The organism is Nonomuraea sp. K271, assembly GCF_009908215.1.
Classification (GTDB): domain Bacteria; phylum Actinomycetota; class Actinomycetes; order Streptosporangiales; family Streptosporangiaceae; genus Nonomuraea; species Nonomuraea longispora.
Map to the genome: position 1 here is coordinate 1 of NZ_JAAAHR010000059.1, position 47,696 is coordinate 47,696.

47 protein-coding genes and 1 riboswitch are annotated in these 47,696 nt (G+C 70.7%); of the genes, 32 read left to right on the forward strand and 15 right to left on the reverse strand.

What is annotated here, in order from left to right:
* Together GUY59_RS21170 and GUY59_RS21175 are read left to right on the forward strand one after the other, a co-directional pair.
* The coding region (locus GUY59_RS21170; protein WP_161714641.1) for an alpha/beta fold hydrolase at nucleotides 1-526 on the forward strand (526 nt) is incomplete at its 5' end.
* 229 nt (nucleotides 527-755) lie between these two features.
* Entirely contained in the window at nucleotides 756-1,349 is a 594-nt protein-coding gene (locus GUY59_RS21175) for an SIMPL domain-containing protein (RefSeq protein ID WP_138207131.1), read from the forward strand.
* A gap of 32 nt (nucleotides 1,350-1,381) precedes the next feature.
* Here GUY59_RS21175 and nadA read toward each other — a convergent pair whose 3' ends face one another.
* Complete coding sequence (nadA, locus tag GUY59_RS21180) at nucleotides 1,382-2,545, reverse strand: quinolinate synthase NadA (RefSeq protein ID WP_138207129.1); 1,164 nt, start codon at nucleotides 2,543-2,545, stop codon at nucleotides 1,382-1,384.
* Nucleotides 2,546-2,708: 163 nt separating this feature from the next.
* Between nadA and erpA the strand changes: the two genes are divergently transcribed.
* Together erpA and GUY59_RS21190 are read left to right on the forward strand one after the other, a co-directional pair.
* The gene (erpA, locus tag GUY59_RS21185; RefSeq protein ID WP_043638338.1) at nucleotides 2,709-3,062 is read left to right on the forward strand and encodes an iron-sulfur cluster insertion protein ErpA; all 354 of its coding nucleotides are present in this window, start codon (nucleotides 2,709-2,711) and stop codon (nucleotides 3,060-3,062) included.
* Between the two features lie 107 nt (nucleotides 3,063-3,169).
* Nucleotides 3,170-4,156, forward strand: a complete 987-nt coding sequence (locus GUY59_RS21190) for a carbohydrate kinase family protein (protein WP_138207127.1) — start codon at nucleotides 3,170-3,172, stop codon at nucleotides 4,154-4,156.
* Nucleotides 4,157-4,205: 49 nt separating this feature from the next.
* Here GUY59_RS21190 and GUY59_RS21195 read toward each other — a convergent pair whose 3' ends face one another.
* Entirely contained in the window at nucleotides 4,206-4,451 is a 246-nt protein-coding gene (locus tag GUY59_RS21195; protein WP_132339461.1) for a sulfurtransferase TusA family protein, read from the reverse strand.
* Nucleotides 4,448-5,590, reverse strand: coding sequence for a cysteine desulfurase family protein (locus GUY59_RS21200; protein ID WP_201761148.1), 1,143 nt, complete (start codon nucleotides 5,588-5,590; stop codon nucleotides 4,448-4,450). Before GUY59_RS21200 ends, GUY59_RS21195 begins: the two co-directional genes overlap by 4 nt.
* A gap of 199 nt (nucleotides 5,591-5,789) precedes the next feature.
* Here GUY59_RS21200 and ctaC point away from each other — a divergent pair, with 199 nt between their 5' ends.
* The 4 genes from ctaC (at nucleotide 5,790) to GUY59_RS21220 (ending at nucleotide 10,076) form a co-directional block, all read left to right on the forward strand.
* Complete coding sequence (ctaC, locus tag GUY59_RS21205) at nucleotides 5,790-6,572, forward strand: aa3-type cytochrome oxidase subunit II (protein WP_442939001.1); 783 nt, start codon at nucleotides 5,790-5,792, stop codon at nucleotides 6,570-6,572.
* Nucleotides 6,569-8,230, forward strand: coding sequence for an aa3-type cytochrome oxidase subunit I (gene ctaD, locus GUY59_RS21210; protein WP_132339465.1), 1,662 nt, complete (start codon nucleotides 6,569-6,571; stop codon nucleotides 8,228-8,230). The genes ctaC and ctaD overlap by 4 nt, the downstream gene beginning before the upstream one ends.
* Entirely contained in the window at nucleotides 8,230-8,643 is a 414-nt protein-coding gene (locus tag GUY59_RS21215) for a cytochrome c oxidase subunit 4 (RefSeq protein WP_132339467.1), read from the forward strand. Before ctaD ends, GUY59_RS21215 begins: the two co-directional genes overlap by 1 nt.
* 209 nt (nucleotides 8,644-8,852) lie before the next feature.
* Complete coding sequence (locus tag GUY59_RS21220; protein ID WP_138207123.1) at nucleotides 8,853-10,076, forward strand: L,D-transpeptidase; 1,224 nt, start codon at nucleotides 8,853-8,855, stop codon at nucleotides 10,074-10,076.
* A gap of 88 nt (nucleotides 10,077-10,164) precedes the next feature.
* On the opposite strand, the gene trpD is transcribed toward GUY59_RS21220, so the two are convergent.
* Together trpD and GUY59_RS21230 are read right to left on the reverse strand one after the other, a co-directional pair.
* The gene (gene trpD, locus GUY59_RS21225; protein WP_138207121.1) at nucleotides 10,165-11,211 is read right to left on the reverse strand and encodes an anthranilate phosphoribosyltransferase; all 1,047 of its coding nucleotides are present in this window, start codon (nucleotides 11,209-11,211) and stop codon (nucleotides 10,165-10,167) included.
* Between the two features lie 6 nt (nucleotides 11,212-11,217).
* A complete protein-coding gene (locus GUY59_RS21230) occupies nucleotides 11,218-11,643 on the reverse strand; it encodes a hypothetical protein (RefSeq protein WP_138207119.1) in 426 nt (141 codons plus the stop codon).
* Nucleotides 11,644-11,847: 204 nt separating this feature from the next.
* Here GUY59_RS21230 and ctaE point away from each other — a divergent pair, with 204 nt between their 5' ends.
* From ctaE to qcrB, 4 genes are read left to right on the forward strand one after another with little or no spacing between them, the layout of a single operon-like run.
* Complete coding sequence (gene ctaE, locus GUY59_RS21235; RefSeq protein ID WP_132339473.1) at nucleotides 11,848-12,486, forward strand: aa3-type cytochrome oxidase subunit III; 639 nt, start codon at nucleotides 11,848-11,850, stop codon at nucleotides 12,484-12,486.
* Between the two features lie 14 nt (nucleotides 12,487-12,500).
* Nucleotides 12,501-13,310: a cytochrome bc1 complex diheme cytochrome c subunit gene (gene qcrC, locus GUY59_RS21240; protein WP_138207117.1), complete on the forward strand. Its 810-nt coding sequence runs from the start codon at nucleotides 12,501-12,503 to the stop codon at nucleotides 13,308-13,310.
* Complete coding sequence (gene qcrA, locus GUY59_RS21245) at nucleotides 13,307-14,419, forward strand: cytochrome bc1 complex Rieske iron-sulfur subunit (protein WP_138207115.1); 1,113 nt, start codon at nucleotides 13,307-13,309, stop codon at nucleotides 14,417-14,419. The genes qcrC and qcrA overlap by 4 nt, the downstream gene beginning before the upstream one ends.
* Complete coding sequence (gene qcrB, locus GUY59_RS21250; RefSeq protein WP_138207113.1) at nucleotides 14,416-16,080, forward strand: cytochrome bc1 complex cytochrome b subunit; 1,665 nt, start codon at nucleotides 14,416-14,418, stop codon at nucleotides 16,078-16,080. The genes qcrA and qcrB overlap by 4 nt, the downstream gene beginning before the upstream one ends.
* A gap of 240 nt (nucleotides 16,081-16,320) precedes the next feature.
* Here qcrB and GUY59_RS21255 read toward each other — a convergent pair whose 3' ends face one another.
* Together GUY59_RS21255 and GUY59_RS21260 are read right to left on the reverse strand one after the other, a co-directional pair.
* Complete coding sequence (locus GUY59_RS21255) at nucleotides 16,321-16,608, reverse strand: Lrp/AsnC family transcriptional regulator (protein WP_132339800.1); 288 nt, start codon at nucleotides 16,606-16,608, stop codon at nucleotides 16,321-16,323.
* A 17-nt stretch (nucleotides 16,609-16,625) separates the two neighbouring features.
* Nucleotides 16,626-18,350 carry a DEDD exonuclease domain-containing protein gene (locus tag GUY59_RS21260; RefSeq protein ID WP_138203771.1) on the reverse strand — a complete coding sequence of 575 codons (1,725 nt, stop codon included), beginning with the start codon at nucleotides 18,348-18,350 and terminating at the stop codon, nucleotides 16,626-16,628.
* 156 nt (nucleotides 18,351-18,506) lie between these two features.
* Between GUY59_RS21260 and GUY59_RS21265 the strand changes: the two genes are divergently transcribed.
* From GUY59_RS21265 to GUY59_RS21275, 3 genes are all read left to right on the forward strand, one after another.
* Nucleotides 18,507-20,015 (forward strand): serine/threonine-protein kinase, encoded by a 1,509-nt coding sequence (locus GUY59_RS21265; protein WP_138203769.1) that lies wholly within the window; start codon nucleotides 18,507-18,509, stop codon nucleotides 20,013-20,015.
* Nucleotides 20,005-21,456 (forward strand): serine/threonine-protein kinase, encoded by a 1,452-nt coding sequence (locus tag GUY59_RS21270; RefSeq protein ID WP_138203767.1) that lies wholly within the window; start codon nucleotides 20,005-20,007, stop codon nucleotides 21,454-21,456. Before GUY59_RS21265 ends, GUY59_RS21270 begins: the two co-directional genes overlap by 11 nt.
* Nucleotides 21,457-21,529: 73 nt before the next feature.
* Nucleotides 21,530-23,104, forward strand: a complete 1,575-nt coding sequence (locus GUY59_RS21275; protein WP_161714642.1) for a hypothetical protein — start codon at nucleotides 21,530-21,532, stop codon at nucleotides 23,102-23,104.
* A 190-nt stretch (nucleotides 23,105-23,294) separates the two neighbouring features.
* Here the strand turns inward: GUY59_RS21275 and GUY59_RS21280 are convergent, their stop codons facing one another.
* From GUY59_RS21280 to GUY59_RS21290, 3 genes are read right to left on the reverse strand one after another with little or no spacing between them, the layout of a single operon-like run.
* A complete protein-coding gene (locus GUY59_RS21280; protein ID WP_138203763.1) occupies nucleotides 23,295-25,037 on the reverse strand; it encodes a PH domain-containing protein in 1,743 nt (580 codons plus the stop codon).
* The gene (locus GUY59_RS21285; RefSeq protein ID WP_138203775.1) at nucleotides 25,034-25,513 is read right to left on the reverse strand and encodes a PH domain-containing protein; all 480 of its coding nucleotides are present in this window, start codon (nucleotides 25,511-25,513) and stop codon (nucleotides 25,034-25,036) included. The genes GUY59_RS21280 and GUY59_RS21285 overlap by 4 nt, the downstream gene beginning before the upstream one ends.
* An 8-nt stretch (nucleotides 25,514-25,521) precedes the next feature.
* Complete coding sequence (locus tag GUY59_RS21290) at nucleotides 25,522-25,746, reverse strand: hypothetical protein (protein WP_138203761.1); 225 nt, start codon at nucleotides 25,744-25,746, stop codon at nucleotides 25,522-25,524.
* Nucleotides 25,747-25,855: 109 nt separating this feature from the next.
* On the opposite strand from GUY59_RS21290, the gene GUY59_RS21295 reads away from it, so the two are divergent.
* The 8 genes from GUY59_RS21295 (at nucleotide 25,856) to GUY59_RS21330 (ending at nucleotide 35,275) form a co-directional block, all read left to right on the forward strand.
* The gene (locus GUY59_RS21295; protein WP_252375076.1) at nucleotides 25,856-27,094 is read left to right on the forward strand and encodes a sensor histidine kinase; all 1,239 of its coding nucleotides are present in this window, start codon (nucleotides 25,856-25,858) and stop codon (nucleotides 27,092-27,094) included.
* The gene (locus tag GUY59_RS21300) at nucleotides 27,091-27,759 is read left to right on the forward strand and encodes a response regulator (RefSeq protein WP_138203757.1); all 669 of its coding nucleotides are present in this window, start codon (nucleotides 27,091-27,093) and stop codon (nucleotides 27,757-27,759) included. Before GUY59_RS21295 ends, GUY59_RS21300 begins: the two co-directional genes overlap by 4 nt.
* 428 nt (nucleotides 27,760-28,187) lie before the next feature.
* On the forward strand, nucleotides 28,188-29,441 hold the full coding sequence (locus tag GUY59_RS21305; protein WP_236667362.1) for an NYN domain-containing protein: 1,254 nt from the start codon (nucleotides 28,188-28,190) through the stop codon (nucleotides 29,439-29,441).
* An 85-nt stretch (nucleotides 29,442-29,526) separates the two neighbouring features.
* Entirely contained in the window at nucleotides 29,527-30,501 is a 975-nt protein-coding gene (locus GUY59_RS21310) for a C40 family peptidase (RefSeq protein ID WP_330849188.1), read from the forward strand.
* Nucleotides 30,502-30,955: 454 nt separating this feature from the next.
* Nucleotides 30,956-31,119, forward strand: a riboswitch (cyclic di-AMP (ydaO/yuaA leader).
* A gap of 73 nt (nucleotides 31,120-31,192) precedes the next feature.
* Complete coding sequence (locus tag GUY59_RS21315) at nucleotides 31,193-31,717, forward strand: C40 family peptidase (RefSeq protein ID WP_138203751.1); 525 nt, start codon at nucleotides 31,193-31,195, stop codon at nucleotides 31,715-31,717.
* A gap of 112 nt (nucleotides 31,718-31,829) precedes the next feature.
* A complete protein-coding gene (locus GUY59_RS21320; protein ID WP_138203749.1) occupies nucleotides 31,830-32,645 on the forward strand; it encodes a hypothetical protein in 816 nt (271 codons plus the stop codon).
* Nucleotides 32,646-32,657: 12 nt separating this feature from the next.
* Nucleotides 32,658-34,163, forward strand: coding sequence for a M48 family metallopeptidase (locus GUY59_RS21325; protein WP_138203747.1), 1,506 nt, complete (start codon nucleotides 32,658-32,660; stop codon nucleotides 34,161-34,163).
* On the forward strand, nucleotides 34,130-35,275 hold the full coding sequence (locus GUY59_RS21330) for a glycosyltransferase family 4 protein (RefSeq protein WP_138203745.1): 1,146 nt from the start codon (nucleotides 34,130-34,132) through the stop codon (nucleotides 35,273-35,275). Before GUY59_RS21325 ends, GUY59_RS21330 begins: the two co-directional genes overlap by 34 nt.
* Before the next feature lie 408 nt (nucleotides 35,276-35,683).
* Here GUY59_RS21330 and GUY59_RS21335 read toward each other — a convergent pair whose 3' ends face one another.
* Complete coding sequence (locus GUY59_RS21335) at nucleotides 35,684-37,432, reverse strand: AMP-dependent synthetase/ligase (RefSeq protein ID WP_138203744.1); 1,749 nt, start codon at nucleotides 37,430-37,432, stop codon at nucleotides 35,684-35,686.
* Nucleotides 37,433-37,551: 119 nt separating this feature from the next.
* On the opposite strand from GUY59_RS21335, the gene GUY59_RS21340 reads away from it, so the two are divergent.
* The 7 genes from GUY59_RS21340 to GUY59_RS21370 all read left to right on the forward strand — a co-directional run bounded on the left by GUY59_RS21340 (nucleotide 37,552) and on the right by GUY59_RS21370 (nucleotide 43,245).
* Nucleotides 37,552-38,319: a metallophosphoesterase family protein gene (locus tag GUY59_RS21340; RefSeq protein ID WP_138203742.1), complete on the forward strand. Its 768-nt coding sequence runs from the start codon at nucleotides 37,552-37,554 to the stop codon at nucleotides 38,317-38,319.
* A 53-nt stretch (nucleotides 38,320-38,372) separates the two neighbouring features.
* On the forward strand, nucleotides 38,373-38,810 hold the full coding sequence (locus GUY59_RS21345; RefSeq protein WP_138203740.1) for an SRPBCC family protein: 438 nt from the start codon (nucleotides 38,373-38,375) through the stop codon (nucleotides 38,808-38,810).
* 1 nt (nucleotide 38,811) lies between these two features.
* A complete protein-coding gene (locus GUY59_RS21350) occupies nucleotides 38,812-39,960 on the forward strand; it encodes an ArsA family ATPase (protein WP_138203738.1) in 1,149 nt (382 codons plus the stop codon).
* A 93-nt stretch (nucleotides 39,961-40,053) separates the two neighbouring features.
* Nucleotides 40,054-40,446, forward strand: a complete 393-nt coding sequence (locus GUY59_RS21355) for a hypothetical protein (RefSeq protein WP_138203736.1) — start codon at nucleotides 40,054-40,056, stop codon at nucleotides 40,444-40,446.
* A gap of 13 nt (nucleotides 40,447-40,459) precedes the next feature.
* Entirely contained in the window at nucleotides 40,460-41,392 is a 933-nt protein-coding gene (locus GUY59_RS21360; protein WP_138203735.1) for an ROK family glucokinase, read from the forward strand.
* Nucleotides 41,393-41,402: 10 nt separating this feature from the next.
* Nucleotides 41,403-42,098: an endonuclease/exonuclease/phosphatase family protein gene (locus GUY59_RS21365; protein WP_138203733.1), complete on the forward strand. Its 696-nt coding sequence runs from the start codon at nucleotides 41,403-41,405 to the stop codon at nucleotides 42,096-42,098.
* A gap of 37 nt (nucleotides 42,099-42,135) precedes the next feature.
* Complete coding sequence (locus GUY59_RS21370) at nucleotides 42,136-43,245, forward strand: hypothetical protein (RefSeq protein WP_236667363.1); 1,110 nt, start codon at nucleotides 42,136-42,138, stop codon at nucleotides 43,243-43,245.
* An 8-nt stretch (nucleotides 43,246-43,253) separates the two neighbouring features.
* On the opposite strand, the gene GUY59_RS21375 is transcribed toward GUY59_RS21370, so the two are convergent.
* Nucleotides 43,254-43,733 (reverse strand): hypothetical protein, encoded by a 480-nt coding sequence (locus GUY59_RS21375; RefSeq protein WP_138203731.1) that lies wholly within the window; start codon nucleotides 43,731-43,733, stop codon nucleotides 43,254-43,256.
* A gap of 46 nt (nucleotides 43,734-43,779) precedes the next feature.
* Nucleotides 43,780-44,538: an alpha/beta hydrolase gene (locus tag GUY59_RS21380; protein WP_132336341.1), complete on the reverse strand. Its 759-nt coding sequence runs from the start codon at nucleotides 44,536-44,538 to the stop codon at nucleotides 43,780-43,782.
* Between the two features lie 161 nt (nucleotides 44,539-44,699).
* On the opposite strand from GUY59_RS21380, the gene GUY59_RS21385 reads away from it, so the two are divergent.
* Nucleotides 44,700-45,407, forward strand: coding sequence for a lysophospholipid acyltransferase family protein (locus GUY59_RS21385; RefSeq protein ID WP_138203729.1), 708 nt, complete (start codon nucleotides 44,700-44,702; stop codon nucleotides 45,405-45,407).
* A gap of 110 nt (nucleotides 45,408-45,517) precedes the next feature.
* Here GUY59_RS21385 and GUY59_RS21390 read toward each other — a convergent pair whose 3' ends face one another.
* Nucleotides 45,518-45,976, reverse strand: coding sequence for a MarR family winged helix-turn-helix transcriptional regulator (locus tag GUY59_RS21390; RefSeq protein ID WP_236667371.1), 459 nt, complete (start codon nucleotides 45,974-45,976; stop codon nucleotides 45,518-45,520).
* Between the two features lie 135 nt (nucleotides 45,977-46,111).
* On the opposite strand from GUY59_RS21390, the gene GUY59_RS21395 reads away from it, so the two are divergent.
* Nucleotides 46,112-46,540, forward strand: coding sequence for a DoxX family protein (locus GUY59_RS21395; RefSeq protein WP_132336337.1), 429 nt, complete (start codon nucleotides 46,112-46,114; stop codon nucleotides 46,538-46,540).
* 14 nt (nucleotides 46,541-46,554) lie between these two features.
* Here GUY59_RS21395 and mmuM read toward each other — a convergent pair whose 3' ends face one another.
* Entirely contained in the window at nucleotides 46,555-47,421 is an 867-nt protein-coding gene (mmuM, locus tag GUY59_RS21400) for a homocysteine S-methyltransferase (protein ID WP_132336335.1), read from the reverse strand.
* Nucleotides 47,422-47,696: the final 275 nt, after the last annotated feature.

Here is a 47,696-nt window from a genome sequence, read left to right on the forward strand (position 1 = left end):
CCCCGAGCAGGTGACGGTCGTCGCCCACGGTGTGGCCTGCTGGCACGCGGAGGCCTTCGCCAGGCTGCACCCGCTCCGCGTGGCGGGGCTCGTTCTGGTGGCTCCCGCCTGCGCCAGAGATCGGCGGCCGCTCGGGCCGGCGAGGTCCGCGGGCCGGTGGCTGCCCGCCCTGGGCGGTACGTGGGGCGCGGCCACGCTGGCCCGCCTGGTCGGTCCTCCGGCGCACCGGCTGTTCGCGGGCTGCCCGGACCCGGCGGGCGTGTACAGCATGGGCAAGGTGCCGGCCGCCGTGGCGGGCGAGTGGCTGGCCCGCCGCGACATGGCCGCCGACCTGCACCGGCTCAGGACGGAGAAGCCGGTCCCCGGCGTGGCGGTCACGGTGATCAGCACGGGTGAGCGGGACGCCTGCCAGGAACGGCTCGCGCGGGACCTGGCGGCGGAGCTCGTACGCCTGCCCGCCGTCGGCCGTCAGGTGCCGCTCGAGGCCCCGGAGGCGATCGTGGACGCGGTCTCGGCCGTACGCTGAGGCGGGTGACGGCGTGGCGCGCGACTAACAGAATCACGGAAAAGACGCGCACGCGGCCGGAGCGGAGCCGCGCGACCGGCCGGATCCGTCGCGGGCGCGCTCGTCCTCGCCGCGGCCGTCGCCTTCGTCGCCGTACGCGTCGGTGACCTGCGGGGCCGGACCGCCTCGTCAGCCTCCCGCCGATCTGATACGCAGTGAGGGACACGAACGCCGCCGGGAAGGACACCGCATGGACATCACCGTCGTCGGCGAGGGCTCCGTCCTGGCCGTGCCCGACATCCTGCGGCTGCACGCGGGCGTCGAGGTGCGCAGGGCGTCGGCGGCCGACGCCTTCGCCGCGGTCAGGGCCGCCGCCGCCCGGCTGGCCGAGGCCCTGAGCGGGGCGGGCATCGCCCCTGAGGACGTCCGCACGGCCGAGCTGTCCCTCGGGCCCGAGTACGAGTCCTACCCGAAGGTCGCCGCCTACCGCGGGGCGCGGGGCGTGGAGGTCGTCGTACGCGACCTGGCCGGCGCCGACGGCGTCATCGACACCGTGGCGGAGGTCGGCGAGGAGGCCCGGCTCAACGGCGTGGTGTTCGAGGTGTCGAATCCGGCCGCCGCGCTGCGCGAGGCCCGCGTGCTGGCCTTCCGCGACGCCGCCGCCAAGGCCGCCCAGTACGCCGAGCTGGCCGGCCGCCCGCTGGGCCGGGTCGTGTCCGTGAGCGAGGAGACCGGGAACGGCCCGCAGCCGCTCACGATGGCCGCCGCGGAGAGCGGCGCCTCCATCAGCGCCGGCCGCCAGACCCTCTCGGTGAGGGTCCGGGTCGGCTACGACTTCGCCTAGCCCGAGATCCGCCCGGGGCCTCGGGCGGCGGGTCAGGGGAGTGCCAGCATGCGGTCGAGCGCGACCCTGGCCCAGTGGGCGGTGTCGTCGTCCACGGTGATCCGGTTGACGACCGGGGTGTTCTCCGGAGCGAGCACCAGCGACTCCAGAGCCCACACCAGGTGGGGCAGGTCGATCCGGTTCATCGTCGAGCAGTAGCAGACCGTGCGGTCCAGGAACGAGACGTTCTTGCCGGGGAACCTCTGGGCCAGGCGCTTGACCAGGTTGAGCTCCGTGCCGATGGCCCAGCTGGAGCCCGCCGGCGCCGCCTCCAGCGTCCTGATGATGTGCTCGGTCGAGCCCACGTGGTCGGCCTTGAGCACCACCTCGTGGCGGCACTCGGGGTGCACGAGCACGTTGACGCCGGGGATGCGCGCGCGTACGTCGTCGACCGACTCCGCCGTGAAGCGGCCGTGCACCGAGCAGTGGCCCCGCCACAGGATCATCCGCGCCCGCTCCAGCTGCTCCCGTGTCAGCCCGCCGCCGGGGCGGTGCGGGTTCCACACCACGCAGTCGTCCAGCGACATGCCCATCTCCAGGACGGCCGTGTTGCGGCCCAGGTGCTGGTCGGGCAGGAACAACACCTTGCCGCCCTGCTCGAACGCCCAGTCGAGGGCGCGGCGTGCGTTGGAGGAGGTGCAGACCGCGCCCCCGTTCCTGCCGCAGAACGCCTTGATGTCGGCGCTGGAGTTCATGTACGTGACCGGGATCACCTCACCGGCCAGCCCGGCGTCCTCCAAGGCGTCCCAGCACTCCTCGACCTGGTCGAACGTGGCCATGTCGGCCATCGAGCAGCCGGCCGCCAGGTCCGGCAGGATCACCTTCTGGGTGTCGCCGGTCAGGATGTCGGCGGACTCGGCCATGAAGTGCACGCCGCAGAAGACGATGTACTCCGCCTCGGGCCGGGCCGCCGCCTGCTGGGCCAGCTTGAAGGAGTCGCCCGTCACGTCGGCGAACTGGATGACCTCGTCGCGCTGGTAGTGGTGGCCGAGCACGAACAGGCGGTCGCCGAGCGCCTGCTTCGCCTTGAGCGCACGTTCCACGAGGCCGGGGTCGGAGGCGGGCGGCAGCTCGCCGGGACACTCGACCCCCTTCTCGCTGTGCGGATCGGCGTCCCTGCCGAGGACGAAAAGCGGCAGTCCAGTCTGGGTGGCCATGGCCGTACCCCCTTATCGTCGAATTGACGATACTCATCATGGCACACGGACGAACGGGGGCAATCGGGGGGAGGTGGCCCCGGGAATGTGTGGCATCCCCGAGGTGTTGGTAGCGTCATCAGTAGGACGTCGTAAACAGACAGCCGGGTTAGGGAGTCAGCAGATGACGGTTGAGAGCAGCGAGACCACGGCACAGGGCCTGATCCTGACCGACGCGGCCGCGGCCAAGGTCAAGAGCCTGCTCGAGCAGCAGGGCGAGGAGGGCCTGCAGCTGCGGGTCGCCGTGCAGCCGGGCGGCTGTTCCGGCCTGCGCTACCAGCTCTTCTTCGACGACCGGTCCATGGACGGCGACGTGGTCTCCGACTTCGGCGGCGTCAGTGTGGTCACCGACCGGATGAGCGCCCCCTACCTGATGGGCGCCTCGATCGACTTCGTCGACACCATCGAGAAGCAGGGCTTCACCATCGACAACCCCAACGCCACGGGCTCCTGCGCCTGCGGCGACTCGTTCAACTAGAACGACGGGCGAGCTGTCGCCGGGTCCCGCGAGCCTTTGTGCCCGCGGGACCTTCGCGTATTCTCGTTGGGCCCACTGGCCTGCCGACAACGAGGAAGAAGAACCCCGTGCGCATCGCCGTAACCGGCTCCATCGCGACAGACCACCTGATGACCTTCCCGGGAAGCTTCGGCGATCAGCTGATCGCCGAGCAACTCGACCGGGTGTCCCTCTCGTTCCTGGTCGATGACCTACAGATCCGTCGCGGTGGCTGCGCCGCGAACATCGCCTTCGGGATGGGTTGTCTGGGCCTGACCCCCATCCTGGTGGGCGCCGTCGGCAACGACTTCGCCGACTACCGTTCGTGGCTGGAGCGCCACGGCGTCGACTGCGGATCCGTGCACGTCTCGGAGACCCAGCACACCGCCCGTTTCCTGTGCACGACCGACGAGCACCACAACCAGATCGCCTCCTTCTACACGGGGGCCATGGCCGAGGCCCGGCTGATCGAGCTGCAGCCGGTCGCCGCCCGCGTCGGCGGCCTCGACCTGGTGCTCATCAGCCCCAACGACCCCGACGCGATGCTGCGCCACACCGAGGAGTGCCGCCAGCGCGGCATCGGCTTCGCCGCCGACATCTCCCAGCAGCTCGCGCGGATGGAGGACGAGCAGATCCGAGCCCTCGTCGACGGCGCCGCCTACCTGTTCTCCAACGACTACGAGAAGGGGCTCATCGAGCAGAAGACCGGCTGGTCCGACGCCGAGATCCTCGACCGCGTCGGCGTCCGGATCACCACGCTCGGCCCCAAGGGCGCCGTCATCGACCGCAAGGGCGAGCCGTCGCTCATGGTCGCCCCCGCTCCCGAGCGGGGCAAGGCCGACCCCACCGGCGTCGGCGACGCCTTCCGCGCGGGCTTCCTCGCCGGCCTGGCCTGGGACCTGCCGCTGGAGCGCTGCGGCCAGATCGGCAACCTGACCGCCACCCACGTGCTGGAGCGCGTCGGCGGCCAGGAATACGAGCTCGGCCAGCAGGTCTTCCTCGAGCGGTTCGGCGCCGCCTACGGCGCCGAGGCCGCCGTGGAGGTCGCCGAGCACATCCGCTGCTACCACCCCTGAGCGGCGCCGGCCGTCCCGCCACCCGGAGGGACGGCCCGGCACGGGACGGTCAGTAGTTGCGCCGGACGTGGATCGCCCAGCCACCCTCGGGCAGCTCGTACGACCCGACGTGGCGGTGTGACTTCAGCCTGCACCAGGCCGGCACGTCGGTGTAGGCGGCCGGGTCGTCGGCCAGCACCGCCACCACCGCGTTGAGCGGCACGTGGTTGATCTGCGCGGCCAGCATGATGATCGGGATCGGGCACTTCTTCCCGAGCGCGTCGATCGTCAAAGCCGGCTGGGTAACCTCGGTCATGCGACTCCTGCGTCCTGCCGGATGCGGCGCACCACCTCGGGCAGCACGGCGAGGAATCGATCGACCTCGGCCGCGGAAGCGCCCCTGGGCAGCGACACCCGGACATTCCCATGCGTCAGCACGCCCATCGCTTCGAGAACGTGCGATGGACGAAGCGTACTAGCGGTGCACGAGCTTCCCGACGACACGGCGAAGCCGGCCTTGTCCAGCTCGGTCAGCAGCGCCTCACCCTCGACGTACAGGCACGAGAAGGTCACGATGTGCGGCGCCCGCTCGTCGGGGTCGCCGATCACCTCCACGTCCGGGACGATCTTCGGCACCGTCTCCCTGATCTTGCCGACGAGCTCGGCCAGCCGCGCCTGCTCCTGCGACGCCTCCGCGGCCATCGCGCGCAGCGCGGCCGCCGCGGCCACGATGCCGGGCACGTTCTCGAAGCCCGGCACCCGCCGCCGCTCCCGCTCGTCCTCCGGCAGGAACGAGCGGAACCGCGTGCCCTTGCGCACCACCAGCACGCCCACCCCCGCCGGGCCGCCCCACTTGTGGGCGCTGGCCGCCAGCACCGACCAGCCGGACGGGACCGGCATGCGGCCGGCCGTCTGCGCCGCGTCGACCAGCAGGGGCACCCCGTTGGCGCGGCACGCCGCGGCCGCCTCCGCCACCGGCTGCAGGGTGCCGACCTCGTGGTTGGCCGTCTGCAGGCAGGCCAGCGCCGTGCCGGGACGTGCCACCGCCTCGGCGAAGCGGTCGAGGTCGACCCGGCCGGTCAGGTCGACGCCGACGGTCTCGACCGTGCCGCCGTCGCGTTCGTGCACGCCGCCGGCGTGCAGCACGCTGGAGTGCTCGACCGCCGTGGTCACCAGATGGCGCCCGACCCTGCGCCTGCCGTGTAGGGTGCCGAGCACGCCGAGATGCACGGCCTGGGTGCCCGAGGAGGTGAACGACACCTCGTCGGGGCGCGCGCCGAGCGCTTCGGCCACCTCCGTACGCGCCTGTTCGAGCAGCAGACGCGCGCGGCGGGCCTGGCCGTAGAGTCTCGCGGGATCGGCCCAGCCGACGTCGATCGCCGCCAGCAGCGCCTCGCGTGCCTGGGGGTGAAGCGGCTCACTCGAGGCCGCGTCGAAATACGCCACGAGACTCATCGTCCCACTTCCGGCGCCATGGAGGGGTCGCGCGGTGGGGCAAGGCCCCTGCACGCTAATGTGTCTGCTTGTCAGTCTGTGCAGGAATCAGAAACAGCAATACACGCCCAGGGGAAAGACTCTTGGGCTACATCTGTGGGGTAGGCGATCCGTGAGTCCGACTCGCCGTACGACGCGGCGTTCGTTGGCCCGGCGCAGGGTGCCACGCGCCGCCGCTTTGGCGTTGCTGCTGGCCACTGCTACGGCGTGTGCTAATGACGTCCCCGAGGCCGACTGGTCTCGCGGCCTTCTTCCCGGTCACATCACCGAAGAGGGCAATGTGATCCAGAGCCTGTGGAACGGGGCCTGGATCGCCGCGCTCGCCACGGGTGCCGTCGTCATTGTCCTGATCGTGTGGGCCTCCATGTTCCACCGCAAGCGCAGGGCGAAGGCCGAGCTCCCGCCGCAGGTCCGCTACAACCTGCCGATCGAGATGCTCTACACCTTGATCCCGCTCGTCATGGTCTCCGTGTTCTTCTTCTTCACCGCACGTGACAGCGAGCGCCTCGCGCAGGTCACCGGCAACGCGCCGGTGAAGGTCAAGGTCGAGGCGTACCAATGGAGCTGGCGCTTCACCACCACCGTCAACGGCAAGACGCTGCCGCCGGTCTCCGGCGTGCCGGTGAGCGAGTACACCAAGGGCCCCCAGCTGGTCCTGCCGACGAAGACCAAGGTCGAGTTCGACCTGCAGAGCGACGACGTCATCCATTCCTTCTGGGTGCCGGAGTTCCTGTTCAAGCGGGACGTCATCCCCGGGATCCCCGAGAACGACCCGGGTCGCAAGTTCGAGATCACGACGCTCGACCGGACCGGCGTGTTCGCCGGCCGCTGCGCCGAACTGTGCGGTGTCGACCACAGCCGGATGCTCTTCTCGGTGAAGCTCGTTCCGCAGGCTGAGTTCGACCAGTACATCGCGACCCAACAGGCTGGGAGTGCCCAGTGACCGCCATCCAAGAACCGATCAGGACCCCGATCAAGCCCGTCGCCAAGGGCCAGATCATCGCCAAGTGGCTGTCCTCCACCGATCACAAGATCATCGGACACCTCTACCTGATCTCGTCGTTCGCCTTCTTCCTCATCGGCGGCGTCATGGCGCTGGTCATGCGGGCCGAGCTGGCGCAGCCCGGCCTGCAGTTCACCAGCAACGAGCAGTTCAACCAGCTGTTCACCATGCACGGCACGATCATGCTGCTCATGTTCGCGACGCCGCTGTTCGCCGGCTTCGCCAACGAGCTGATGCCGCTGCAGATCGGCGCGCCCGACGTGGCGTTCCCCCGCCTCAACATGGTGAGCTACTGGCTCTACCTGTTCGGCAGCATCATCGCGGTCTCGGGCTTCTTCACCCCGGGAGGCGCGGCGGCCTTCGGCTGGTTCGCCTACACGCCGCTGTCCAACGCGATCAACTCGCCCGGCGTCGGCGGTGACCTGTGGCTCATGGGCCTGGCCTTGTCGGGTCTGGGCACCATCCTCGGCTCGGTCAACTTCATCACCACCATCATCTGCATGCGCGCGCCCGGCATGACCATGTTCCGCATGCCGATCTTCACCTGGAACGTCCTGCTGACCAGCATGCTCGTGCTGATGGCGTTCCCCGTGCTGGCCGCCGCGCTGCTCGCGCTTGAGGCCGACCGCAAGTTCGGCACCCACATCTTCGACTCGGAGTTCGGCGGAGCGCTGCTCTGGCAACACCTGTTCTGGTTCTTCGGCCATCCCGAGGTGTACATCATCGCGTTGCCGTTCTTCGGCATCGTGACGGAGGTCCTGCCGGTCTTCAGCCGCAAGCCGATCTTCGGTTACATCAGCCTCGTGGCCGCGACGATCTCCATCGCCGGCCTGTCCATCACGGTCTGGGCGCACCACATGTTCCCGACCGGGCAGGTGTTGCTGCCGTTCTTCTCGTTCATGACGTTCCTCATCGCGGTGCCGACCGGGGTGAAGTTCTTCAACTGGATCGGCACGATGTGGCGAGGGCATCTGACGTTCGAGTCGCCGATGTTGTTCTCTGTCGGGTTCCTGGTGACGTTCCTGCTGGGCGGCCTGACGGGCGTCATCCTGGCCTCGCCGCCGCTCGACTTCCACATCAGCGACACCTACTTCGTCGTCGCGCACTTCCACTACGTGGTGTTCGGCACGGTGGTGTTCGCGATGTTCGCCGGGTTCTTCTTCTGGTGGCCCAAGTTCACCGGCAAGATGCTCGACGACAAACTGGGCAAGCTGCAGTTCTGGCTGCTGTTCATCGGCTTCCACACCACGTTCCTCATCCAGCACTGGCTGGGCGTGGTGGGCTTCCCGCGCCGTTACGCCGACTACAGCGCGGCCGACGGCTTCACCGACCTCAACATGATCTCGTCGGTGGGCGCGTTCATCCTGGGCGCCTCGACGCTGCCGTTCTTCTACAACGTCTGGAAGACCTGGCGCACCGCGCCCAAGGTCACCGTCGACGACCCCTGGGGCTACGGCGGTTCGCTCGAATGGGCGACCTCCTGCCCGCCGCCGCGGCACAACTTCACCTCGATGCCGCGCATCCGGTCCGAGCGTCCCGCGTTCGACCTGCACTATCCGCACGTGTCCGCCAAGTCCGCCCAGGAGGTCGAGGCCTGATGAAGGTCCAGGGTTGGCTGTTCCTGTTGTGCGGCGTGTTCTTCGCCGGCGTCGACATCGCCTACTGGTTCTGGACCAAGGCGGCGATGGGCAGGGGTGAGCCGGTCGGCACCACGGCCATGGCCATCTCGGTCGGGTTCGCGTTCATGGTCGGCTACTACCTGATGTTCACCGCGCGGCGCATCGGCGCCCAGCCGGAGGACAGCAAGCAGGCCGAGATCAGCGACGGCGCGGGGGAGATCGGCTTCTTCAGCCCGAGCAGCTGGTGGCCGCTCTTTCTCTGCCTGGCGGCGGCCTTCGCCTTCGCCGGGTTCGTGATCGGCCTCTGGATGTTCCTGATCGGCGTGTTCCTCGTCATCATGGCCATGATCGGGTTCGTGTTCCAGTACTACCGGGGCAACTTCTCGCACTGAGCCGCACCTGAAGCGGGCGCCCTCCCCTGGGGAGGACGCCCGTTTTTTGGTGTTCTTTGCCGATATCCGGATGTGGTCATTCGATCACGCAGGGTACTAATGAGAAATCTGCTTCGTGGACTGCCTCTATGGCCCTAACCAGGTACGGGGCACCCGGCGAGCGGATTTCTCACCTAGTAAGGCAACGGAGCGGGACAAGGGAGTCACTCGTGGGGTGCGTAGCGTATGGATCGGCCGGCCTGCTGGCCTTGGCGCTGCTCACGGCGTGCTCGGCGGGCGGCGTGGATAGTGGCGCGGAGGACAGGCCCGACGGGGTCGCGATGGCGGGCGCAGGGGCGCGAGCGGCCTCTGTGACGTTCTCTCCGGCCGACAAGGCGGCCGAGGTGCCCACGGACCAGCCCGTCGTGGTTTCGGCCCAGGGCGGCACGCTCAGGAGCGTGCGCGTCGAGGGCGACAAGTCCGGTTCGCTGGACGGCGTCCTGAGCGGCGACCGTACCCGGTGGCGCAGCACGGTCACCGCCAGGCCGGACGTGACGTACACGGTCACCGCCGTCTCGGTGGACGCCGCGGGTAAGCAGAGCCAGGCGAAAAGCACGTTCAAGACGGTCAAGAGCAACAAGACGTTCGACATCAAGACGATCACGCCCAACAAGGACTACACCGGGCTGACCGTCGGCGTCGGCATGCCCATCATGATCGAGTTCGACCAGCCGGTCGCGGACCGCGTGTCCGTCGAGCGCAACCTGACCGTCCGCAGCTCCAAGCCGGTGGAGGGCGCCTGGCACTGGTTCGACGACACCCACGTGGACTTCCGCCCGCGCAAGTACTGGCCCGCGCACACGAAGGTGCGGGTGGACGCCAAGCTGGCAGGCGTGCGCGGCGGACCCGGAATGTACGGCAAGCGCGACGTACGCCTCAACTTCAAGATCGGCCGAGAGCAGATCACCAAGGGCAGCACCAACAGCCACGTGCTCACCGTCAGGCGGAACGGCAAGAAGATCCGGACTATGCCGATGAGCGCCGGCCAGGGCGGCCAGTGGAAGTACTACACGACCTCGGGCATCCACCTGGCCATGTCGCGCGAGCCCGTGACGATCATGACCTCGCCGGGGATCGGACCCGGCTCCCCGGGTTACTACCGGTTGACCGTCTACAACACGGTCCGCATCTCCAACAGCGGCGAGTACGTGCACAGCGCGCCCTGGTCGGTGGGGTCGCAGGGCCACGCGAACGTCAGCCACGGATGCGTGAACATCAGCCCGGCCAACGCCGCGTGGTTCATCAAGAACACGCTGATCGGCGACCCCATCATCATCACGGGATCGCCGCGGAAGCTGGAGCCCTTGAACGGGTGGGGGCACTGGCAGGAGAGCTGGAAACAGTGGCTCAAGTGGAGCTCGATCAAGTCGGGCCCCACCGTCAACCTGCCGTAGCCGGCCACCGTACGGCGACCGCCGGACCGGGTCACGCCACCCGGTCCGGCGGTTTCCGCCGCCGGTGCCCGGGTCAGGCCCGCTCGTCTCAGGCGGGCTCGCAGGCGCTGCTGACCTTCACCCAGCGGTCGAGGGTGGCCGCGGCGGCCCCCGAGTCGACCGCCTGCGCCGCGCGGGCGTAGCCGTCGATCATCACCGAGTCGAGGTCGTCGCCCGGCCCGTCGAGCGCCACCAGGGCCGCGGCCGCGTTGAGCAGCACGGCGTCGCGCACCGGGCCGGTCTTGCCGCGCACCAGGTCGTGCACCGCCTGGGCGTTGAAGGCCACGTCGCCGCCGCGCAGCGCGCCCACGTCGGCGCGCGGGATGCCGAGCACGGACGGGTCGAAGCTCGCCTGCGTCGCGGTGCCGTCTTTGACCACCCAGACCGTGGAGGTGCCGGCGATGGTCAGCTCGTCGAGCCCGTCGTCGCCGCGGAACACCAGGGCGGAGACGCCGCGCTCGGCGAAGACGCCGGCCAGCACGGGCAGCATCGCCGGGTCGAAGACGCCGATGGCCTGGGCGGTGGGACGAGCCGGGTTGGTGAGCGGCCCCAGGAAGTTGAAGACCGTGGGGACGCCGATCTCCTTGCGGGTGGGCCCGGCGAAGCGCAGCGCGGGATGGTAGACCGGGGCGAAGCAGAAGGCGATGCCCGCCTCGCGCGCCACCAGCGCCGTCTGCTCGGGCGTCAGGTCGAGCCGGATGCCCAGGTGCTCCAGGACGTCGGCGGCGCCGCACGAGGACGACGCGGCACGGTTGCCGTGCTTGACGACCCTGGCGCCCGCGGCGGCGGCCACGATGGCGGCCATCGTCGAGACGTTGACGGTGTGGGCGCGGTCGCCGCCCGTGCCGACGACGTCGACCACGGGGCCCTCGACGCTCAGCGGGGTGGCCAGGTCCAGCATCGTGCGGGCCAGGCCGACCACCTCCGCCACCGTCTCGCCCTTGGCGCGCAGCGCGACCGCGAAGCCGGCGATCTGCGCGGACGTCGCGGTGCCGGACATGATCTCCCGCATCGCCCAGGCCGTCTCGTCAGCGGTGAGGTGCTCGCCCGACAGGAGAGCGGAAAGCAGGGCTGGCCAGGTCGTCCGGGAGTCCATGGGCACCTACTTGGCGTTGAGTCGGGTGGCGGAGCGGCGGCGCATGAGATCGGCGACGGTGTCGGCCAGCACCATGGGCTCCAGGGGCTGCGGCACGACGGCGTCGGCCTTTGACCAGTCGGCCAGCCAGCGGTCGTCGCGCCTGGCGATGATCAGGCAGATGGGCGGGCAGTCGTAGACCTCGTCCTTCGCCTGCCGGGAGACGCCCATGCCGCCCGCGGGCTGCGTCTCGCCGTCGAGGACGGCCACGTCGATCTCGCCGGAGCCCAGCCACTGGTGGACCTTGGGCTCGGTGGCGCACTCCACGATCTCGACGAAAGGCACGTCGGCCGCGGGGCGCCTGCCGATGGCCGCGCTCACCTCGGCCCTGGTGGCGGCGTCGTCGCTGTAGACGAGGACCCTCATCGTGTCGTCGGTGCTCCCAGTGGACATCGCTGTCGCGCTCACTATCGTGTCGTAGCAGTATGGTCACCTGGGATCGTACCGGTGCGACGGTGTGCAATCCCAGGCCGCCCGGGCGCGTGCCGCGCATGGTGGGCGGTTGAGGGTGATTCGCCCCAATTATCCCAGGTTGGTGTGTGGTTCCTACCCCCTAACGGGGGGTCGTGCGCCGGACCGACCACCGGAGCCGCAATAATGCTGCCCGTGGCGACAGCATCCGCAATAACTTCGACGACGGCAGCCCAGCCGTACCGCAGACCCAATCTGGTCAGCGTCGGTACGATCGTCTGGCTGTCCTCTGAGCTCATGTTCTTCGCGGCGCTGTTCGCGATGTACTTCACCATCCGGTCGGTGAGCGAGGGGAGGGGCCTGGCGTGGAATCCGCTCATGGTCCCCAACCCCGAGCACGACTTGAACATCCCGTTCGCGACGGTCAACACGATCATCCTGGTGCTGTCGAGTGTGACGTGCCAGCTCGGCGTGTGGGCCGCGGAGAAGGGCCAGGTCGGCAAGCTCCGTTTCTGGTACATCGTCAGCTTCCTCATGGGCGCGGTCTTCATCGCGGGGCAGCTGTACGAGTACGGCGAGCTGGCGTCGGACGGCGCGACCCTGTCCGCCAACGCCTACACCTCGGTGTTCTACCTGACGACGGGCTTCCACGGCCTGCACGTGACCGGTGGCCTGATCGCGTTCCTGTTCATGCTGGGACGCACGTACGCCGCGAAGCGCTTCACGCATGAGCAGGCCACCAGCGCGATCGTCGTGTCCTACTACTGGCACTTCGTCGACGTCGTCTGGATCGGTCTTTTCGCGACCATCTACATCATTCGTTAAGGAACGGGACTTCTGTGACTAGGATCACCGCTTGGCGGCGGCATCCCCTAGCGAGATACGCCGTCCTGATTTTGGCGTTGGCGCTGGTCGGGATGGCATACGCCGCTTTTGTCCAGGCGGGTAAGCCTGCCGACGCGGCGTTGGCGGCAGGCAAGGTCGACGATGTGGCCGAGGGCAAGAGCCTGTTCGTGGCGCACTGCGCGAGCTGCCACGGCACCAACGCCGAGGGCACCGGGACGGCGCCCACGCTCATCGGCGTCGGGGCCGCGGCCGTCGACTTCCAGATGAGCACGGGCCGCATGCCCGCCGCCAACCCTGGGCCCCAGGCGCCCCGCAAGCCGCAGCCGGAGTGGGTCACCCCGGAGAAGATCAAGCAGATCTCCGCCTACGTGCAGTCGCTCGGCGGCGGCCCGCAGGTGCCGGGCGCCGAGCAGGTCGACCCGAAGCTCGGCGACGCGGGCAAGGGCGGTGAGCTGTTCCGCGCCAACTGCATCCAGTGCCACAACTGGGCCGGCGCGGGCGGCGCCCTGACGCAGGGCAAACACGCTCCCGACCTCAACGAGGCGACGCCCACGCAGATCTACGAGGCGATGGTCACCGGCCCGCAGGCGATGCCGGTCTTCAACGACACGACGATCACGCCGGAAGAGAAGCGCAGCATGATCGCCTACATCACGCAGGTGCGCGCGCAGAAGGACCCGGGAGGCTTCGCCCTCGGGCGGATCGGCCCGGTCACCGAGGGGCTCGTGGCGTGGATCGTGGGTCTCAGCGTCCTCGCACTGGCCGCCATCTGGATCACCGCGAAGAAGCGACAGAAGTCATGACAGACAACGAGCACGAGATCGAGCAGCCGGACGAACGTGTTCCCAAGCGCGTCATCGGCACCCCCGCGCCGGGCACCTCGATGCTCGGCGCCACCGAGCAGCCGCAGGAGGCCGAGCAGGAGGTCCCCGGCGTCACGCTGCAGGACGAGGCCAAGGCCCGCAAGGCCGAGAAGATCGTGGCCCTGTGCTTCATGGTCACGTTCCTGGCGGCGATCGGGTTCATCGTCTCCTACGTGGTGTTCCAGGTCGGCGGGCCCGAGGCGACCGGGGTGTCCAACCTCGCGCTGGGCAGCACCCTGACCGTGGCGATCCTGGGGCTGGCGATCGGCATCGTGATCTGGGTCCGCCAGATCATGCCGAAATACTCCCTGATCCAGGAGCGCCACGAGATGGCCTCCGCCGCCCCCGACCGCGACGTCGTGGCCGGCACGTTCATCCAGGGCGCCAACGAGAGCGGCTTCGTCAAGCGCAAGCTGCTGCGCCGCACCCTGCTGCTGGCGGCCGCGCCGCTCGGGCTGGTGCCGCTGGTGCTGCTGCGTGACCTCGACAACAGCAAGATGCCCGGCGCCAAGTTCAACAAGACCCTGCGCCACACCGTCTGGGGCGAGAAGAACAAGGAGGGCAAGCCGCTCAGGCTCGTCGTCGAGGGCACCGGTCAGCCGATCCGCGCCGCCGACTTCAACTCGCCCGGCGGCATCCTGTCGGTCGTCCCCGAGGGCTACGAGCACGACCTCAACGCCCTCGCCAAGGCGACGCTGATCCTGATCAAGTTCCGCCCGGAAGAGATCAAGAGCGGCACCCGCCAGAACTGGACGCACGACGGCATCGTGGCCTATTCCAAGATCTGCACCCACGTGGGCTGCCCCGCGGCGCTCTACGAGCAGAACACCCACCACATCCTGTGCCCCTGCCACCAGTCGACGTTCGACGCCGCGGACGGTGCCAAGGTCATCTTCGGTCCCGCGGCCCGGCCGCTGCCGCAGTTGCCGATCACCGTCGACGCCGAGGGCTACCTCATCGCCCAGCACGACTTCGAGGTGCCCGTCGGTCCCAGCTACTGGGAGCGTGGCGACGCCGAGGCCGCTGTCAGGGAAGGAGGCCAGGCATGAGCGACGAGCTCTCGAATGTCCCCAAGGCCGTCGCCGGGCCGTCGACGTTCCTCGACGACCGCATCGGCGGCGCCAACTTCCTCAAGCGCAACCTGCGCAAGATCTTCCCCGACCACTGGTCGTTCCTGCTGGGTGAGATCGCCCTCTACTCGTTCATCATCCTGCTGCTGACCGGTACGTTCCTGACGTTCTGGTACAAGCCCAGCATGATGGAGATCGCCTACGACGGCTCGTACGCGCCGCTCAAGGGCGTCATGATGTCCGAGGCCTACGCGTCGTCGCTGGAGATCAGCTTCGACGTCCGGGGTGGTCTGCTCATCCGGCAGATGCACCATTGGGCGGCCCTGCTGTTCGTGGCGGGCATGATGGTCCACATGCTCCGGGTGTTCTTCACCGGCGCCTACCGTAAGCCGCGTGAGCTCAACTGGATCATCGGCGTGCTGCTGCTGACGCTGGCGCTGGCCGAGGGCCTGACCGGCTACTCCCTCCCCGACGACCTGCTCTCCGGCGCCGGTCTGCGGATCACGGAGGGTGTGGCGATCTCGCTGCCGCTGGTCGGCACGTACCTCACCTTCTTCTTGTTCGGCGGGGAATATCCGGGCGAGGATGTCATCGCCCGGTTCTACTCGCTGCATATCCTGCTCATCCCGGGCATCCTGCTGGCGTTGATCTCGGCCCACATGGTGCTCATGTGGGTGCAGAAGCACACCCAGATGCCCGGCAAGGGCCGCGACAACAAGAACGTGGTGGGCGCGCCGTTCTACCCGGCCTTCATGGCCAAGGCGGGCGCGTACTTCCTGTTCACGCTGGCCGTGGTCGCGGGCATGGCGACGTTCGCCCAGATCAACCCGATCTGGTTGTTCGGCCCCTACACGCCCGCCGACGTGTCGGCAGGTTCGCAGCCCGACTTCTACATGGGCTTCCTCGAGGGCGCGCTGCGCATCATGCCCGCCTGGGAGATCAACCTTTTCGGCGCGTCCCATGCGGGCACGCTGCCGTTGAGCGTCATCATCCCGGCGCTGGTGCCGATGGGCATCATCATGACCGGTCTGGCGCTCTACCCGTTCCTCGAACGCTGGGTGACGGGCGACAACCGCGAGCACCACATCGCCGACCGGCCGCGCAACAACCCGCACCGCACCTCGATCGGCATGTCGGCCATCGCGTTCTACGGGGTCCTCTGGCTGCTCGGAGCCAACGACGAGATCTCGGCGTTCTTCCACGTGAGCCTCAACTGGACGACCTACGCGGGGAGGGTGCTGATCTTCGTGGCGCCGGCGCTGGCGTACATGATCACGTATCGCATGTGCCTCGGCCTGCAGCGCTCCGACCAGGCGGTCATCTCGCACGGCGTGGAGTCCGGCGTGATCAAGCGGCTGCCGCACGGTGAGTTCATCGAGGTCCACACGACCCCGGCGGACGACATCGAGGCGCACATGCGCGGTAAGGAGCCGGTGCTCATGCTCCCGGTCGCGCCCGACCCCTCGGGCATCCCGCCGAAGGGCATGCGCGGGCCCATCGGCAAGCTGCGCGCGCGCATGTCCAAGGCGTACGGCGGGGAGAAGATCCCGCTGGACGACGGGCACGGGCACGGGCACGAGCACGAGGAGGAGCGCACGGCCGTCGGTTCCGCCGACGACGATCGCAGTCTCACGCGCTGACATCGCACGCCGAAGGGCCCGGACGAGCACCCTTCGTCCGGGCCCTTCGGTGTCCTCGGCCCCTTTCGGTCTCGCCCGCCGGAAGGCGAGGCCGGCGACATGGCGTCAGAGAGGCGGAGCGGCGGGGCGAAGAGGGCCCGGGGGTGACACGGCCGGGACGTGCAGGCTCTGAGGAAAGGGGCGCTGAGGGAGAGGGCGCTCAGGGAGCCCTGGGGCGGGGCGGCGGGAGGTGGTCGAGGGTCAGTCGGCTTCGGGGAAGCCGATGGAGAAGGCCGCTTCGAGGTCGTGCTTGGAGTAGGCGCGGAAAGCGATGTGCGTCTCGGTCTGCAGGACCCCCGCGACCTTGTTGATCCTCCCGGGAACGACCTCCGCGATCTCCTCGTAGGCGGAGACCCTGACCATGGCGAGCAGGTCGTACTCGCCGGTGATCGAGTAGACCTCGCTGACCCCTTGGATCTCGGCGATCGTCTGGGCGACCTCCGGGATGCGGTCTACCTCTGCCTTGATGTGGACAATAGCCGTGACCATGCACCAACTCTATCGTTTCACCTCAAAGGCCGCCCCTCCTGAGGACGCTGACGATCAGGACGCTGGTACGCGAGATCGATGCGCGCCTTGTGCCGGGCGGCTCCCCGGGCGGGCAGGCTCCACTCGCCGTCGACCTCCACCAGCCGCACCCCCGGAGACTCCAGCCAGCGCAGGATGCACTCGGTCTCCTCGGCGCTGGCGGCGTGGACGGGCCCGGGGCCGGGGATGACGGACTCGGCGCCGGACGTCAGCGAGGCGACGAAAGGGGTCGGGTGGGCGCCCTTCGGCATGACGCCCGCCGCCGCCAGCCGGCCGTAGCGGATCACGTGGATGTCCCAGCCGCCGCCGAAGGCGGGACTGGCGGCCACTAACTGGGGGATGCGAGTGATGGCGCTCAGGCGCTGCATGCGGGCCGCGGCGCGGACGAACGCGGCCAGCCGGTCGCGGTCGATCGAGGCCTCCTCGTAGCGCTGCTCCACCGACAGGCGCTCCATGCGGGCCGACACGGCGGAGAAGACGAGCGAGGCGTCGAGCGTCATGGCGCGGCGGGCGCTCTCGGCGTGCACCGCGTATTCCTCCTGGCTGGTCCCTCCCTCGCAGGGGGCGCCGCAGCGGCCCATCTCGTGCAGCACGCAGGCCGTCCGGCGGGTGCGCAGCGTGATCGGCTGCGTGCACTGGCGCAGCGGAACCGCCTCGTGCAGGGCGATGCGGGCATCGTCGGCCAGGCGTGAGCTGCCGAACGGGCCGAGATAGGTGGCGCCGTCGTCCTTGAGCTCGCGCACGATCGACAGGCGGGGGAACAGGTCGGTGGTGAGCTTGAGCCAGACCACCTTCTCGGGGAAGCGGGAACGGCGGTTGTAGCGCGGTTTGGCGCCGCCGATCAGGCGCAGCTCCCTGACCTCCGCCTCCAGGGCGGTCGCGCAGACGATGTGGCGCACCCGCTCGGCGATGCCGATCATCTCGCGGATGCGCGGGCGGGTCTCGCTCGCCGTGAAGTAGGAGCGCACGCGGTTGCGCAGGTTGGTGCTCTTGCCGATGTAGAGCACCTCGCCGCGCTCGTCCTCGAACAGGTAGACGCCGGGGGCGTGCGGCACGGACTCGGCCAGGTGGCGCTTGCGCTGCTGCTCCGGGGTGGGGGCGCGGACGAACGACTTGAGCTCCTCCAGCGTGTGGACCTGGAACGACCCGGCCCGCTCGATCAGCCCGTGCAGCACGTCGACCGTGGCCCTCGCGTCCTGGAGGGCGCGGTGGCACGGCTCGGTGGAACTGCGGAAGAACCTGGCCAGCGTGGACAGCTTGGCGTTGGGCGTCTCGTCGCGGGTCAGCACGCGCCGGGCCAGGTCGACGGTGTCGACGACCGGGTTGACCGGCGGGGGATAGCCGAGCGAGGCGCAGGCGGCCTTGATGAAGCGGGTGTCGAACCCGGCGTTGTGGGCGACCAGCGTGGCGCCGCGGATGAACTCGAGAAAGCTCGGCAGCACCGTGTCGATCCGCGGCGCGGCCACGACCATGGCGTCGGTGATGCCGGTCAGCACGGAGATGAACGGGGGGATGGGGCCGCCGGGGTCGACCAGCGTGGAGAACTCGCCGAGCACCTCGCCCGCCCGCACCTTCACCGCGCCGATCTCGGTGATGGCGTCTTCGGCGGGGGCACCTCCCGTCGTCTCGAGGTCGAACACGACGAACGTGACGTCACTCAGCGGGGTGCCGAGCTCGTCGAGAGTGCCTTGAACCGGGTCCACGAACCAAGACCATAGAGAGGCCGACCGACAGGAACCACGACCGGCACTCCGATCACCGTGACAGGCCGGGCGAGGGCCCCTGTTGTCACCGGGAGGCCAGGCCCCGTACCGCGAATCGGTTCAGTAGAAGCCCGATAAGTAGTTACCCTTCCCTTTATGTCCGCGGGAAGACTTGCCGGCCGCTACTCCCTGCTGCGCCCGCTGGGCGCGGGCGGCATGGGGACAGTGTGGCAGGCCAGGGACGAGATGCTTGACCGTGAGGTCGCGGTCAAGGAGCTCACGCTGCCCGAGGGCATGTCGCCCAAGGAACGCTCCGACTCGATCACGAGGGCCGTGCGCGAGGCGCAGGCCACCGCGAGACTGCGCCACCCCGGCATCGTGGCCCTGCACGACGTGGTCGTCGAGAACGACCGGCCGTGGCTGGTCATGGAACTGCTCCGCGGGCGCACACTCGCCGAGACCGTGCGCGAGTTCGGGCCCATGCCTCCCGACTACGCCGCGCGGATCGGCGCCGACGTGCTGGAGGCGCTCTGCGTGGCGCACGCTCAGGGGGTCCAGCACCGCGACGTCAAGCCGGGCAACGTGTTCCTGACCGGCAGCGGCAGGGTCGTGCTGACCGACTTCGGCATTGCCAGGCAGGAGGGCCAGGCCACGCTCACGGAGCAGGGTCTCATGATCGGCTCGCCCGGGTTCATCGCTCCGGAGCGGCTCGAAGGCCAACCCGGGGGCCCCGCGAGTGATCTGTGGTCGCTCGGCGCCACCCTGTACGTCGCGGTGACCGGCGGCCCCGCCTACTCCGGTTCGGCGGCTCAGCGGGTGCGGGCCACACTCTTGGAACCGGTCCCGGTCGCGCCGGGCCCGCTGGGACCGCTGCTGGCCGCCCTGATGGCGCACCATCCCTCGGCGCGGCCCGACGCCCGCACGGCCGTGGACGCGCTGCGCCAGGTCGCCTCAGGCGCGGAAGCGCCGCACCTGCCGGTCACCCAGACCGTGACCGCGCCGACCAAGGTGAAGCGGCGCGGCGGCGCGGCCCGATGGATCGCCGTCGCCGTCGCGGCGGTGGTCGTGGCAGCCGCGGGCACCACGGCCTTCTTCTTCCTGCGGGGGGAGGACGACGGCGTGCCGTCGGCGTTCACGGTGCCCATGGACGTGTGCACCCTGCTCAGCTCACAGGAGGTCGGCGGCGTGCTGCGCACGCAGAATCCGCCCGGGGGGCGTCCCGACGGCGACGATGTGGGCCCGAAGTGCAGCTGGCCGCTGTCGGGCAGCGGCGTCGGCCTGCAGGTGCAGAAGGACTCCGACACCGTCGACCCCTGGTCGATGTCCGGCGACGCCGCCCGCAGGCTGTTCCAGAACCAGAAACGCTACTGGACCCGGTACAACGAGATCTCCTGGACGTGGCCCGAGATCGGCGTGAAGAACAGCAGGAAGGCCACGCGCACGCCGCTGCGCCCGATCGGCGGCGTGGGCGAGGAGGCCTTCGCCTTCGAGCTGAAGGGACCCACCGGCCGGGTGCACACGGCCCACGTCTTCTACCGGCTGGCGAACCTGGTGGTGAGCGTCGAATACTCCACGCTCGCCGACAAGCCGACCGACGACGACGTCAAGCAGGCGGCCCTGAGAGTGGCGCAGGCGAGCGAACGGGCGTTGCGCGATGCCGGGTGACCTCTACCTGCTGGCGGGCCGCTACCGGCTGATCGAGCGGCTGGGACAGGGCGGCGCGGGCACGGTGTGGCGCGCGATCGACGAGGTGCTCGACCGGCAGGTCGCGGTCAAGCAGGTACGCGTGCCCGACCGGCTGACCCCGGACCAGCGGGCGGACTTCGCCAACCTGGCCATCCACGAGGCCAGGTCCGCGGGACGCCTGCGCGACCCGGCGATCGTGCTCGTGCACGACGTCGTCCTCGAGGGCGACCAGCCGTGGATCATCATGGACCTGGTCACCGGCCGATCGCTCGACAAAGTGATCAAGCAACAGGGGCCTCTGCCCGCCGCGTACGTCGCCGGGATCGGGCTGCGCGTGCTGTCCGCGCTGGAGGTCGCCCACGCGCACGGGATGGTGCACCAGGACGTCAAGCCGGCCAACATCCTGCTCGACGCCGACGGCTCGGCCATGCTGACCGACTTCGGCATCGCCGCGCAGATGGGCGGGCACGCGGACAGGTTCGGCAGCGCGGGCTCGCCCGGCTACATGGCGCCGGAGCGGCTCAACGAGCAACCTTCCGGGCCGGCCTCCGACCTGTGGTCGCTCGGCGCCAGCCTCTACACGGCGGTCGAGGGCAGGGCGCCGTTCGAGCGGCAGCTGCCCGCCGCGGTCGCGGCGGCGGTGCTGCTGCACGAGCCGCCGTTCCCCGTCAGGGCCGGGCGGGAGCTCGGCGGCCTGCTGATGGCCATGCTCGCGAAGGACCCGGCGGCGAGGCCCACGGCGGCCCAGGTGCGCCACGTGCTGCACGGCGTGACCGGCGCCACCACGGGCGCCCATGGGAGGCCGGCGGGCGGACGGTCCCGCCGCTGGCTGCTGCCCGCGGCGGTCGCGGCGGTCGTGCTCCTGGGAGCGGGCGGCTGGTACGCCGCCGGCGCGCTCGGCCCGGAGACCGGCAGGTTCGCCACGGCTCCCGACCCGTGCACGCTGCTCACCGGCGCCCAGGCCGGCGAGCTGACCAAGAGCCGGCCCGAACGTATGCGCACGAGGCCGGACGAGTGCCAGTGGCTCGTCCGCGACGGCTCGAAGCCGGGCAGCCGGCTCATCGTGCGCGCCTGGGCGGAGAAGCCGGGCGCCGATCTCGGCGGGCCGCAGGTCGCGCAGCGCCGCTTCGACAGCGAGAAGACCACCCGCGCCGCCGCCAAGGGCAGGCACCTGCGCATGATCCGCGGCGGGGTGACGGAGGTCAAAGGCGTCGGGGAGGCGGCCATCCTGCAGAACACGTTCAAGCTCCACCTGAACAGCAACGAAAGTGGCGCGACCGACAGCGTCATCCTCTTCCGCACGAGCAACCTGCTGGGCGAGGTGGTCTGGCATCGTGATGACGCGCCGTCCTCCGACCCCGAGGACAAGGAGACGGCCATCGCCGCGGCCCGCCTGGTCTCGGCGTCGCTGGCGAAGTGAACGCCCGCAAGCCTCCGGCAAGGGGCGTGGCTAGCATGTATCCCCGCACGTCAAGGCAACCCCAGGAGTCTTTGTGAACCCCGGTAGCGAGCACCAGCCGCCTACCACCCCCTACCAGGTGCCGGGCATGCGGTTCGAGCCGCCGAACATGCCTCCCAACCTGCCCCCCAACATGCCGCCGAACATGCCTCCCAACATGCCGCCGCAGCGCCCGCGCCGGCCGGCCTGGCTGCTGCCCACGCTGGCCGCCGCGCTCGTCGTGCTCGTCGCGGCGGGCGGCGTCGGGGCGTACCTGCTCTACGGCAAGGTCGCGGGGACCTCCACGCCGCTGTTCGCCCAGCCGGGAGAGACCACCAGCGGGACGACGGCGCAACCGACGGCGGCCACGGCCGCCGCCGCGACGGGGCCGGACGTCTGCGCCATGCTGCCCAAGGAGGAGGCCGACCGGCTCGTCCCCGACGCGACCGTCGCCAAGAGATCCAAGGACGGGGACTACACGGTCAACTTCACCTGCAACTGGCAGAACCAGCGCATCTCGTACGGCGAGTACTGGCGCAGCAGGGAGATCGACGTCCGCATCGAACAGCACAAGGGCGACGGCGCCAAGACCGGCCGGGCGATGGCCCAGAACTCCTACGAGGTCGACTACCGCGGCGGCAAGTACGGCGAGACCGCCACCCCGTCGCTCGAGCCGGGTGAGAAGAACTACACCTCCCCGGTGAAGGACATCGAGGGCGTCGGCGACGGCGCGTTCGCCCAGTACACCTGGCGCCGCGACGGCAAAATGCTGTGGTACTCCTTCGGCGAGGCGCACGCCCGCGTCGGCGACATGACGATCGAGGTCAAATACCAGGCGAGCCAGCAGCGTAAGGACGCCCAGATCCTGTCCAACGAGTCCACCCAGTCGATCACGGAGGCCAACGCGATCCGCGAGGTCTCCAAGCTGGCCGGCCACTTCGCCAAGGGCGTGGCGGCCTGGCAGGCGCAACATCCCGACGTGCTGGCCCAGCCGGAGCCGTCGGAGGCCACGCTCACCCCGAGCGCCCGGCCGACGCCCTCGCCGAGCGTGCTGGCCGTCTTCCCCACCGACTGCTCCGCCGTGAAGGACGTGGCCACGAAGCTCGTGCCCGAGCCCACCACCCGCGCCCGCGGCACCACGGTCGGTGGCGACAACCAGACCGAGTGCCGCTGGCTCAACCTGGACCTGCCCGGCGGCGAGGGCACCAAGAAGATCCGCAGCGCGCTGATCACGGTGCACCGCTTCACCAACCGGACGGGCGCGGTGGACGCGCCCGCCGCCAAGGCCTACTACGTCAGCGAGTACGGCGGCGACAAGAACACCGCCGACTCGTCGCTCGGCAACGTCACCTGGGGCAAGCTGATCGACGTGGACGGGCTCGGCGAGGAGGCCTACCAGCAGTACGTGAAGACCCGGCAGGGTGAGGTCTCGGCCTCCAGCGGCACCGTGACGATCCGCAAGGGCGCCCTGGTCGTCAGGGTCGACTACTCGGGGCACCAGCGGCCGGAGGGCGAGGCGACGAACTCGCCCAAGGTCGAGCTCATGCCGGAGGAAGAGGCCATGAGCGGAGCGCTCACCCTGGCCAAGGCCTACATGGCGACGCTGGCCAAGCAGCCCAAGGGCAGCTGACCGCGGGCCGGCACCGCCCCTCTCGCGGGTCGGTGCCGGGGGCTCCTGACCGGTGATCCGCGCAGGCGGTTAAAGCGCCTGCAACCCGGCTGCAAGTGGGACAAATACCGTTATGACTGCAAGCACTTGAGCCGCGCGATCACGTTTGTCCAGTACAGGGGCATGGGCAAGCCATGGGGGATCTCGCGGCTCATTGCTTTGCCACCGTCGTCCCCCTGACGAGGAACGGTTCGAGCAGGCCGGGCACGGCGCGGGAGGCCAGTTCCAGTCCGGTGTCGCGGCCGACGTCCACCACCTCGTAGTGCCCGTGGCCCGCGGAGGTGGTGGCGGAGATCGTCAGCAGTCCCGAGCGCCGCTGGAAGTACGACTCCGTGATCGTCCATCCCGAGACGCCCCTGCGGTCCAGCGCCACCGTACGCCGTACCACCGCGCCCTTCCTGCTGACCAGGTGCCGTCCGCCCAGCGCGTGCCCGAGGTTCCTCGCGCCCTCGACGGCGGCCCAGGTACCGGCCGCCAGCACGACGAGGGGGATCGGCCACACCCAGGCGCGCACCCACGGCCAGGGCGTGAGCGCCGCCGCGGCGGCCACCGCCGCGGTCGTCAGCGCGGTGGCGGCCAGGGCCCGCACGAGGCGCCGCCGCCTGGCCATCCGAGGATGCGGGACCAACGCGGGCACGCCGGCGCCCGGCCCCCGAAAGTCAGCCCGAAAGTCAGCCCGAAAGTCAGCCGGAGTGTCGGCCGGAGTGTGGGCCGGGATGTCGGCCGGGCGGTCGGCTGGACTGCCCGCCGGGTTGTCCACCGGGTTGTCCACCGGGCTGCCCGCATGGCTTTCGCCGCCGGCCGCGGCGACCTCGGCGGCGAGCCGCCAGGCCAGGTCGCGGGGGAGGGGCGGGGCGAGCGCGGCGGCGTCCTCGGTCTCGTTCCCGGCCTTCTCGCCCAGCCCGGTGGCGACGGTCTTGACGCGGGCGCCTCCGCCCAGCCGCAGAAGCAGCGGCTCGCTGATCTCCACACCGCGCAGCCTGCGTACCTCCAGGGTGAGCGACCGGGTGGTCAGCAGCCCCCGGCGCAGCCGCAGCCGGCCGGGCTCCTGCTCCAGGCGGTAGCGGCCCCACGACTCGGCGAACAGCAGCACCGATCCGAGCACGCCGACGGCCAGGTTGACCGCGAGCAGCGACGGGACCGCCGTCAGCGGCCGCGTCACGATCCAGTCCCACAGCGCGCTCGCCACTTCGCTCGTGACCGGCTTGAGCCCGGTCGCGTTGAGCGGCTTGTAGAGCGCGCCCAGGACCAGCGCGGTCCCGGTGACCGTCCACACCGTCAATGGCGCGTACCTGATCCACGACCAGCGCAGCTCGGCCAGCGGCCCGTCCCGCGCCTCCCGCTCGTCGTGCTGGTGCAGCAGGGTACGGCGGAGCGTCTCGGCGTCGTTCCTTGTCAGCGGGTCGAGCGTGAGCTCGGAGTGCTCGCCCGAGTTTTCACCGGTGCCCACCTTGACCACGGTCAGGCCGAAGATCCGCAGGATCGGGGCGGCCTTGAGGTCCACGCTGCGCACCCGGTCGCGCGGGACCGAGTGGTGCTGGCGCGTGATGATGCCCGAACGCAGTTCGAGGCGCTCGGGGGTGAGCCGCCAGCGGGAGGTACGCAGCCTGGCCAGGTCGTAGGCCACCACGGCGGCCACGATCAGCACGGCGGCGCCCGCGCAGGCCGCGACGACGCCGCCGGTCTGCCAGTCCTGGCCCAGCAGGAAGCGGGTGAGCCCGGCCACCGCGCCGGCCACGAGCGCCAGCGACTTGACGGCCGAGACCCACAGGCTCCGTCCGGCCAGCCGCCGCCAGCCCTCCTGCCGCTGCGCGGCGGGTTCGCGCCGGTCGGGATCGTGGCCCGCGTGGTCTGCCGCGCCGGGCGCCTGCGGTCGCAGGCCCGGCGCGTTCACGTGGCGTCCCCGGGCGTGGCCTGGGTGATGGCGGTGAGGCGTTCGGCCAGCTCGGCGGCCATCTCGTGGTCCAGCCCCTCGATCTTGACCGCGCCCGCCGACGAGGCGGTGGTCACCGTGACGTCGGCCAGTCCGAACAGTCGCTGCACCGGCCCCCGCGCGGTGTCGACCCGCTGGATCCGCGACATCGGCGCCACCCGCCAGGTGTGCGTCAGCCATCCCTTGCGGGTGTAGACGGCCTCGCCGGTGACCTCCCACCGCTCCACCCGGTAGTACGCCCGCGGCGCGACCAGCGCCAGCACCAGGCACGCCACCACGAACACGGCCACCGCCGCGCCCAGCCAGAGCGGCCGCTCGGTGAGGAACCAGTACGCCGCCACGGCCGCGACGGCGAGCGGCGCCATGAGAAGCAGCCACTGCACCGTCCACCACGGGACCACCCGCGGGTCGGCCTGGTTGCGCGGCGGCCTGAGCATGGTCGTGCTCACCTGTCTCCCTCCGTTCTCTTCGTCACGTCGGCCGCGGCCAGCAGCACGAAGCCGAGCACCCCGATCACGATGGCCGCGAACACTTCATATCCCTCCAGAAATGGCAGGTTGACCACGAGCAGGTCGTGCGCCCACCGCCACCATCCGAACAGGGCGTTGATCAGGCCGCCCACGCCCTGCAACAGCAGCAGCCAGCCCGATATCGTCAGAAGCGCGTGCATGGATCCAGGCTCGCGGCGCGGCCTGCCACCCGCGTCGGCCGGAGGTCTCGGCCCGCATCGACTTTGGTCGCTGTCGTCTCACACCTGGCAGGGCCTAACCTCGATGGACGTGACGGCACACCAGGACGACGGCGTCCACGCCCACGAATATCGATGGGCCCTGCCGTCGGTGCTGCTCGGCGACGCCCGCGAGGGCGGGCGCGTGCGCCGCTCGACCCGCGACTGGATCGTCGACACCCTCATGTTCCTGCTGGCCTGCGGCCTGACGGTGCTGTCCCTGCCGGAGATCCAGAACGCGCCCGCGCCGCTGCAGACCGCCGAGCAGATCCTGGGAGCGTTGTCGTGCGCGGCGGTGTGGCTGCGGCGCAGGTGGCCGGTCGGCCTGGCCGTGGTGACGATGCTGTTCTCGTCCTACCTGGAACTGCCCGGAGGCGCCTCCATCGTGGCGCTGTTCACGGTGGCGGTGCACCGGCCGTTCAAGATTTCCGGGCCGGTCGCGCTGTTCTCCCTCGTCACGCTGGCGCCCTACGTCTTGCTGCGGCCGCGGACCGAGCTCGACCGGGGCTGGACCGCGGCGCTGGGCGTGGCGTTGGTCCTGACCGTGCTCGCATGGGGGATCGTGGTCAGGGCCAGGCGGCAGGTCATCTGGTCGCTCAGGCAGCAGGCCGAGGTGGCCGCGGACGAGGCCAGGCGGAGCGAGCGCGAGCGCATCGCCAGGGAGATGCACGACGTGCTCGCCCACCGCATCTCGATGCTCAGCCTGCACGCCGGCGCGCTGGAGTTCCGCCCGGACGCGCCCACCGAGGAGATCGCCAGGGCGGCGAGCGCCATCAGGAACAACGCCCACCTGGCGCTGCAGGACCTGCGGGAGGTGATCGGCGTGCTGCGCGCCGTCAGGCCGGGCGACCAGGACGAAGGGGAGGAGCCGGTGCCGGAGCGCCCGCAGCCCACGCTCGCCGACCTGCCCAAGCTGGCCGGGGAATGCCGGCTGGCGGGCATGGACGTGCGGCTGACCCTCGGGGTGGAGGACGCGCCGGAAGGGCTGGGCCGTAACCTCTACCGCATCGTCCAGGAGGCGCTCACCAACGCTCGCAAACACGCGGGAGGCGCGCCGGTGGCCGTCACGGTGGCGGGAAGGCGGGGCAAGGGGGTGTCGGTGGAGGTGCGCAACCCGATGCGAGCCCGTCACGGCCTGCGCATCCCCGGCGCGGGCGCGGGGCTCATCGGGCTGACGGAACGCGCCGAGCTGGCGGGCGGCAGGCTGGAGCACGGCCCGACGCCTGAGGGCGAGTTCCTGGTACGCGCCTGGCTACCGTGGCCGGCGAAGACGACTCGGGAGGACGCATGACCACTCCGGCCGGCGGGCCGATCAGGCTGCTGATCGTCGACGACGACGCGATGGTGCGGGCCGGGCTCTCGATGATCCTCGGCGGCGCGGGCGACATCGAGATCGTCGGCGAGGCGGGCGACGGCTCCGAGGTGCCGCCCATGGTGGCCGAGCACCGCCCCGACGTGGTGCTGATGGACATCCGCATGCCGGGCGTCGACGGGCTCACCGCCACCGAGGCGCTGCGCCGCACCTCCTCGCCGCCCGAGGTGGTGGTGCTGACCACGTTCCACGCCGACGCCCAGGTGTTGCGCGCGCTGCGGGCGGGGGCGGCCGGGTTCCTGCTGAAGGACATCGCGCCCGCTGACCTGGTGCGTGCGATCAGGAAGGTGGCCGCGGGCGAGCCGATCCTGTCGCCGGCGGTCACGCGGCAGCTCATCACGCACGTGTCCGACGGCGGCGCGGACCAGCGTACACAGCGCGCGAAGAAGCTGCTCGACCGGCTCAGCGAGCGGGAGCGGGAGGTGGCGACGGCCGTCGGCCAGGGCAAGTCGAACGCCGACATCGCGGGTGAGCTGTTCATGAGCGTGCCCACGGTCAAGGCGCACGTGTCGCGCATCCTGACCAAGCTCGACCTCAACAACCGGGTGCAGGTCGCGCTGCTGGTCTACGACGCGGGTTCGTAGCGGGGGCACCATGCGGCCGGCACCACGATCGCGGCGTTCTCTCGCCGGCCGGCCGCTGGAATTCCAGCTTTTCGCGCCGGGGTCCCGGCGACCCGGCCGACCGGCGCCCGCACCGGGCCCGTGGCGCAGCCGTCCCGTGCGACGCCGGCACGGTCCCGCCCGGTCCGGTGGGGTCACGAGCGGCGGTGCGACGCCGCGCCCACCAGGGGGGCCGGCCGTGCCGGCCCCCCTGGTGGGCGCCCGCGCCGACGCGGCCCGCCGGCCGTGGCCAAGCGCTTGTCCACAGTGGAGTGGCCGTTACGGTCAGGTACGCGGCAGCCGTACCCTTGTCTGAAAGGGCATGTCACGAAGGGACAAGTGGGATGAGTTCAGCGGGTGAAGGCCTGTCTCGCCCGCTTCCCGAGCAGGTGCGGCTGAATGTCGTCGACTTGGCGTCTCAAGTTCTCGGCACGATGCCCGCTGCCGCCATCCCGCCGCCGCTGCGGGGCATCGCCAAATTCGACCCCCGCAAGCGGGCCAAGCTGGCCGGCGCCCCCATCGCGGCGCAGCTGGAGAACGACAAGAAGTTCCGCGAGCTGGTCGCCGAGTCCGTGACCGCGGGCTGGCCCGAGCTGGTCGCCTCGCTCGCCGAGGGCAACGTGCCGCCCGCCGCAGATCCCGTGCTCGTGGCCGCGGCCGCCTATCTCACGCGCCCGCCGGGCTGGGCGGAGATGATCGAGACCGCCCGCGCCGACCTGGAGCAGTCGCTGGCGGCCGCCGAGGACTCCGAGCGCGAGGAGGTCGTCGCCCGGCTGCGCGAGCAGCTCGCCGCGCAGAAAAGCGCGGCCAAGGAGGATACCGACCGCCTGCGCGAGCAGGTCAAGGCGGCCCGCGCGGAGAACTCCGATCTGCGCCGCAGGCTTCACGACGCCCGCGAGCGGGCCAAGGCCGCGATGCGGCGGGCCGAGGAGATGGAGCGGACCGCCGAGGAGGCGCGCACGGCCGCCTCGGTCGCGGGCAGCGCCGGCGAGTCCGAGCTGCGGCGGCTGCGCGAGCGGTTGTCGGACGTGGAGAAGCAGCTCGAAGCCTCGCGCCGGGCCGCGCGCGAGGGCAGGAGCATCGAGGACGCCCGCATAAGGGTGCTGCTCGACGCGCTGCAGGACGCCTCCGCCGGGCTGCGCAGGGAGCTGGCCCTGCCCACCACGATCAGCCGGCCGGCCGACTCGGTCGCCGCGGTCACCGGCGAGCGGCCGGGTGTGCGCGTGCCCGCGCGTGCGCTCGCCGACGACGACCCGCAGCTCCTCGACCAGCTGCTCGCGCTGCCGCAGGTCCATCTGATCATCGACGGCTACAACGTCACCAAGACCGGCTACGGCACGCTCACCCTCGCCGACCAGCGCAACCGGCTGATGACCGGGCTGGGCGGGCTGGTGGCGCAGACCAGGGTCGAGGTGACCGCGGTCTTCGACGGGGCCGAGCTCAACGCCCCTGTGCAGGTCGTGGCGCCGCGGGGGGTGCGGGTGCTGTTCAGCGCGCCGGGGGAGATCGCCGACGACCTGATCCGCCAGCTCGTACGCGCCGAGCCGCCCGGCCGCGCCATCGCCGTGGTGTCGTCGGACCGGGAGGTGGCCGAGTCCGTCAGGCGGATGGGAGCCAGACCCGTTCCTTCTGGCTTGCTGCTGCGCCGCCTGGGCCGGGCTTAAGTTACAAATTGGTCTGTTCGGGTGAGACCCCACCCGCCACTTCTGTACTATTTCGCCCCAGTAAAGATCCCTGGGAGGCGACGCAGTGAGGTTTGGCCGGGTGCCGGTGGCCGTGGGTCTCGCGTTCGGGCTGATGGTGTCCCCCATGGGGGTTGCGCTCGCTGATCCGAAGCCCACCATCGGGCAGGCCAAGGCCAAGCTCGACAAGCTCAACCACAAGGCCGACAAGGTCGTCGACCGTTACAACGCGGCGACCGAGCGCTACAAGAAGGCCAAGGGCTCCTACACCAAGCTGAACAAGAGCTACAAGCGCAAGCTCCGTACGGTCGCGAACCTGCGCGTCGAGATCGCCGACATGGCCGCAAGCGTCTACCGGGTCGGCGAGTACGCCACCTCCCTTCCTGGGCTGGTCGGCTCCGAGAATCCGCAGGGACGGCTGGCCGGGATGGCGCTGGCCGGGCAGATGGCCAAGGAGCGCTCGCAGAAGCTGGCCGCGTTCGACCGGGAGAACCGCGGGCTGAAGAAGGAACGCGACAAGGCGCAGGACGCGCTGCGGTCCGCCGACGAGGTGCGCGGCCAGGTCGAGAAGGAGCGCAAGGAGATCCTCGGCCTCATCGCCAAGCAGAAGAAGCTGCTGAAGAAGCTGGGCGCCTACAGGACCGGCGACCCGAACAGCACCGGCATCGAGTACACCGGGTCCGCCTCCGGGAACGCCGCGGCGGTGCTGCGGTTCGCGTTCGCGCAGGTCGGCAAGCCGTACGTGTTCGGCGGGACCGGGCCGGGCGGCTACGACTGCTCGGGGCTGACCCAGGCGGCCTGGCGGGCGGCCGGCGTGTCGCTGCCGAGGACGACGTGGTCGCAGTGGTCGTGGGGCGCGAGCCGCAGGGTGTCGCTGAACGCGCTGCAGCCCGGGGACCTCATCTTCAGCGAGGGCCTGGGACACGTCAGCATTTATGCGGGCAACGGAAAGATCGTCCATGCGCCGCAGACGGGCGACGTGGTCAAGGTGGTCACCCTCTCCTCCTACGGCAGGGGCCTCGTGGGCGCCGTCCGCCCGTAGATCCGCCCGTCACCCACCTACGACGCACCATCGTTGCCCCCGCCGGGGCGCCGCCGGGGCGCCGCCGGGGCGGCTCCCGCCCGTCCCGCAGTCGTGTTCCGCCACGTTCCGCCACTCTGTGATCACCGCGGGTCTCGCGCGGCAGGGCGAAATATGTGACAAAGGCGACATATGGCTCCTGACAGATGAGCGTGGCCAGAAGTGTGAGTAGGGTCACTTTTTGGTAACGGCGCATCTGTTCCAGCAGGGGTTCGGGAATTTACAGACACCTTTTTGGATCTTTACCGGCTGACTGTGCTTTTGCCGATCCTTGACCGTTCCGCGTAGCTTCTGGCGTCGTCGCGGTGCACAAGCCATGACGCCGCGACCCCGCATCGGTCCCTCCCGATGTGAAGACAGATAAAGATCCGCTGGTCATCGCCGCGACATCCCCATGGCACACCTGCTGAATCGGGGCGATGGCCTGCCGAATCCGTGCAGCCAGGAGGCACGGAACCGGGGACCCAGCGATCCCAGTTCCCCAGGGATCAGGGGTGAATCGGCGCGCCAATCGCGCCGTAGGGCGACTTCCAGGCCCGAATCCGACAGCTAACCCGGTAGGCGTTCGTGGAAGAGCCAAGGAGAAATCCTGTCTACCTCCCTGCATAACCCCCGTCTGTCCCGCCTTGCCCTGCGTGGCGCAGCGCTCACGATGACCGTGACGGCCGGAGGTCTGGTCCTCCATGCCCCGGCGGCCCAGGCGGCGACGACGAGCGACACGGCCGGCGTCTCCTCGGTGAGGGCGGTCACGGCCGCCAGCACCGCGAAGTCGGCCAAGGCCGCCCGGAAGCGAGCAGCCAAGATCGCTCGGCAGAAGGTGAAGGCCGGCAAGGCCCTCACCGTGGCCAAGAACCAGATCGGTGACCCGTACCGTTACGGCGCCACAGGGCCTGGTTCGTTCGACTGCTCCGGCCTCGTCCAGTTCGCCTGGAACAAGGCCGGGGTGAAGCTCCCGCGCGTGGCGAGCAGCCAGTTCGCCCGCATCAGGAACAAGGTCTCCTGGAAGAACCTCAAGCCAGGCGACCTCATGTTCTTCAACGGGCTCGGCCACGTGGGCATGTACGTCGGCAAGGGCAAAATGATCCATTCGCCGCGGACAGGCGAACGGGTGCGCATCGACAAGCTGGGCGGATGGCGCAAGTCGTCGTTCGTCGGCGCGGTCCGTCCCGGCCTGTGACGAAGCCCCGCCCGGGGCCTGGGTGACCTCCCAGGACCCCGGGCGGGCTCCCGTCTCCCCGTCACCGTTCTCAGCGCCGTCGTACGCGCCGGCCCCCACTACGATCGGCAGCGTGTCCCAGCAGGTGAGCCGACGAGCCGCGCTGACCGCGTTCCTTTTCCTCGGCCTGGCCGCCGACGCCCCCGCTCCCGGCCCGCCCGTCCTGCCCGCGCCTGCCCGCGACCTGTGGCCGGACGGCCAGGCCCTCGCCCGCGGGGCACGTTCCCTCGTCACCGGCCACCATGCCGCGCCCGGCACGCTCGACGAGCTCGCCCGCCGCGCCGACTCGGCGGCGCTGCGGGTCGCGGCCGTGCTCGGCCGCCCCGTACGGCCCGTGGTCATCGTCCCCGACACCGCGCAGGACGCCGCCAGGCTGGCCGGCTCCGGGCCTCTCGACGGGCTGGCGGCCGTGGCCGACGACGGCCGGGTTATCGTCGTCCCCGAGTCGTTCGGCAAGCTCACCTCGTTCGGCAAGGACGTCGTCCTCACCCACGAGCTGACCCACGTCGCCGCGGGCACCGGCGGACTGCCCGTCTGGCTCTACGAGGGCTTCGCCGACTACGTGGCCTACCGGGACGCCGGGCTGCCCGTGCGCACGGCCGCCGCCGAACTGGCCGCCGAGGTGCGTGCCGGGCGCGTGCCGGCCGCCCTGCCGGGGCCCGAGGCGTTCGCCGTGGGCGGACCCGGCCCGGGACGGCTCGCGCTGGCGTACCAGGAGGCCTGGCTGGCGTGTCGCTTCCTTTCCCGCCGTTTCGGTGAGAGGAGCCTGGTGAGGCTCTACCGTGATGCGCAGGCCGCCGACGTCCGCGCGGCGCTCGCCGTGCTCGGGCTCTCCGTGGCCACGCTGACCGCACGGTGGCGCGTGTACGTGCGGGAGCAGCTCGCGTGAAGGGGGAGGGACATGAGCGGACGTCAGGACGCGGACGGCCCGTCGGAGGAGGCCGAGGCGGGCGGGGAGACGGGCGGACCCGTTGACGGCGTCCCCGCGGGAGCCGTGACGGCGCAGGACCGCGCGGGCGCCGCGACGGAGGACGGCCCGCCGGGCGCGTGGACACGTCACGAGCGTGGGCAGGGGGACGGCATGCCCGTGACGACGCCCGACCCTGAGCCCGGTCCGGACCCCGACCAGGGGCCCGCCCCTGGGCCGGATTCGGCGCTCGGCCCGGCTGAGCGCCGGTTCAGGCGGCAGGCCGCCGTGGTGCTGGGGGTGCTCGCGGCCGTGATCCTGGCCGTGGCCGCCTTCAGCACGCCGTGGCACGCCCTGACCGCGGGGCCACCCGACCCGGCGCGCGACTTCACCGCCGCCGAGATCGCCAGGGCGCAGGCGTTCGACGCGGCCACGTCCCTGCCGAGCTATCTCGGGCTGGCGCTCACGCTGGCCTTCGCCGCCCTCCTCGTGGCCACCCCGTTCGGGGCCAGGGTGCTGGGCCGGCTGAGAGGCCCCTGGTGGGTGCGGGTGATCGTCGGCGTCCTGGTGCTCACCGCGATCGTCGAGGCGGTCAGGTGGCCGCTCGGCGTCTGGTTCGAGACGGTGCTGCGCGACTACGGTCTGTCCACCCAGGACTGGGCGGGCTGGACCGCCGACCGGCTGAAGAGCCTCGGGGTGGAGGCCTTCCTGCTCTGCCTCATGCTGCTCGTCCTCGTCGCGCTGGCCCGCAGGATGCGGCGGTGGTGGATCCCGGCGGCCGCGGGGGCGTGCGCGCTGACCGTGGCGATGTCGTTCGTCTACCCGGTGGTGTTCGAGCCGCTGTTCAACGACTTCACGTCCATGCCGCAGGGCTCGCTGCGCGACAACCTGCTGGACATGGCCGAGCGCGACGGCGTGCCGGTGCGGGACGTGCTGGTCGCCGACGCCTCACGGCGTACGACGGCGCTCAACGCGTACGTGTCGGGCTTCGGCGCCACCCGCAGGATCGTCGTCTACGACACGCTGCTCAAGGCCCCGCAGCCCCAGGTCGAGCTGGTCGTCGCCCATGAGCTGGGCCACGCGAAGGCCGACGACGTGCTCTACGGCACGCTCGTCGGCGCCCTGGGCGCGGCGCTCGGCGCGGTCCTGCTGTACCTCGTGTTCGGCTCGGTACGCCGCCGCGCCGGCGTCGCCTCCATCGCCGATCCACGCGCGGTCGGCGTGGTCATGGGCCTGATGACCCTGGGCTCGCTCATCATGGGCCCAGCCCAGAACGTGATCAGCCGCCACATCGAGGCCAGGGCGGACGTGCACGCGCTCGACCTCACCCGGGATCCGGCGACGTTCATCGCCATGCAGAAACGGCTGGCAGTTACCAATATTTCCGACTTGTCGCCGGATGCGGTGGAATATGTGCTGTATGCCTCCCATCCTTCCAGCCCTGAGCGCATCGCCCTGGCCCGCTCATGGGCCGAGCTGAACGGCGTCCCGGTGTCGTGACCCATGCGGACGTGCTCTTCGTCACGAACGACTTCCCGCCCAGGCCGGGCGGGATCCAGTCGTTCGTGCACGGGCTCGCGCTGCGCACGCCGGGTGTGATCGTCTACGCCCCCGCCTGGCCGGGGTGCGCGGACTTCGACCGGCGCCAGCCGTACCGGATCGTGCGGCATCCCACGCGGCTCATGCTGCCGACCCCGGCCGTCGCGCGCCGGGCCGCCGCCCTGGTGGCCCGGCACCGCACGCGGACCGTCGTGTTCGGCGCGGCGGCGCCGCTCGGCCTGCTCGCGCCGCGGCTGCGCGCGGCGGGCGCGCGGCGCGTGGTGATGCTCACCCACGGGCACGAGGCGTCGTGGGCGAGCCTGCCCGGATTCCGTCCCGCGCTGCGCAGGATCGGCGAGCACGCCGACGTGGTGACGTATCTGGGCGAGTACACACGGGCCCGCCTGGCGGCGGCCATCCCCCCGGCCAAGCTCGTACGCCTCGCTCCGGGCGTGGACACCGCCCAGTTCCGCCCGGGCGCGGCCCGCCGGTCCGTCAGGGCCGAGCTGGGCCTCGACGACAGGCCGGTGGTGGTGTGCGTGTCGCGGCTGGTGCCCCGCAAGGGTCAGGACCAGCTCATCAGGGCCTGGCCGAAGGTGTCGCGGGCGGTGCCGGACGCCGTCCTGCTGCTGGTGGGCGACGGGCCCTACCGCGGGACGCTGGAGCGGCTGGCGGCGGGGCAGGAGACGGTCAGATTCACCGGTACGGTGCCGGCGGCCGAGCTGCCCGGCTACTACGCGGCCGGCGACGTGTTCGCGATGCCGTGCCGTACGCGGTGGAACGGGCTGGACGTGGAAGGGCTCGGGATCGTGTTCCTGGAGGCGTCGGCGGCCGGGCTGCCGGTGGTCGTGGGCGCCTCCGGTGGCACGACCGACGCGGTGCGGCCAGGAGAGACGGGCCTGGTCGTCGACGGCGAGGACGTCGAGGACATCGCGCGGGCCGTCGTCGAGCTGCTGAGCGACCCCGGCAAGGCGCGCAAGATGGGGGCGGTCGGCCGCGGCTGGGTGGCGGCCGAATGGGCGTGGGACCACGTGGCCGCCCGCTTCCACGCCCTGCTCGCGGGCCACTCCTAGCCCTTGGCCGATCCCAGCGTGAGAGCGGCCACGAACTGTTCGTGCAGCCTGCTGGAAGACGATGAGCGTCGGCGGCGCCGGCGCGTCGCCGAGGTCTTCCGATGCTGAGTCCGCGATGATCCATGTAGGTTACGGCGACCTCTCGCGACGGTCATCGCCCTCGTTCTCGCCGGACGAGCGTCGGAGCGGGCCTCCGCGAGCTCCCCGGTGAAGGACTGCTCCAAAGGCCTCGCGCGCGACTTCGACGGCCTACGTGACCGGCGACGCGCCGCCCATGGGGGTCCCCGTCTACGACCCGGCCACCGGCGCGAGCAAGGGGGTCAAGAGCCGAAGCCGCGGCGTGGAGGGCGTGGGGGAGGCGCTGGCTGATCGGCGCGCGGACCCCCTCCCGAAGGGCTGCGTGGCGGCTCAGTGCCCGCCGTACAGGTCGTCGATCTCCTGCTGGAAGTCGCGCAGCACCACGTTGCGCTTGATCTTCAGGGTGGGAGTCAGGTGCCCGCTGTCCTCGGTGATGTCGGCGGCCAGGACCACGAACTTCTTGATCTGCTCCGCCTTCGACACCGACGAGTTCGCCCGGTCGACCGCCGCCTGGATGCTCGCCAGCACCTCGGGGTCGGCGCGCAGCCGCTCGGCCGTCGCCCCCTCCGGCATGGCCTCGGGATCGAGGGTGACGAGCGCCGCCACGAACGGGCGGCCGTCTCCGACCACCATGGCCTGTGAGATCATCGGGTGGGCGCGCAGCGCGTCCTCAAGAGGGCCGGGCGCCACGTTCTTGCCCGCCGCCGTCACCAGGATCTCCTTCTTGCGCCCGGTGATCCGCAGGTAGCCGTCGGCGTCGAGTTCGCCGATGTCGCCGGTGTGGAACCAGCCCTCGGCGTCGACCACGTCGTCCGTGGCCGCGTCGTTCTTCCAGTAGCCGGCGAAGACGTTCCTGCCCTTGGCCAGGATCTCGCCGTCGTCGCCGATGCGCAGCGTGACGCCCGGCAGCGGCTTGCCGACCGTGCCGATCTTGTTGGCGCCCGGCATGTTGACCGAGCAGGGGGCCGACGTCTCGGTCAGGCCGTAGCCCTCGAAGACCTCGATGCCCACGCCCCTGAAGAAGTGGCCGAGCCGGTCGCCGAGCGCCGAGCCGCCGCACACCGCCGCGGAGAGCCGGCCGCCGGTGGCGGCGCGCAGCTTGGCGTACACCAGCCTGTCGAACACCGCCCGCCGCAGCCGCAGCCCGAGAGGCGCTCCGCCGGAGCTCTCGGCGCGGCTCCAGGCCACCGCGACGTCCACCGCGCGGGCGAAGATCGCGCCCTTGCCTCCCGTGATGGCCTTCTGCTCGGCGGAGTTGTAGACCTTCTCGAAGACGCGCGGCACGCCGAGCAGGAACGTCGGCTGGAAGCCCTGGAGGTCGGGGGCGACGTTCTTCATGTTGGGAGTGTGCGCCATGACGGCGCCCGCCTCGAACAGGACCACCTGGATCATCCGCGCGAAGATGTGCGCCAGCGGCAGGAACAGCAGCGCGGCCGGCTCCTTGCGGGCGAACAGCGGCTCCAGCGGCCCCCGCAGCACGTTGAGCGCGGTGAACAGCAGGTTGTCGTGGGTGATCCGGCAGCCCTTGGGCCGGCCGGTGGTGCCCGAGGTGTAGACGATCGTGGCCAGGTCGGAGGAGGAGACCCGCTTCCTGCGCTCGTCGACGGCGGAGGACGGGACACCCTCCGCGTCGAGCGTGCCGTCGATCCGCCAGACGGCCTTGAGATCGGGCGCCGCCTCGCGCACGGTCTCCTCGTGCCCGTCGAGCTCGACGAACGCCGCCCTCGCCTCGCTGTCGGCGAGGATCCACGCCACCTGGTCGGCCGAGGAGGTCTCGTAGATCGGCACGGTGACCGCGCCGATGGACCAGATGGCGTAGTCGACGAGGGTCCACTCGTAGCGGGTGCGCGACATCAGCGCCACCCGGTCGCCGTGCTCGACGCCCGCGGCGATCAGCCCCCTGGCCACCTCGACGACCTGGTCGCGGAACTCGGCCGCGGTGACGGCGGGCCAGCCCGCGTCGGTCCTGCGGCGCATGACCACGGCGCCGGGCCGCTCCTCGGCCCGCGCGAAGACGGTGTCTGCCAGGCCGGCGGAGGGGGGCACGTCGACCATGACGGGGACGCTGTACTCGCGCACGGATCAACTCCTCTTCGTGACGAACTGGCCTGGACGTTACCGCGACAAATTACGCGCTGGTAGCTCCGTCACTGAGGCGTTATGTCACGCTAGCAGGCGGGGCTCTTAGGATTTTCCCCATGAGGGTTCATGTGGTGAGCGACGTGCACGGCAGGGCCGACGCGCTGGCCGGAGCCGGCGACGGCGCCGACGCGCTCATCTGCCTCGGCGACCTGATCCTCTTCATCGACTACGACGACCACGCGCAGGGCATCTTCCCCGACCTGTTCGGCGCCGAGAACGCCTCCGCGTTCATCGCCCTGCGCACGGCCAAACGATTCGACGAGGCCAGGGCCATGTCGGCGCGGCTGTGGGCCAGGCTCGGCGGCGACCCGCGCGAGCACATCGAACGCAACGTGCGCGCCCAGTACGAGACCCTCTTCGCCGCCATGCCCGCCCCCGCCTACCTGACCTACGGCAACGTCGACGTCCCCGCCCTGTGGGCCGACTACCTCAGGCCAGGGCTGGAGGTGCTCGACGGGCAGGTCACGGAGATCGGCGGCCTGCGGTTCGGGTTCGTGGGCGGCGGGCTCAAGACCCCCTACCGCACCCCGTACGAGCTCGGCGACGAGGAGTACGCGGCCAAGGTCGAGGCGGTCGGGGAGGTCGACGTTCTGTGCTGCCACATCCCGCCGGCCCTGCCCGAGCTGCTCTACGACGTGGTGGCCAGGAGGTTCGAGCGCGGCAGCGAGGCCACGCTGGAGGCGATCAGGCGCACCCAGCCGCGTTACGCGCTGTTCGGCCACGTGCACAACCCCCTGCACCGCCGCACCCGGATCGGGCGCACCGAGTGCGTCAACGTCGGCCACTTCCGGGGGCTGGGCGTCCCGTACGTGCTGGAGTGGTGAACGCGGAAGGCGCCGTACGTCCCGCGCGGCGTGTTGTGCATTACGGTGGTCGCATGGCTGATCGCACCACTTCGAGCACCACCATCAGCGCCGGTCGCGCCGATGTCATGGCGGTCATCGCGGACTTCCCCGCCTACCCGGAATGGGCGGGGCAGGTCAAGAGCGCGGAGGTCGTCTCCACCGGTCCCGACGGCAGGCCGCGGCAGGTGCGATTCGCCCTCGACGCCGGCCCGATCAGCGACACCTACACCCTCGGCTACACCTGGCACGACGACGACGGCGTGAGCTGGCAGGTGGTCGAGCCGGGCAAGATGGTCTCCGACCTCAGGGGGAGTTACCGGCTGGCCGGCACGGGCAGTGACACCGAGGTGACGTACGAGCTGACGGTCGATCTCAGCGTGCCCATGATCGGCCTGATCAAGCGCAAGGCGGAGAAGGTGATCGTGGACACCGCGCTCAAGGGTCTGAAGAAGCGCGTCGAGGGCCGCTGAGTTGAGCCCGCGGGTTCTGCTCTTCACCGGCAAGGGCGGCGTCGGCAAGACCACCGCCGCCGCCGCGACCGCCACGCTCGCCGCCGCCCGCGGCCTCAAGACGCTGATCGTCTCCACCGACACCGCCCACTCGCTGGCCGACGCGCTCGGCGCCGAGCCCGGCGAGATCGCGCCGGGGCTCCACCTGCACCAGGTCGACACCCAGAAGACGCTGGAGCGCCACTGGGGCGAGCTGCGCGAATACGCCAGGGGCGTCCTGGTGGAGCTGGGCCTCGACGAGGTCACCTCCGAGGAGATCACCGTCCTGCCCGGCGCCGAGGAGGTCATCGCGCTGCTGGAGCTGCGCGAGCACGCCCGCGAGGGCCGCTGGGACGTGATCGTGGTCGACTGCGCGCCCACCGCCGAGACGCTGCGGCTGCTGGCCCTGCCCGAGGCGCTCGACTGGCACGTCAGCAGGCTGATGCCGGTGGGCCGCAAGCTCGTGCGGCTCGTCTCGCCGTTCGTGCGCAGCGTGGCCCACGTCAGCGCGCCGGGCGAGGACGTCATGAACGCGGGCGAGCGTTTCCACCGCGGCCTGATGGAGGTGCGCGAGCTGCTCACCGGCGACCACGCCTCCGTGCGGCTCGTTCTCACGCCGGAGGCCGTGGTGCTCGCCGAGGCCAGGCGCACCATGACCTCACTCAACCTGTACGGCTACCGCGTCGACGCCGTCGTCGCCAACCGCGTCTTCCCCGCGGGCGACGCCGACGAGTGGCGTGCGCGGTGGGTGGAGGCGCAGTCGAGGCTGCTGACCGAGGCGGAGGAGTCGTTCGCGCCGCTGCCCGTCCACGTCGTCCCCTACCTGCCCGCCGAGCCCGTCGGCAGGAAGGCCTTGGCGGAGCTCGGCGCGTCGATGTACGGCGAGTCCGACCCGTTCGCCCCGCACACGATCGAACCGCCGCTGCGGATGAGCGCCGACGAACTGGCCCTCGCCCTGCCCGGGGCCGACCGCGACGACATCGACCTGGCGCGCAAGGGCGACGAGCTGATCGTCACCGCAGGCCCCTACCGGCGGATCCTGGCGCTGCCGGCCGCGCTGGCCCGACGTAAGATCAGTGCGGCCTCGCTCCGCGACGGCGTGCTCAGCGTGCGGTTCGGCGATCCCGCGTGACGGCGATTTCTGCATTACCGTTCAGGTCGGGGAACGAGTCCGCGACCTGACGAGTCGAGGAGGACGAGCGATCCCATACGCAGGGAGGGCCACATGACCGAGAGCAACGACAGAGATCCGATCGGGACCGTCGCCGACGAGGCGCGCAAGCTGTTCGAGTCGATCCAGGGGCGGGCCACCCGCCAGGTCGGCAAGTCCGTGTTCAACTCGTTCACCGGCGGCGCTCGCAGAGAACGCGACGTCTGGGAAGAGGCGGTGTCCGAGCCGCACGACGAGTACATCTGCCGTGCCTGCCCGGTCTGCCGGGCGATCGCCGCTCAGCGCGAGTCCGGCTCCGACGTGACGGGGCACCTGGTGGCCGCGGGCGGTGAACTGTTCGCCGCCGTGCGCGGCGCGCTCGACGTGCTCAGCAAACCGCCCGCCCCCCGCAGGCCGCGCGACGACCGGGATCGCCGCGACAATGTGGAACACATAGATCTGGGATAGGGAGACACGGGCAATGCTCACGATCGGTGTCGACATCGGCGGAACCAAGGTGGCCGCCGGTGTGGTCGACGACGACGGCGAAATCGTCGAACACACGCTCAGGCCCACCGCCGCCGACCGCCCTGAAGTGGTGGCCGAGACGGTGGCCGACGTCGTTCGCGAGCTGTCGAAGGGCAGGCAGGTCGAGGCGGTCGGGGTCGGCGCGGCCGGGTTCGTCGACGAGACCAGGTCGATGGTGCGCTTCGCCCCCAACCTCGCCTGGCGCGAGGAGCCGCTGCAGAAGAAGATCAGCGGCCTCGTCGGCCTGCCGGTCGTGATCGAGAACGACGCCAACGCCATGGCCTGGGGCGAGACCCGGTTCGGCGCGGGCCGGGGCCAGTCCCACGTGGTGTGCGTGACGCTCGGCACCGGCATCGGCGGCGGCCTGGTCTTCGACGGCGCGCTCTACCGCGGGCGCTGGGGCATGGGCGCCGAGCTGGGCCACATGCAGGTGGTGCCCGGTGGCCGGCCGTGCGGCTGCGGCAACGTCGGCTGCTGGGAGCAGTACGCCAGCGGCCAGGCCCTCGTCAAGGAGGCCAGGCAGATCGCCGAGGCGCGGCCGGAGCGGGCCGAGATCCTGCTGGGGCTGGCCGACGGCAAGATCGAGGGCGAGGAGGTCACCGAGGCCGCGCGGCTGGGCGACGACGCCTCGCTGGCCGCGTTCGGCAACCTCGCCGACTGGCTGGGCCAGGGCATGGCCGATCTGGCCGGGGTGCTCGACCCCGGCTGCTTCATCGTGGGTGGCGGGGTGTCCCGCGCCGCCGACCTGTTCATCGACCGGGCCCGCGACACCTTCGCCGAGCGGCTCACCGGGCACGGGCACCGGCCGCTGGCCGAGGTCAAGCTGGCCGAGCTGGGCGCCTCCGCCGGCGTGGTGGGCGCCGCCGACCTGGCCAGGCGCCGCTAGCCGTTCATACGTGACGATCCGCGTAGCGACCTACAACCTGCACGGGTTGCGCGACGACGTTTCCGCGCTGACCAGGGTCATCACCGCCATGCGCGCCGACGTGCTGTGCGTGCAGGAGGCGCCCAGGTTCGTACGCTGGCGGGCCAGGCGCAGAGCGCTGGCCGCCGCCGCAGGGCTGCGTCCGGCGACCCCGGGCAGGCTCGGTGGCGTCGCCGTGCTCACCGGGCCGCGCGTCAGCGTGCTGCACGCCGAGAGCCACGCGCTGCGGGCCTTCTTCGGGCTGGAGCGGCGCGGGTTGGCGATCGCCGTGGTGGAGGCGGAGGGGGCGCGGCTGGCCGTCGGCTCGCTCCACCTCGACCTCAACGACCCCGCCAGGGTGCACCACGCGGCGGAGGCCGTGGCCCTGGTGGAACGCGCGGCCACCGGGCTCGACGCCACGATGGTGCTCGGCGGCGACATCAACGAGCAGGACCACCAGCCCGCCTGGCGCTATCTCGCCGGGCGGCTGGCCGACTGTTACGCGGTGGCGCCCAAGGGCGACGGCCTGACCTTCCCCGCGCGGGGGCCCTCGGCGCGCATCGACGGGGTGTTCGCCGCGCGCGACGCGCGGGTCGTGTCGTGCGGGGGAGTGGACGCCCCGATGGCCGATCTGGGTGCCGCCTCCGACCATCTGCCGGTCATCGCAGAGTTGCGAGTTGGGCTGTAACGGGCAAGAGGGGCCGGCGAGCCCGTAGCATTCAATCATGACCCGTCGCTCTCAGCGGCGTGCGCTCTCCTTGATCTTGGCGACGTCCGTGGCCTTGACACAGGCCTCGCCCGCCGCGCATGCCGATCCCCGTCCTGCCACGATCGAGGCGTGGCAGCAGTCGACCAGCGTGCGCCTCCAGGCCGACGGTTCGCTCTCCGACGTGCTCGCGGTCTCGGCCGACGACGTGTGGGCCGTGGGCCAGCAGGAAATCTGGGACGTCTGGAAGAACCGCGGCACCATCCGCCACTGGAACGGCAAGAGCTGGGCTGAGGTGCCGGTGCGCGACGCCACGGCCGCGGGAAACCTGCGCGGGCTGGCCGCCGTGTCGGCGTCCGACGTGTGGACGGTCGGCGACGGCCACGACGGGCTGCCCTATCTCGCGCACGGCGACGCGTCCGGGTTCGACAGAGTAAGGCCTTCGGGCCTGCGGGCGGGCGACTGGCTCGGCGGCGTCGACGCCAAGGCGGGGCGCGTCGTCGCGGTCGGCAGCCGCGAGAAGAACGGGCTCATCCTCACCGGTCACGGCAACTCCTGGACCGTCCACGAGACCAAGGAGAAGGGCGCGCTCTACGCGGTCGCGGACGGCTTCGCCGTCGGCGACACCGGCACCGCGCCGCTGATCGTGCACCAGTCGGGCAGTTCGTGGAAGTCGATGCCGGTGCCCTCGATCCGCGGCGGCTACCTGCGTGACGTGCACGTCGACAACTCCAAGCGGGCGGTGGCCGTCGGAGGCGTCTACCACGGCCCCGGCGACATCACGCCGCTCGTGCTGACCTGGAACGGCAAACGCTGGCGCGAGCAGCGGCTGCCCCGCTCCGAGGCCAGGCTCTACGGCGTGACGGGCGACGGCAAGGGCCGCTACTGGATGGCCGGCTACGACCCGTCGCGGGCGGGGGAGCCGTTCATGATGCGCTGCGAGAAGGGCGAGTGCGAGATCATCCGCGGTCGCGCCAAGCACGGCAGGAGCAGCGTACGCCTGCAGGCCGTGGCCTATCTTGCCGGCAAGGGCGCGGTCTGGGCGGTCGGCCACGCGGTTGACACGGCCGACCGCTACACCGACGTGGTGGAGGCGTTCGCGCCGAAGACCACCACGGCGAAGTCGTAGCCGGGCTCCTACAGCCTGGCGCCGTCGTCCCAGCCGGAGTCGTTGGGCGGGCTGTCGCCCATGCGCACCACCAGCGCCACGAACCCGCCGATGAACGCCGCCACCGCCGTGAACAGCGCCCACCCCTCCATGTGCCAGTCGGCCATCACGGCGACCAGGAGGTAGGCCGGGCCGCCGAACAACGCCGCCCACGCCAGCTTGGTCGGCAGGTCGAGTTTGGGCAGGGGTGGCGGCGGAGGCGGGACGAAGTGCTCCGCTTCCTCGTCGTCATCGCCCTCGTCTCGCTGGTCGGTAGCGTCCTCGGGCTCGTCAGGACCGTGAGGGGCGGCGGAGGGCTCCTCCGAGGGCTTGACCACTCTGCGGGTGGGTTCGGCGGGGACGTTCTCGCTGTCCGGCCATGGCTGGTCGGCCGAGTCGCGCTCGGCGGTGTCGTTGAAGGACGCGACGATCTGCCGCCAGACCTCGTCCTCGTCACTCTGGGGCGTCACCTAGATGGGCCTCTCCACAGCGATCGCGACTTCCCCCTGGGTGCGATCAGTCCCTCTGCAAGGGTACCGAGGCATGTGTCCGGATGAAGCCGAGGCTCCCGGCAAAGATCCTGTCGGCATCGTTGTCCAGCGTCGCAACATGGTAGCTATCGGTAAGCTCCTCGATCGTGGCCTGCGGCACCTTCTCACGGATGATCGCCACACTCGCCGGCTTCACCACGTGGTCCTCGGCGCTGCGGTAGACCAAAAGCGGTTGTGTCACCTTCGCCAGGTCGGCCTGCACCAGCGACCACAACTCCGGCAGTGAGGCGGCGGCCTTCACCGGGGTGCGGGCGTAGGCGAGCTCGGTCACGCCGGGTTTCTTGACGTCGCCCGCGACGCCAGGCACCGACGGCACGAACCATTTCAGCAGCGGGGCCAGCCTCATCAGCGGCACGTCGTTCGCGATCGACGGGTTGACCACGATCACGCCCCTGATCGCCGGGCCGTGCACCTCGGCCAGCCGCAGCGCCAGGCAGCCCCCGAGCGACAGCCCCGCCACGAACACCTCCGTGCAGCGGCCCTGGAGGACCTCGAACGCCTTCTCCACCTCGGCGTACCAGTCCTCCCAGCGCGTACGGTTCATCTCCTGCCACCGGGTGCCGTGCCCCGGCTGGCGGGGCAGCGAGACGCTCACCCCGTGCGCGGCCAGGAACTCGCCCCACGGCCGGAGCGACTGGGGCGTGCCGGTGAACCCATGGCACAGCAGCACCCCGACCTGTCCCGCTTCGTGGTGGTAGGACTCCGCACCTGGCATGAGCGGCATAACAGCTCCTCCGTGCTGTTTCATTCCGGCAATTTGATCCCGGAACGGCCCGATCGTCGCACGTTCTAGGGTGTTTGTGCGAGAGGTGGTGTAGGAGCATCCCCCGCGGGATGGGAAGATGACTCTGGTCACCGACAATGCGCTGAGGAAGAGGTGCCGGGGTGTTCTACTGGGTGGTCAAGGCCATCTTGGGGCCGATCCTCCACCTTGTCTTCAGGCCGTGGACCGAAGGCGCGGAAAACGTGCCCAGGCAGGGGCCCGCGATCCTGGCCGGCAACCACCTGTCGTTCGCCGACCATTTCTTCGGGCCGCTGCAGATCCGCCGCAAGGTCATCTCCCTGGGCAAGGCCGACTACTTCACCGGGCGTGGTGTGAAGGGTTTCTTCACCCGCCTGTTCTTCAGCGGCGTCGGCACCGTGCCGATCGACCGCTCGGGAGGCAAGGCCAGCGAGGCGGCGCTGCGCACCGGGCTGCGCATCCTGCGCGAGGGCCACGTCCTCGGCATCTATCCCGAGGGCACCCGCTCGCCCGACGGCCGCCTCTACAAGGGCAAGACCGGCGTGGCCCGGCTCGCCCTGGAGTCGCGGGTGCCGGTCATCCCGTGGGCCATGATCAACACGTACGAGATGATGCCGCCGGGTCGGCCGCTGCCCAAGCTCGGCATCCGGCCGGGCGTCAGGTTCGGCAAGCCGCTCGACTTCTCCCGCTATTACGGGATGGAGGATGATCGGCTGGTGTTGCGCGCGGTGACCGACGAGATCATGTACGCGCTGATGGAGCTGTCGGAGCAGGAATACGTCGACAAGTACGCCGCCAGCGCCCGTGTCGAGATGGAGCGCGCCGCGCGCGCGGCCGCCGGGAAGAGCTAGTGTCACTGCGTGACGGTGTGCTAACCTAGAGTTAGCATGGGTGGTGGTGCACCTTTCTCCGCTCATGGGTCAGCGGCGTGCCTGCGTGCACACCGAAGCCACGTCACGTCTCAGTGGGACGACCGTAAGGCACGTTCCGTCTTCCGCATGGCGGTCGTCATCGTATGCAGCTCCTCGCGACTGAGCCGGTCGATCAGATAGGCGCGCACCACCTCGACGTGGCCGGGCGCCACCCGTTCCAGGCAGCGCATGCCGGCGTCGGTGAGCACCGCCAGCACTCCGCGCTCGTCCGAAGGGCAGTGCGCCCGCTCCACCAGGCCCGCCTTCTCCAGCTGGGTGATCTGATACGTCAGCGCGCTCTTCGACGCCACGACGTCTCTGGCCAGCTCCGTCATGCGCATCTGGCGGTCCGGGGCGGCCGAGAGCCGCACCAGGATTTCATACTGCGGGTGCGTCAACCCCGCCGCGGCCTTGAGCTGCTCCTCGATGCGGCGCTCCAGCAGGTGAAAAGTGGACACGAAGGCATGCCACGCCGCCATCTCCGTCGCGTCCAGCCATCGGGGGTCCATCACCGCCTCAGTGTAGGCGCAGGCCACGACAACCCCGCGGACAGGTCGCTGACTCGGTGGCCTGACTTCTTGTTCGGATTTGAACATCACGGCTAGAGTTGTCGTTCAAAACTGAACGACAATCAGGGAGGTCGCATGATCGAGCAGGCGCGCCCCATCGTCCTGTTGCTCTCGAGGATCGCCATCGGCGTGATCTTCATCGTGCACGGCTACCAGAAGTTCGCGACCATGGGCATCGCGGGCACCACCGAGTTCTTCGAGTCCGTCGGCATCCCGCTGGCCGGGGTGGCCGCGCCCGCCGTGGCCACGCTGGAGGTCGTGGGCGGGCTCGCGCTGATCGCCGGCGCCGCGCTGCCGATCGTGGGCTCGCTGCTGGCGCTCAACATGATCGGCGCGATCGTGTTCGTGCACGGCGCGAACGGCTTCGGCGCCGGCGAAGGCGGCTACGAGTTCGTCCTGGCGCTGGCCGCGGCCAGCCTGGCCGTCGGCTTCAGCGGTGGCGGCGCGTTCGCGCTCGACCGCGTGCTCGGCCGCCGCGGCGGCGCCGCGACGGTGACCGCCTAGCACCGCCGCAGGGCTCAGGACAGGTGCGCGCGGATCTGCCGGATGTGCTCGGGAGTCGTCCGGCAGCAACCTCCGATCAGCGACGCGCCCGCCCGCTGCCACTCCTTGGCGGCCTGGCCGTACTCCACCGGGTCGGCCAGGCCCACCCAGCGGCGGCCGGCCGGATCCCACGACTCACCCGAATTGGGATAGACCACGATGGGCAGGGCACCCGACAGACAGGAGATCAGGCCGGGGATGTGGCGCGGCGCGGTGCAGTTGACGCCGACGGCCACCGCCTGCGAACGCCCCGCGAACAACGCGGCGGCCTCCCGGATCGGCGTCCCGTCATTGAGATGCTCGCCGTCCCGGCAGGAGAAGCTGACCCACGCCTTGACCTCCGGCGTGTGGCCCAGCAGCCGGGCCAGCGCCCGCGCCTCGGGGAACGACGGAATGGTCTCGCAGGCCAGCAGGTCGGCCCCCGCCTCCGCGAGCACCTCCCAGCGCGGCAGGTGCCAGGCGAACAGGCCGTCCTCGTCGAGGTCGTAGTCGCCGGTGTACTCGGCGCCGTTGGCCAGGTAGGCGCCGTAGGGGCCGACCGACGCCGCCACCAGCCCGCCGCCCGCCTCGTCACGCGCCTGGCCGGCCAGCTCGACCGACAACCTGAGCAGCCGCTCCGCCTCCGCCACGTCGAGCCCGCGCCGGACGAAACCCGGGATCGTGGCCTGGTAGCCGGCGGTCGTCGCCACATCGGCGCCCGCCGCGAAATAGGAGGCGTGGGCCCGCCGGATCAGCTCCGGCTCCTCCAGCAGCAGCCGCGCCGACCACAGCTCGTCGCGCAGATCCGCGCCGAGCCGTTCGAGCTGGGTGGACAGGCCGCCGTCCAGGACAAGTGTCGTCACCTCTTCAGGGTATGAGCACCCGGACGGCCCCGGTGCGCGCTGATGATCCACCTTGACCGGCCGCGACCGCCGTGCACCCCTGCCGCCGTGCACCGGGCCTCTGTGCACCGGGCCTCTGTGCACCGGGCCTCTGTGCACCGGGCCTCTGTGCACCGGGCCTCTGTGTATCGGGCCTCTGTGTATCGGGCCTCTGTGAAGAAGTCCTCCGTTTACAGGTCATTCGTCCACCCGGGCCTCCGTGTGCCCGGGTGGACGGTGCTCAGGCCGGGTGGGGG

What these genes read in the sequence shown, in the direction of transcription:
- GUY59_RS21175 (WP_138207131.1), top strand. Translation starts at nt 756, where the DNA reads ATGGACATCACCGTCGTCGGCGAGGGCTCCGTCCTGGCCGTGCCCGAC.
- nadA (WP_138207129.1), bottom strand. Translation starts at nt 2,545, where the DNA reads ATGGCCACCCAGACTGGACTGCCGCTTTTCGTCCTCGGCAGGGACGCC.
- erpA (WP_043638338.1), top strand. Translation starts at nt 2,709, where the DNA reads ATGACGGTTGAGAGCAGCGAGACCACGGCACAGGGCCTGATCCTGACC.
- GUY59_RS21195 (WP_132339461.1), bottom strand. Translation starts at nt 4,451, where the DNA reads ATGACCGAGGTTACCCAGCCGGCTTTGACGATCGACGCGCTCGGGAAG.
- GUY59_RS21200 (WP_201761148.1), bottom strand. Translation starts at nt 5,590, where the DNA reads ATGAGTCTCGTGGCGTATTTCGACGCGGCCTCGAGTGAGCCGCTTCAC.
- GUY59_RS21215 (WP_132339467.1), top strand. Translation starts at nt 8,230, where the DNA reads ATGAAGGTCCAGGGTTGGCTGTTCCTGTTGTGCGGCGTGTTCTTCGCC.
- trpD (WP_138207121.1), bottom strand. Translation starts at nt 11,211, where the DNA reads ATGGACTCCCGGACGACCTGGCCAGCCCTGCTTTCCGCTCTCCTGTCG.
- GUY59_RS21230 (WP_138207119.1), bottom strand. Translation starts at nt 11,643, where the DNA reads ATGTCCACTGGGAGCACCGACGACACGATGAGGGTCCTCGTCTACAGC.
- ctaE (WP_132339473.1), top strand. Translation starts at nt 11,848, where the DNA reads ATGCTGCCCGTGGCGACAGCATCCGCAATAACTTCGACGACGGCAGCC.
- qcrA (WP_138207115.1), top strand. Translation starts at nt 13,307, where the DNA reads ATGACAGACAACGAGCACGAGATCGAGCAGCCGGACGAACGTGTTCCC.
- qcrB (WP_138207113.1), top strand. Translation starts at nt 14,416, where the DNA reads ATGAGCGACGAGCTCTCGAATGTCCCCAAGGCCGTCGCCGGGCCGTCG.
- GUY59_RS21255 (WP_132339800.1), bottom strand. Translation starts at nt 16,608, where the DNA reads ATGGTCACGGCTATTGTCCACATCAAGGCAGAGGTAGACCGCATCCCG.
- GUY59_RS21265 (WP_138203769.1), top strand. Translation starts at nt 18,507, where the DNA reads ATGTCCGCGGGAAGACTTGCCGGCCGCTACTCCCTGCTGCGCCCGCTG.
- GUY59_RS21270 (WP_138203767.1), top strand. Translation starts at nt 20,005, where the DNA reads ATGCCGGGTGACCTCTACCTGCTGGCGGGCCGCTACCGGCTGATCGAG.
- GUY59_RS21285 (WP_138203775.1), bottom strand. Translation starts at nt 25,513, where the DNA reads ATGCTCAGGCCGCCGCGCAACCAGGCCGACCCGCGGGTGGTCCCGTGG.
- GUY59_RS21290 (WP_138203761.1), bottom strand. Translation starts at nt 25,746, where the DNA reads ATGCACGCGCTTCTGACGATATCGGGCTGGCTGCTGCTGTTGCAGGGC.
- GUY59_RS21300 (WP_138203757.1), top strand. Translation starts at nt 27,091, where the DNA reads ATGACCACTCCGGCCGGCGGGCCGATCAGGCTGCTGATCGTCGACGAC.
- GUY59_RS21315 (WP_138203751.1), top strand. Translation starts at nt 31,193, where the DNA reads ATGACCGTGACGGCCGGAGGTCTGGTCCTCCATGCCCCGGCGGCCCAG.
- GUY59_RS21325 (WP_138203747.1), top strand. Translation starts at nt 32,658, where the DNA reads ATGAGCGGACGTCAGGACGCGGACGGCCCGTCGGAGGAGGCCGAGGCG.
- GUY59_RS21330 (WP_138203745.1), top strand. Translation starts at nt 34,130, where the DNA reads ATGGGCCGAGCTGAACGGCGTCCCGGTGTCGTGACCCATGCGGACGTG.
- GUY59_RS21340 (WP_138203742.1), top strand. Translation starts at nt 37,552, where the DNA reads ATGAGGGTTCATGTGGTGAGCGACGTGCACGGCAGGGCCGACGCGCTG.
- GUY59_RS21345 (WP_138203740.1), top strand. Translation starts at nt 38,373, where the DNA reads ATGGCTGATCGCACCACTTCGAGCACCACCATCAGCGCCGGTCGCGCC.
- GUY59_RS21355 (WP_138203736.1), top strand. Translation starts at nt 40,054, where the DNA reads ATGACCGAGAGCAACGACAGAGATCCGATCGGGACCGTCGCCGACGAG.
- GUY59_RS21360 (WP_138203735.1), top strand. Translation starts at nt 40,460, where the DNA reads ATGCTCACGATCGGTGTCGACATCGGCGGAACCAAGGTGGCCGCCGGT.
- GUY59_RS21370 (WP_236667363.1), top strand. Translation starts at nt 42,136, where the DNA reads ATGACCCGTCGCTCTCAGCGGCGTGCGCTCTCCTTGATCTTGGCGACG.
- GUY59_RS21380 (WP_132336341.1), bottom strand. Translation starts at nt 44,538, where the DNA reads ATGCCGCTCATGCCAGGTGCGGAGTCCTACCACCACGAAGCGGGACAG.
- GUY59_RS21390 (WP_236667371.1), bottom strand. Translation starts at nt 45,976, where the DNA reads ATGGACCCCCGATGGCTGGACGCGACGGAGATGGCGGCGTGGCATGCC.
- GUY59_RS21395 (WP_132336337.1), top strand. Translation starts at nt 46,112, where the DNA reads ATGATCGAGCAGGCGCGCCCCATCGTCCTGTTGCTCTCGAGGATCGCC.